The sequence below is a fragment of the Deinococcus apachensis DSM 19763 genome (assembly GCF_000381345.1).
Lineage (GTDB): Bacteria > Deinococcota > Deinococci > Deinococcales > Deinococcaceae > Deinococcus > Deinococcus apachensis.
This window is the reverse complement of record NZ_KB906399.1, coordinates 235001-290346: the sequence shown is the minus strand read 5'-3', so window position 1 is coordinate 290346 and position 55346 is coordinate 235001. Positions and strand designations below refer to the sequence as shown.

Genomic DNA, 55346 nt, shown 5'->3' with positions numbered 1-55346 from the left:
CTCCCGCCCTGCGGAACAAGGGCCGGTATGTCCTGGCGGCGCTCGCCCTCGTCGGGGGGCTGTGGGCGTGGCGCCGTCCCGAGAGCAGTCTGCCCCCGGCCCAGGCGGTGTCCCCCGCCACGCCCGACCCCAACGCCCCCGGCTGCCTGGGAGACGCGCCCGCCGTAGCGAAAGCCCCGCCCCCACTCCTGCCCCTGAGCGGTCGCCTGGGCCTGTGGGTGGCGGAGGTGGACCCGGCCACCCTGGAGCCCGTCCGCGCGGTGGCCGAGAACCCCGACGGTGTGTTTCCCCTCGCCAGCACGTACAAGCAGGCGGTGCTGTGGGCGGTGCTGCGGGAGATTGACGCCGGGAGGCTCCGGCCGAACGAGCGGTTCGACGTCTCCCACGAGAACCAGAGCCTGGGCGCCTACCCCTTCGACGGCACGGCCGTCCGGGACCTCACCGTCCGCATGATTCACAAGAGCGACAACACCGCCACCGATATCCTGCACCGCCGGGTGGGACTGGGCACGGTGCAGCGGCTCGCTGACGACCTGGGCCTGTGCCGCACCCGCCTGATCCTGACGACCAAGGACTGGTGGGCGGCGCAGGCGGGGCTGTCGGAAGCGTTTAACGACGCACCGGACTGGGGCGCGCGGGTCGGCCCCGAACGCGAGCGCCTGGCCGCCGCCATCGACGCCGACGCGCGGCAGTACCGGGCAGACTACCTCCAGCGCCAGCTCGACCGGTATTTTGATGGGGAGCCCAAACCCGAGGACGACCTGCGCGTTCACAACCTTAGCTCGCCCTACGAGTTCGCCACGTTCCTCGCCCACGAGTACCTGCGCCCCGGCCTGAGCCCCCGCGCGCTGGAATGGCAGCGGGAGGTGGCGGCGATGGGCTTCGGTCGCCCGGCGCTGAAGGAGGAGACGCGGCACAACGTCGCCCTGTTCGAGGGCAAGGGGGGCAACGGCTGGCGCATCCTGACGTACACGGGTTACGTCGAGACGAAGGACGGGCGCCACGTCGTCTACGCCTTCATGCAGCACGGTTCGGACGAGACGTACACCATGCCGAACACCCGCCGCGCCTTCGCCTGGATCAACGCCGGGATTGACGCGGTGCTGGACGGGGAGCGGGCCTCTCTCGCCGCAAAACCCGCCCCACGCTGACGGGGGCGGGTTGCGGAGCCGGGATCAGACCGTCGCCGCCTCCGCCCGCGCGAGTTCCGCCGCGACGGCCTCCTCCAGCCGGGCGCGCACCTCAGGGTAGGAGAGGCTCAGCGACGCGCCCGCCGCCGGGACGTGGCCGCCGCCCCCCAGCGCCACGGCGATGTTCTGGGCACTGACGTTGCCGCGCGAGCGCAGCGACAGCTTCACCCGGTCCCCGAAGTCCTTCACCATCACGGCGAGGACGGCCCCCTCGGCGCCGCGCAGCAGGCTCACGTAGGACTCTACGTCCTCCCAGGTGGCGCCCGACCGCTCCAGCATGGCGTCGTCCACGCGGGCCAGGACCACCCGGCCGCCGTACAGGAATTCCATCGTGCCCAGCACCTCGCGCAGCAGCAGGTAGTAGGCGCGCGGGTGCTGGCCGAGCTGGTCACTCAGCCAGCCCAGCCGCGCCCCGTGCGCCCGCAGCCGGGCGGCGACCTCGAAGGTCTCGGGCGTCACGCTGTCGAATTTGAACGATCCGGTGTCGGTCGTCAGGCCCAGCATCAGCGGAGTGGCGATGGCCTCCGACCAGGGGACGCCCAGCGCGTCCACCACGTCGGCGACCATCATCGCGGTGGCGGGGCGGCCGGGGTCCACGACGAACGCGGCGGCCCGCCGGGCATTCGTGCCGTGGTGGTCCACGTTCACGACCTCGCCGGTAAAGGTGTTCAGGTCGGCGCCCGCCACCCGGGCCGGATCGTTGTTGTCCACGTCCAACACGGCGGCCAGGGCACCCTGGGGCCACTCGGTGAGGGGCGTGCTGATCTCGCCCGGCAGGGACAGGAACCGCAGGTAGCGGGGCACATCCATCGGCGCGATGACCGTCTTGCCCAGCGCCCGCAACGCTCGGGTCAGGCCCAGCACGCTGCCCAGCGCGTCCCCATCCGGATTCTCGTGCGAGAGCACCACGATGGGGCCGGGGTGCGCCCTCAGTTTCTCCGTGACCGCCCTGACATCCTGCCTGTAGGTCGGGGCGGCCTCGTTCATGCTGATCATGGGGCCGAGTATAGAGGCGCCCCTTCTAAGTCAGTTCCCGCCCGGGTGAGGCGTGGTGGGGGAGTCCCTCGGTCTGAACAGCCGCCCCCGTCCACTCGCCCCGCTGCGGCAGAATGCGCCGCATGACCTCCCCGACCCTCCCAGCCGCCCGTCACGTCGCCTTCGACTGGGGGGGCGTCTTTACCGTCGGCACCTTCGACGGCCGCTCCACCCTGAATATGGCCCAGCAAAGCGGGGTGCCCGTGGAGCGCGTGCGCGAGAGCTACTTCCGCCACGTGCGGCAACTGGAGGTCGGCGAGTGGACTCTCCCGCAGTTCTGGACCGTGATGCAGGAGGAGACGGGTATCACCCTGCCCTACGCCGAGTTCGAGGCGCTGTACCTGGGCAGCGTCCACGACAACGAACCCATGTACGCCACCCTCGCCGCCCTGCCCGCCGGGGTGCGCGTCGGCCTGCTGAGCAACAACTACCCCGTCGTCAGCGACCACCTGCGCCGCGACCCGCGCTTCGCCCGCTTTGACGCCCTGGTCTTCAGCAACGAGATTCGGCAGAAGAAACCGCACCCCGCCGCCTTCACCGCGCTGGAGGAGGCGATGGGGGTGCCCGCCGCCGTAATCGCCTTCGTGGACGACGTGCAGGAGAACATCGACGCTGCCCGCCAGGCAGGCTTCCACGGCCTGCTCTACCACCACGACCGCCACGCCGAGTTCGAGCGCGAGTTGGAGGCGTGGCTGGCCGTGCCGGTCGGCATCCGGGGCTGAGGCTCCTGGTCTGCGCCTTCTTCCGCCTGGCAGGGAGCGTACTCTTTGTACTCTTCCCGGCCGCTCTGCGGTGTGGCGAGCCTGAGGACGGCTCCAGCGGCGAGCGGAGGGGGAGGTTCGCTGTCTTGTCCTGCCGGGGTGGCTCGAATGGGCTTCCCACTGGCCCCGGACGCCCGGCCCGTTCATCCCCACCCGGCCTCCCCACTCAAAGGGAATAAGCTTTTTTGTCGATCCACATGGCTTTTTCCTTCAATCAAGGACTTCCCTGCGTCACCCAGCCTGCGAGGAGAGAGGGAGAAAATGCCCTGCCCGTGGCGTTTTCCCAGTGGTGAGGCTTGGAGCGCAGCCCCTGCCTTCACCCTCAAATGGTGTACCTGCCGAAGTGGTGTACCCCGCCGTCCATGAGGTACACCAGTCCGTGAGCCAATAGGGTCACGCACAATGACCCCATCCAACCCAGAGGCCCGTGCCTCGCCCCAGCAAGCCGCCATCCGTCTCTTCGCCCTGACCGGGCGAGGCCACCTTCTCACACCCAGGAGGCCCGCATGACGCCCACCCCCCGCACACACGCCGAGATTCTAGATAGGGTTTCGCCCGTTGCCTGTCAACCGCACAGGATGGCGGGTTGAGCGGGCCCATCAGCGCGGGCGTTACACGGACCAAAGTCGTCTTGATAGGGCGTCCCGGACTTGACCACGGCCAACCCTATGCAGAGTAATTTGCGTCCCAGCGCGGTCAGTGCCACTTTCGGTGGCTTCCCGCGTGCCTTGAGTTGCTCGTAAAAGATCTTCAACCGGCTGTTGGATTTGGCGGCGCCCAGCGCACAGAGATAGGCGATCCGCCGGAGACGGGCATTGCCCGTCTTCGAGATGCTGCCTCGTCCCGTTTTCGACCCCGATTGCTGTGGCGATGGGGCCATTCCGGCCGCTGCTGAGATCTCGGCCCCAGTGGATAGACGACTGAAGCCAGCGGTCTCTGCCAGGATCGTGACGGCGGAGATGAAGGCAAAGCCCGGCACCGTCAGCAGCAGCTTCAGCTGCTGCTGGAGTTCCTGGTCGGTGTTCACCAGGGTGTGCAGCGCTTCGTCCAACGCCACCAACTGACGATCCAGCAGTTCGAGCCGCTGGGCCGCGAGCGTGACGACGACGGCTGAAGCATGGTGGGCATCCCGAAGGGCGATGAGATGGTTGTTCTCCCGGGTGCGTCTCCCGAGCACCGACTCCCGTTCACGGGTCAGGTGCTTAAGATCGTTCAAGGTCGTGCTGGGCGGTGCCCAGCACCCGGGCTGCATGACCAGCCCGTACCGCGCGATGATTTCCGCATCCATGGCATCGGTTTTTCCCCGGCGCAATACGGAACGGGCGAAATACTTGATCTGGTCGGGGTTGACCACGCTCACCGCGACGCCCTGGGCATGGAAATGGTGGGCGCAGCGTTCCCAATACACGGTGGGCGCTTCCATCACCACCTGAACGTCTCCAGACGTCCGCTTCTGCAGCCAGGTGGTGAGGTCGTGCAGCCCAGCAGCGGTGTTGGCGATGGGGCCGCGCTTGGCGATCACCCAAACATCCATGCCGCTCTGGGTCTCCTGCAGGCTCACGAACAGCTCCCGCTTGCCGACGTCAATGCCGAGGACAACCATCAAACACCTCCTGAAAAGGGGGAAGGCTGTCAGGCACGCGCTTTCTCGGGACTCTTCTTGTGGTGCAGGCTCAGGGCCTCGGATAGGGTGCAGTGTCGAGAGAAAGGCCCCAGGTCGGCCAGATCTAGGATGCGGCCTGGGATGGCCCGAAAAAAGCGCTGGCTCGGTGACCTGGGCTGGGCCTGACCGTCCGCAGTCTGACGGACTTGACCCAACACACAAAAAAATCTGGCGCACCGAGGAACGCTGGCAGGGTATTCAGCGCAACTACTCCGCTGACGACGTGGTGCGGCTGCGCGGCAGCCTGCCTATCGAACACACCCTCGCCCGGCACGGGGCGCAGAAGCTGTGGCGGCTGATGAGGGAGGAGCCCTTCGTGAACGCGCTGGGCGCCCTGACCGGCAACCAGGCGATGCAGCAGGTCAAGGCGGGCCTGAGGGCGATCTACCTCAGCGGCTGGCAGGTCGCCGCCGACGCGAACAATGCCGGGCAGATGTACCCCGACCAGAGCCTCTACCCCGCCTCCTCGGTGCCGGACGTGGTGCGGCGCATCAACAACACCCTGCGCCGCGCCGACCAGATTCAGCACGCCGAGGGCAAAGGCGACGTGGACTACTTCGTGCCCATCGTCGCCGACGCCGAGGCGGGGTTCGGCGGCCCCCTGAACGCCTTCGAGCTGATGAAGGCGATGATCGAGGCGGGCACTTGGGCGGCAAGGTCCTGGTGCCCACCTCCCAGTTCATCCGCACGCTGAACGCGGCCCGCCTCGCCGCCGACGTGTGCGGCGTCCCCACCATCCTGATCGCCCGCACCGACGCGGACGCCGCCAACCTGCTCACGAGCGACATCGACGACAATGACAAGCCCTTCACGACCGGCGAGCGCACCCCCGAGGGCTTCTACTATGTCCGCTCCGGCATCGAGCAGGCGATCAGCCGCGCGCTGGCCTACGCCCCCTACGCCGACGTGCTCTGGTGCGAGACGAGCGTTCCCAACCTCGAAGACGCCCGCAAGTTTGCCGAAGCCGTCCATGCGAAGTTCCCCGGCAAGCTCCTCGCCTACAACTGCTCGCCCAGCTTCAACTGGAAGAAGAACCTTGACGACGAGACCATCGCCCGCTTCCAGCAGGAACTCGGAAGGGCGGGTACAAGTTCCAGTTCATCACGCTGGCGGGCTTCCACTCGCTGAACCACTCCATGTTCGAGCTGGCCCACGGCTATGCCCGCCGCCAGATGAGCGCCTTCGTCGAACTTCAGGAGCGGGAATTCGCCGCGCAGGAGCGGGGCTTCACCGCCGTCAAGCACCACCGCGAGGTCGGCACCGGCTACTTTGACCTCGTGGCGACGGCGGCGGGGGGCGGGCAGAGCAGCACGACGGCGCTGGCGGGGAGTACCGAGGCGGAACAGTTCGGCAAGGACCGGGCGCTGGCGGGGGCGCCCGGCTGAGCAGACCAGTGGTATGACTGCCGGGGAGGGCCGAGAAGTTCTCCCCAAAGGTGGAAGACAGAACTTGCCCGGCCAGGGAAGATGCGGTCATGTTCACCCCGCTGCTGGCTTCTGCGCTGACCTGGGCCGTTACCTTCCCGGGCGGTCGGGTCGTGCAAGTGCCCCTTCCGGAACCCGCGCCACCCGATCTTTACACCCGGGCCGACCCTGTCACGCGTTTCAACCCCACGGGCACGGCGGCGGTGGTGCAAGCTTGCGCTTTTGGACCGGTAAACGCGGACTGGTGCGAACTGATTCGGGTGACTCCGCGACGGGGCTCACTGAATCTGGGCCGCCAGCCGGGTTTGCCCGGTTTGAGCTGGACACCTGGTGGGCAGTACCTGATTGCCTGGAATGATTCCGGGGTCCGCCTGTGGACTCTGAGGGGTGCAAAGCGGGACGTGACGCCGACCCTCCCAATTCAGACGGGTGAGCGCGTCTTTGGCCAGGTCATCACGAGGTTCTGGGTTCAGGGGCGGGCGATCTGCCTCCGGGTCGATTTCGCGGTCTGGGATGAGGATGCCCTTGCCCCCTCGCCCGACTGGGTCGTGCCCGGCAGTGCTCCAGCGCCACCCCTCAAGACCGTTCGGCGTCTCCTGGCCTACCGCTGGCCCAGGCTGTCGCCCACAGAAGAGGCGGCCTGTCGCCGCCCTTGAACGTCCGCCAATGGTGGCCTACTCCGTCCCCACCTTGTGCCCGTCATCCCTTTGCTCCAGCCGGAAGCCGTGCGGCAGGAAATCGCGCACCAGGCCGCTCACCACGTCGCCGTGCTGGTTCACGCACACCACACGGGCGTCCGGGCTGAACTCGAAGAGAATCTGGCGGCACGCACCACAGGGGCTGGCGGGCGGCGTGGCCTCGGAGTACACCACGAGGTCGGTGAACTCGCGCGCCCCGGCCGTCGCCATTGCCTGCACCGCACTCTGCTCGGCGCAGCGGCCCAGGCCGTAGCTGGCGTTCTCGACATTGGCGCCGAGGTAGACCCGGCCGTCGGGCGTTCTCAGGGCCGCGCCGACGCGGAATTTGCTGTAGGGAGCGTAGGCCTGTTTGAAAGCAACTTTTGCCCCCTCCAGCAGTTGGGGGTCGGGCGCGGGGACGGCGTCAGTCGTTTCCGTACCGCTCAGGTTAGGGTCAATCACGAACATGGTCCTCCACGGATTCCAGGGGGTCGGGGGTGGCGGCGCGCTCGACCCGGACGCGGGCCACGCGGCGCTGGTCGGCCTCCTCGACGACGAAGGCCCAGCCCTCATGCACGAAGCTCTGCCCCACCTCCGGGATGTCGCCGAAGTGGCTCGTCATGAAGCCCGAGAGGGTGTCGTACTCGCCCTCGCCGTCCTCCAGATTGGTGCCCAGCCGCTCCTCGACCTCGCCGACGGTGAGGCTCGCGTCCATCAGATACACGCCCTCGCCAATCACCTCGATCAGCGGCTGCTCGTCCTCGTCCGTCTCGTCGTAGATTTCGCCCACGATCTCCTCCAAGGCGTCCTCCAGCGTGACCAGGCCCGAGGTGCCGCCGAACTCGTCCACCACGATGCTCAGGTGCGACTTCTTCTCGCGCATCTTGGCGAGCAGGTCCTTGATCTTCATGCCCTCGGGCACAAAGAAGACCGGGCGCATCACGTCCGCGATGGTGGTCTCGTCGAGGTCGTCGAGGTGCCGGAGCATGTCGGAGGTGTGCGCGATCCCCACGATGTTGTCCGCGGTGTCCTGAAACACGGGGACCCGCGAGTAACCGTGCTCGCTGTTCAGCTCCAGCAGCCTTCGCAGCGGGCTCGCCCCGTCCACGACGACCATGTCCACCCGCGGGGTCATAATCTCGCGCACCGTCGTATCCGAGAGGTCGAACACGTTGTACACGAGTTCCTTCTCGTCGTCCTCCAACACGCCCTCCTGGCTCGACGCGCTGACGATCATGCGAATCTCCTCTTCGGAGTAGGCGGTGTGGTGCCCGGCCACAGCTTTGAGGCCCATCAGCCGCAGCACCAGGGCGCCCAGCCCGTTCAGACCCAGGATGATCGGCCGGAAGATAGTGGTGAACCAGACGAGCGGGCGCACGAGGGTGATCGCCAGTTGTTCGCTCTTTTGCAGCGCGGCCGACTTGGGCACGAGTTCGCCCAGGACGATGTGCAGCATGGTGGAAAGTGCAAACGCCACCAGGAACGAGGTGGGCCGCTGCCACCCCTCGGGCAACCCCGCCGACCGGAACACCGGCTCCATGAGGTGTTCGATGGCGGGCTCGGCGATAAAGCCGATGAGGAGGCTCATCATCGACACGCCGAGCTGCACGGCGGCGATGTAGAGGTCGAGGCGGCTCAGAACGCGCTGCACCGTTCTGGCAGCCCGGCTGCCCTCCTCCACGAGTTGATCAATGCGGGTCCGGCGCACGCTCACGAGCGCGTACTCGACCGCGACGAAATATCCGTTGGCGACCACCAGAAACAGCAGCGATGCCACGCCTAGCCAATCATTCATCTGTGTGCGCGCTCCAACGCGCCCCGGCGTCCCGCAAGGCACCTGCTGCCCACCACGTCCTCAGGGGCCGGGTGTCGGTCGCCGGTTTCTATTGTCTGCCACAGCAAAAACGCCGCCCGCAGGCGGTGTTCACCGGGCGTGTTTGCAGAGCCGGAACTGGGAGGCTCCATAACAACCGTCATCATACCATGCGTCGCTCCCCAAAGCGTGCCAAGAGAACAGGAAGAGCCGTAGGATGACGTGGTGGGTTGTTAATGAAATGGCCCACCGCCCCGCCATTCAGCCGAGCAGCCGCAGCAGCGGCGGCCCCAGCACCACCAGCCCAACGAGCAGCGCGCCCAGACTCGCCACCAGCACCGCGCCCGCCGCCGCGTCCTTCGCCAGTTTCGCCAGCGGGTGCCAGCCGGGGCTGGCGAGGTCCACGACCGCCTCCAGCGCCGTGTTCAGCAACTCCACGCTCAGGACCAGGGCGCAGGAGATCAGGATGGGCGAGAGCGGGGCGCGCAGGGCGAGGGCGAGCGTGACCGCGAGGACTGCCGCCCATATCTCAATGCGAAAGTTCGCCTGCACCCGGTAAGTGTGGATGATTCCGGCCCAGGCGAAGCCCGCCGAGCGGATCCAACGGCGCCACGAGAGGGCCGAGCCCTCTGACCTCACGCTTCCTGGGGCAGGGCGGAGCGGGCCGCGTCCCAGGCGTCGTGGAAGACCTGCCACTCCGGCCCCGTCGCCCCCTCCTCAAAGCCCAGGCCCTCCGCGTGCGGGTGGTCGTGGCCGACGAGGTGGGTCAGGCCGTGGCTGGCGAGGAGCGCGACCTCCAGCGTCAGAGAGTGGCCCCGCGCCTGGGCCTGCCGCCCCGCCGTATCCAGGCTGATGAAGATGTCCCCCAGGTGCGGCGGCATGAAGGGGTCGCCCGGCTCCCAGGTTGGAAAACTCAGCACATCGGTGGGCGCATCCTCGCCCCAGTGTTCGCGCTTCAGGCCTCGAATAGCCTGGTCCCCGACGAGCACGACCGTCACCTCGCGGTCCTCCACGCCGAAATGCCGCATCGCCGCCGCGAGGCTGGCGCGCAGGGCGGGACGGAGGCCGGGCGGCGGGGTTTTGCGGGCGATCAGGTCGATCACGGGAGACAGGATAGGGCAGGGAAGCCGGTGTGGCCCCTGCCCTCCGTCCCTGTGCCCCGCGGCCTACTTCGCGTCCGCGTCGTCCTCAGGGATATTGGCGAACTCGCCCCGGCGGGCGGCCCGCTTGTCCTGCTCAGCGTCCTCGGCGGCTTCGTACGCCTTGATGATCTTGCCGACCAGCGGGTGACGCACCACGTCCACGTCGGTGAACTCATGCCAGGCGATGCCCTCGATACGGCTCAGCACCCGCTTGGCGACGGCCAATCCGCTCGTCACGTGGCGTGGCAGGTCGATTTGGGTCACGTCACCCGTCACGACGACCTTGGAGGAAAAGCCCATACGGGTCAGGAACATCTTCATCTGCTCGCCGGTCGTGTTCTGTGCCTCGTCGAGGATGACGAAGGCGTCGTTGAGCGTGCGGCCCCGCATGAAGGCCAGCGGCGCGACCTCGATCACCCCGCTCGTCAGGTACGACTCGAACTTCTCCTGGTCGAGCATGTCGTACAGGGCGTCGTACAGGGGGCGCAGGTAGGGGTCGATCTTGGCCTGGAGGTCGCCGGGCAGGAAGCCCAGCCGCTCGCCCGCCTCGACCGCCGGACGGGTCAGGATGATGCGCTTGACCTTCTTGGCCTTGAGGGCCTGCACGGCCATCGCCACCGCGAGGTACGTCTTGCCCGTTCCGGCGGGCCCGACGCCGAAAGTGATATCAGAGGCCTCGATCTTTTCGAGGTAGACCTTTTGCCCCGGCGTCTTGGCCTTGAGGCCGCGCGGCAGGCTCAGGCCATTGACCTGCGTCTCCTGGGCCAGGCTGCGGCCCTCACCGCTCAGGCGGGCGGAGCGCAGCAGGCTCTCGGGCGTGAGTTCGCCGCCGGTCCGCACCACGTCGAGGGCGTCGCGGACCATGCGCTCGGCGGCCTGCACATCGGCCTGCTCGCCGGTAATGGTCACCGTCTCGCCCCGCGCGATGATCTTGGCGGGGGTCAGCTCCCGCATGCGCCGCAGGTTCGCGTCCCCCGTCCCCAGCAGGGCGAAGGCCTCGCGCTGGTTGGCGAGGTGCAGGGTCGCGGTTGTTCCCCCGTTCGTGGCCTCGGTGGCGGCGGGGGTGGGCTGGCCGGGATTACGTTCTGTCAACTTGGCTCCTGTCGGTGCGGTGTGTGGGCATCAAAGCGCACTCTCCCCCCAGCGTTCTGTCTGGCGGGAGTGGGAGGGGTGAGTTCATTCGGACGTTCTCATTCTCTGGCGTCCAGCCCGGCGAGGGCGTGGGGCGGTACACAATCTTTTCCCTCCCGCACTGACCCTCAGGAAAGGGTAAACGGAATGGTGCCGCACTCGTGGGGAAACGGGCCGCCCCGATTCCAAGCCGGACGGTACACTTGTGCCCGTGACCCACGGCGTGCCTCTCCCCAGCAGCACGGGCTCCGGCGTGCTGCGTGCCTTCCTGTACGCCGACCCCGCCGCGCATTCCCTCTCGCCCGCCATGCACGCCGCCGCCTTCGCCCACGCAGGCCTGACAGGTGAGTACACAGCAGTTCGGGTGCCCGCCGCCGAGCTGGGGGTGGCGCTGGGACGCCTGCGGGAGCCCGGTATCCTGGGCGCCAACCTCAGCCTGCCGCACAAGGAGGCCGCCCTCTCCCATCTGGATGACCTGACCCCGGCGGCAAGAGCCATAGGGGCGGTGAATACGGTGGTCAACCGGGACGGGCGGCTGGTGGGGGAGAACACGGACGCGCCGGGGCTGCTTCAAGCCTTGCTCGACCTGGGCGCGGGAAGTACGGGCGAACGGGAATTGGACGGCCCCGTCGTCATCCTGGGTGCGGGTGGGGCTGCCAGGGCTGCCGTCTACACGGCCCTGATCCTGATGAAGCGGGACGTGTACCTCTTCAACCGTACGCGGGCGCGGGCTGAGGAGCTGGCTGCCTTCTGGAACGCGCCAGAGGCGGAATTCCAGGTCAAGGCCGCCGATCTCCACGACATCCCCTGGCCCGAGGTCCGCCTCCTCGTCAACGCCTCCAGCGCGGGCCTCTCCAACCCGGACGAGACGCCGCTGCCCGGCTTCGACTTCACGAGCTTGCCGCCCGACGCCCTCGTCTACGACATGGTGTACAAGCCCCTTGAGACGCGGCTGATGCGGGGAGCCCGCGCGGCTGGAGTGCGCGCCGAGAACGGCCTGTCCATGCTCGCCCACCAGGCGCGGCTCGCCTTTCTCGCCTGGACGGGGGTGGACGTGCCCGCACGGGTGTTCCTGGGGGCGCTGGGGGCCACCCGCCCATGACCCGCCTGCCGCGCCGTCACCTCATCCCGCTGGCCGTGCTCGTGCTCGTGCTGGCGCTGAGTGTCGCCGCCGCCCTGCTGCTGGACGGCCTCGTGCGGGCGCAGCAAAGCGCGCGGTTTGACCGCGAGGTGAGCGCCTACACCTCCAGCCTGGAAGGCCGCCTGAGCGACTACGAGAACCTGCTGCGCGGGGCCCGCTCCTTCTGGCTGGTGCAGGCGGGGCCGGACCAGGCGACGTTCGCTGGCTACGTGGACGGGCTCGACCTGACCCGCCGTTTTCCCGGCGTGCTGGCCGTCGGCTTCATCCGCTGGGAGGAGGGGCCGGGGAATCGGGTGCGCGCCCCCATCACCCGCATCGCCCCTCTGGGGGACGTGAACCGGGCGGCGCTGGGCTTCGACATGATGACCGAGCCCAACCGCCGGGCGGCCATCCTGCTCGCCCGCGAACGCGAGGCCAGCCAGGTTAGCCGCCAGCTCAAGCTCGTGCAGCGCGGCCCGGACGGCGAGCGGCTGGACGGCCAACTCCTGTTTCTCCCGGTGCGCCAGGGCGGGGCGTTGCAGGGCCTGGTGTACCTTGCCCTGCGAACCGACGAGTTGCTGGCGGGCCTGGCGCCCCCGGACGCCATGCCGGGCGTGACCGTCCGCTCCCTGCTGGACGGCGTGCCCCTGACCAGGGCAGGCCCGGCCGGGCACGCCGCCTTTCAGGAGCGCACCCGCCTGGACGCGGCGGGGGCGACCTGGGGGCTGGAGTTCAGCGCCCCGGGGAGCTTCGGGCGGGACGTGGTGGCGGCGGTGCCCAGCGTGGTGCTGGTGGCCGGGCTGCTGGTGGCGGGGCTGGCCTTTTTGCTCACCCAGGCGCAGGTGCGCGCCCGCGAGCGCGCCGAGGAGGCCTCGCGGACCCTGCGCGAGTCGCGCGCCCGGCTGGAGCGGTCCCGGGCCGAGTTCGAGGCGATCTTCCAGGCGATCCAGGACTCGGCGGCCTTTACCGACGCCCAGGGCCGGGTGCGGCTGGTCAACCGGGCGCTCACCGAGCAGTTCGGCTACCCGGCGGGGGAACTCCTGGGCGAGCACCTGGCCCTGCTGCACCTCGACCGCCGGCTGGAGGGCCGCCCCGCCTTCCAAGCGATCACCACGCCCTACCGCCGGGCGGACGGCAGTGTGTTCTCCGGCGAGGCGCAGCGCAGCGAGGTGACCGGCCCCCACGGCGAGGTGCTGGGCGTGCTGGAAGTCGTGCGCGACGTGACGGAACGCATTCAGGCCGAGCGCGCCGTGCAGGCCGAGGAGCGGCGCTCGCGGGCGGTGCTGGACGCCATCCCGCACATCCTGTGGGTCAGCGACCCCGCCGGGAACATCACCTACCTGAACGCCCAGCACCGCGAGCGGCTGGGCCGCGACTACGTGCGCGAGCGCGTCCACCCGGAGGACCGCTCCACCTACGACCGGATGTGGGAGGAGGCCTACGCGGCGGGCACCCGCGCCCTGGGCGAGGTGCGCCTGCTCGTGGGCGAGGGCCGCGACCCCTACCGCTGGTTCGTGCTGCGGGTGGCCCCCATCCACGGGGAAAGCCGCCGGGAGGAGCCTGAACAGACCCGGGCGGAGGGCGGCGGCGTGACCGAGTGGGTCGCCTCCGCCACCGACATCCACGACCGCCTGATGGCTGAGCGGCTCGCCCAGCGCAACGAGGAACGCTCGCGCGGGGTGTTGGAGGGCATGCCCCAGATCGTGTGGCTCACCGACCCGGGCGGGCGGCCCACCTACTTCAACCGCCGCTGGTCGGAGTACGTGGGCCGGGACCGGGCGGGCTACGGCTTCCTCAGCCTGTTGCACCCGGAAGACCGCGCCGAGTACAGGGCGCGCTGGGCCGCCGCCGTGGGGAGCGGGCGCCCCTTTGAGGCCGAACACCGCCTGCTGGGCGAAGACGGCCGCTACCGCACCTTCGTGACGCGCGGCCTGCCCGTGCGGGACACGGCGGGACAGGTGCTGGAGTGGGTGGGCACGAGCACCGACGTGGACGACCAGGTCTACGCCGAGGCCGCCGCCCGATTGCTCGCCGACGTGTCCGAGCAGCTCTCCAGCCGCGCCGACGACCCGCTGGCATCCCGCGCCGAGCAGTACCGGGCGGCGCTCGACCTCGTGACCGGGCGCCTCGCCGACAGCGCCGGGCTGTGGGGCAGGCCCCCGGAGCTGCCGCTGCTCGTCACCTCCCGGGTCGACCCCAGGCGGCTCTCGCCCGCCGCCCGCGAGGCGACCCGCCGGGCCGTCGGGCAGGTCGTGGGGGGCGAGGACCCGCTCTTCGTGACCGTCTCCGCCTTCCCGCTGCTGGAGGAGGTGAGCGCCAGCGGGGCGGTGCTGTACCCCCTGCTGGGCCAGGACGGGGCCGTGCGCGGGGTGCTGGGCCTGACCTACCGCCAGACCCCGACCGACCGCGATCACGACCTCGCCCAGGAACTCGCCAAGCGGTTCGCCACCGCCCTCGACAACGACGCCCTGCGCTTCCAGGCTGCCGCAGCCCAGGCGGACCTCCAGCTTCTGAACCAGTCGCTGGAGGAACGTGTGCAGCAGCGCACCCTGGAACTCCAGGAGGCCAACCGCGAGCTGGAGGCCTTTTCCTACTCGGTGTCGCACGACCTGCGGACGCCGTTGCGCCACATCGTGGGCTTCGGCGACCTGCTCCGCAAGGAGGTGGGGAGCACCCTCAGCCCCAAGGGCGAGCGTTACCTGGGCGTGATCACCGACGCGGCCGCGCGCATGAGCCGCCTGATCGACGACCTGCTGGAGTTCTCGCGCATGGGCCGTCAGGAGCTGCGGCGCGGCCCGGTGAACCTGGGCGCGGTGGTGCAGGAGGCCTGGGCGGCGCTCGAACACGACCGTGCGGGCCGGGACGCCCGAATCGAGATCGGGCCGCTGCCTACCGTGGAGGGCGACCCGGCGCTGCTCACCCAGGTGTTCACCAACCTGCTCTCCAACGCCCTGAAATACACCCGCACTCGCGAGCAGGCCCGCGTCGACGTGATGGCGACCGAGGAGCCCGGGGAGGTCACCGTCACGGTCCGTGACAACGGCGTCGGTTTCGATCCCCGCTACACGGATAAACTGTTCGGTGTGTTTCAACGTCTGCACCGCGCCGAGGAGTTCGAGGGCACCGGCATTGGCCTGGCGAACGTCCGCCGCATCGTGACCCGCCACGGGGGCCGAGTCTGGGCCGAATCCGTCCCTGGGGAGGGTGCCGCCTTCCACGTGACCCTGCCGCTGGGGGGAACTCCGTGACCGGCGGCCACGCCCTTCCCGAACCCGGCCAGCCCCTGCGGGTCCTGCACCTGGAGGACAACGAACTCGACCACGAACTCGTCACCCTGCACCTCGACGGCGAGCTGCCCTGGCCGGTCGAGATCGAGCGGGTGGAGGACGAGGAGGGCTTCCTGGGCGCCCTGGAGACCCACTGCCCCCACCTGATCCTGAGCGACTACGCCCTGCCCGGCTACGACGGCCTGAGCGCCTTCCACGCCGCCCATGCCCGCGCGCCCCAGCTCCCCTTCATCATCGTGACGGGCGCGATGGGCGAGGAGGTGGCGGTCGACACCCTGAGGCAGGGCGTGACCGACTACATCCTCAAGCAGCGCCTGGAGCGCCTGGCGCCCAGCGTGAAACGCGCCATCTCCGAGGCCGACGCCCGCGACCGCCGCGAGCGCGCCGAGCAGGAGGTGCGCCAGCTCAACCTCTCCCTCCAGGCCCGGCTGGAGGAGGTCGAGCGGCTGCGCGGCATCGCGGAGGGGCAGCGTCAGCGCCTGGAAACGCAGGCCCGGCAGCTCGAGGAGGCCCTGAACCTCCAGAAGACCTTCCTGGCGGAGACCAGCCACGAACTCCGCACGCCGCTCACCGCCCTGCTGGGCTACCTGCGCCGCGCCGAGCGCGAGGTGGGGGGCAGTCAGACCCTCCAGGACGCGCAGCGCGTCGCCGAGAACATGACCCGGCTCGTCAACGACCTGCTGCAACTCTCGCGGGGCGAACTCGTGCAGGGGATCGAGACGCATTTCGTGAACCTGGGCAATATCGTCCGCCAGGTGGGGCGCGATTACGGGGTGCGGGCCGAGGCCCCCGACCTGGAGGTCGTCGGCGACCCCGGGCGGCTGACCCAGGTGTTCGTGAACCTTGTCAGCAACGCGATCCGCGTGTGCGGCACCTCCGCCCTGGTGAGGCTGGAGGCCCGCCAGGAGGACGGCCGGGTCTGCGCTGCCGTGATCGACCGCGGCCCCGGCATTCCCGACCACGTCAAGCCTCGCATCTTCGACAAGTTCTACCGGGGCAAGGAGGCGGGGTCCGCTGGGCTGGGCCTCACCATCGCCCAGCAGGTCGTCCACTCGCACGGCGGCACCATTGAGGTGCTGGACACGCCCGGTGGCGGCGCCACCTTCAAGGTGTGTCTCCCCACCCCCGACGAGGACGAGGACGACCTGGCACTGGAGACGGACTTCTACCCGGTCCCCACCGACAATCCGGCCTCCTGAGGCGCGGTAGGCTGGTCCCATGAAGAAGACCCTGAACGTCACTTGGCTGGGCGAGCAGCGCTATGTCGGCGTCAGCGAGAGCGGCCATCAGATCCTGATCGACAACAGCCCCGTCAAGATCGGGGTCTCCCCGATGGAGGCGCTCCTCGGCGCGCTGGCGACCTGCACCGCCTACGACGTGGTCGAGGTGATGAAGAAGAAGCGCATCGGGCTGACGAGCTACCGCATCGAGGTCGAGGGCGAGCGGGCTGAGACCCACCCGAAGCGCTACACGACCATCACCGTGCGCCACATCGCCAGCGGCGAGGGCCTGACCCCCGAGGCGCTGGACCGCGCCGCCCACCTCAGCCACGAGAAATACTGCTCGGTCGCCGCCAGCCTGAACAGCGAGATTCGGCTGGAGACGCGGGTGGAGCGGGTGGAGGAGGGCGTGGGCCAGTCCTGACGTAAGAGCAGATGGACGTCGTAGTTCTTCAGGAGGAGCGAGTCGTCCTGCGCTTCGAGCTGCTGGGTTACCAGTTCCCTAAGGTCGAAGATCAGGAGTGGGACTCGGACTGGCTGCTTGTCCGGCTCCATTTGCAATGCAATACGGGGACCCCGTCTGGGAATGGACCGATCCCGCCCTGACCACATTTGAAGTGCAGTGGTTGACCGAGTGGCTTGACGAGGTGGCGGATCATGCAGCCGTCTTTAGCTTGTGGCAGCGTAACCGCCTGACGACGCGAATCTTCTTCACGGAGCCGTGCCTGGGGTTCGAGATTCTGAACGGGCACTCCTCGGGGAGGCCAATGACCCTGCGCTGCTACCTGGCCGCAGAGTTCCTGCCGCCCTTCAAGGAGCTATGTCCTCACGCGGCCATAAGCGAGGAGCCGGACGAGGTCTGGTTGGACTTCGGTGTGGACGAGGCCCAGGTGCGAGCGATAGCCGGGCAATGGAGGGCGCAGTTGGACCACTACCCCGTGCGCGTGGGATTGTAGCCCATGTCTCCTCTCGAATAGCAGCCCTACTCCCCCCACACCGCCACGCCCGACCCCCGTAACAGCCGGATCACCAGCCCAAGGGGAAAGCCGACCACGTTGGAGTAGTCCCCGTCAATGCGCGTGACGAGCGCCATTCCCACACCCTGAATGCCGTAGCCGCCCGCCTTGTCCAGCCCTTCCCCGGTCTGGGCGTAGTGGGTGATTTCGGCGTCGGTAAGGTCGCGGAAGGTCACGTCGGTGCGCTCCACGCCACTCGACTCCCGCCCGCTGGAGACGATGGTGACGCCCGTATACACCTGATGGGTCCGCCCGGAGAGCTGCCGCACGAAGGCGCGATTCTCCGCCTCGTCCCCCGGTTTGCCCAGGAGGTGGCCGTCCGCCGCGACGACGGTGTCCGCCGCGAGGACGACCGCACCGCGATGCGCTCTCGCCACGGCCCGCGCCTTAAGCGCCGCGAGTTCGCCCGCCAGCCGCTCCGGGTCGCGCTCGGGGCTGTCCTCCGCCTCGCCGCTGACGACGACACGAAAGGGAACGCCCAGGTTCGCCAGCAATTCCCGCCGCCTTGGGCTGCCCGAGGCGAGGATGACTTCCCGCGGCTCAGTAGCCAGAACCACTCCCCTCGCCGCTCACCAGGGCCACGCCGCCCGAGGTGCCCAGCCGGGTCGCGCCCGCCTCGATCATCGCCCTCGCGTCAGCGGGGGTCCGCACGCCGCCCGCCGCCTTGATGTGCGCTCGGCCCGCGATCACCTCGGCCATCAGGCGCACGTCCTCGACGGTCGCGCCACCCGTGGCGAAGCCGGTGCTCGTCTTGACGAAATCTGCCCCACCTGTGATGGCGGCTTCGGTCACGGCGCGCTTCTGCTCGTCATTCAAGTAGCTGGTCTCGATGATGACCTTCAGCACGCTCTCGGGAATGGCCCGTCTTACCGTGCGTATATCGGCTTTTACTGCCTCCCAGTCACCCTCCAGCGCGGCGCCGATGTGGATGACCATGTCCACCTCGTCGGCGCCCGCCTCCACGCTCAGGCGGGCCTCGACGGCCTTCTGTTCGGGCAGGAGGGCGCCCAGAGGGAAGCCGCAGACGGTGGCGACCTTCACGCCCGAGCCTGCCAGTTCGGCCGCAGCGAGGGGCACGTAGACCGGATTCACGCACACCGCGTAAAACGAATGTTCCCGCGCCTCCGCGCAGAGCTGGCGGATGTCGGCGGCGGTGGCAGTGGCCTTGAGCAGGGTGTGGTCAATATACGAGGCGAGGTTCACGCCGCCCAGCATACCCGCGTCCCGCCCCATCCCCCTCCGCCGTCGGTTACCCTCTGCACATGATCGAGACTGCCCCCCACCCGGCTCCCGGTGAGCCCTTTCCCGACTTCGCCCTGCCCGACGCCGAGGGTCGCACTCACCGCCTCTCCGACTATGCGGGCCGTTACGTGGTGCTGTACGCCTATCCCAAGGACGACACGCCCGGCTGCACCAAGGAGGCCTGTGACTTCCGCGACAGCGCCCTGCTGAAAGCCCACGGTGCCGTCATCCTGGGCGTGAGCCAGGACGACGCGGACAGCCACCGCGCCTTTGCCGAGAAGTACAGCCTGCCCTTCCCCCTGCTGAGCGACGAGGGGGCGGAGTTCCTGAAGGGGATTGGCGCCTACGGCTCCAAGAACCTGTACGGCAAGGTGGTCGAGGGGGTGAAGCGGCAGACCTTCCTGATCGGCCCGGACGGCAGGCTCGTGAAAGCCTGGCTCGCCGTATCCGTGGACGGGCACGCCGACGCCGTGGCCGCGGCCATTGACGCGGACCGGAAGAAGCGGGCCGATGGCTGACCTGGAGCGGCTGAAGGAGGAGGCCGCCCGCCGCGCCGTCACCCTTGTCCAGAGCGGAATGCGGGTCGGTCTGGGCACCGGCAGCACGGCCAAGTACGCCATTCTCGCCATCGGGGAGCGGGTGGCGTCCGGCGACCTGCAAGGCGTGGTCGGCGTGGCGACGAGTGACGCCTCGGAAGCCCTGGCCCGGCAAGTCGGCATCCCAGTCGAGCCGCTCGATCCCCGCCCCCTCGACCTCGCCATCGACGGGGCGGACGAGATCGACCCGGAGCTGAACCTCATCAAGGGCCTGGGCGGCGCACTGCTGCGCGAGAAGTTGACCGAGGTGCAGGCCCGGCGGCTGATCATCATCGCCGACCACACCAAGATCGTGACCCGGCTGGGGGAAAAAGCGTCCCTACCCATCGAGATCGCCCGCTTCGGTTTTCTGTCCACCATCGAGCGGCTGCGGGGGCTCGTCCCCGGCGGGCGGCTCCGGCAGCTGGGCGCCCAGCCCTACGTCACCGACAACGGCAACTACATCTACGACGCGCAACTCCCGCAGAGCTTCGACCCGGCCACACTGGAGCGGCAGCTCAAGGGCACGCTCGGCGTGGTGGAGACGGGGTTCTTCCTGGGCATGGCGGGGTTGGCCTTCGTGGCGGCGCCGGAAGGGGTGCGGGAACTCAGGCGCTGAGGAGGTGAGTACGGCCGTACCGGGTCATGAGGAGCGAGGCTTGAACGCTGTTGCTTCTTCCCCCGTAGGCAGGAGGCTGGGTGGAAACGGTACTTGCTCCTCCCCTCGTCCCGGCTCTGCCAGTTACCCCTACAGCCTCCCCAGCTGCCCGGCCAATACCTCCGGGTCGCGGGTGGGGAGGTCGCAGGCGTGGCCCACGCAGACGTAGGCGGTGCCTCCCCCCGGTCTTCCCTCCAGCACAGGCAGCCCCTCGCCGCGCTCGGCGGGCGCGAGGGCTGCGAAAGGGAGGGGGAAGCGGGCGAGGACGCGCTCCAGCGGCGCACGTTCCTCAGGCATGCCGATCAGGGCGACCTCCACATGGGGCGATTCGAGGAAGGCGGCGGCCTGCCACAACCCCCCGAATCCCCCGGCTGCCGCTAGCATGTCGCTCTGATAGGTGCGGACGGTAGCGCGGGCCAGCCGCTCGGCCTCCTCGTCGCCGAAGTAGCGGCCCACCCACAGGCCGAGGAGCGCGGCGGCGGCGTTGTCGCTGAGAATGGCTGAGTCGAAGCCCTGCGCCTGGCGGGTGAGCAGCGTCTCGGCCCGGCCCCCCGTCGAGCGGAAGAGCCCGGCCTCCTCATCCCAGAAGTCGCGGTGCACGACCCCCCAGAGTTCACGCGCCCACTCCAGATGGGCGAGGTCCCCGCCCGCCTGGTACAGCGCGACCAGCCCCAGGCCGTACAGCGCGTGGTCCTCCAGCAGGCCTTCTACCCGCGCCTCACCGTTCTTGAAGGTGTGCCGCAGCGTCCCGTCGGGCAGGCGAAGGTGGTTTCGCACGAAGTCGGCGTTGCGCCGGGCGATCTCCAAGAAGTGCGTCTCCCCCAGAACCCGCCCCGCGTCCGCAAAGGCCTCGAGGGCCAGTCCATTCCAGGAGGTCAGCACCTTATCGTCCGTGCCGGGCTGGGGTCGCTGTTCCCGTACAGCCAGCAACCGGGCACGGGCCGCGTCCAGCCGAGCAGTGAGGGCCTCCACGCTCTCGCCCAGGTCGCGGGCGAGGTCGGCGACTGGAGTGGGCACATGTAGCACGTTGCGGCGCCCGTACTCGGGCCGGTGTGGGTCGAGGAAATTCCCCTCCTCGGTCACGCCGTATATCCGCAGCACGAGGTCGCTGTCCGGTCCTTCTCCCAGCACCTCCCGAATCTCTCCGGGCGTCCAGGTGAAGGTCAGGCCCTCCACCCCCTGTGTGTCGGCATCCTGGGCAGAGTAGAAGCCGCCCGTTTGGGAGAGCATCTCGCGCTCCAGGTACGTCAGCGTCTCGCGGGCCAGCCGGGCGAAGGCCTCGTCCCCCGTGTACTGGTAGGCCCGTAGCAGCGTCCGCGTGAGCTGCGCGTTGTCGTACAGCATCTTCTCGAAGTGCGGGACCAGCCAGCGCTCGTCCACCGAGTAGCGGTGAAAGCCGCCGCCCAGTTGGTCGTAGATGCCGCCCCGTCCCATCCTCCGCAGGGTGTGCAGCGCCATGTCGCGCCCCTCGGGCCGGGTGAGCAGGAAATCCAGCGTGGTGGGCGCCGGGAACTTGGGCGCTCGTCCGAAGCCGCCCAGGTCGGCGTCGTACACCCGGCGCAGGTTCTCGACGCCCCGGTTCAGGAAGTCGGGGGGGAGGTCGCCCACTGCGGCACGGGGACGGCTCGCCTCGCGCACGTGTTCGCTGAGGGCCTGCGCGTTCCCGGCCAGCTTGTCCCGGTCCTCCCGCCAGGCGTGCGCCACGCTCGCCAGCAGGCGGCGGAAGCCCGGCATCCCGTAGCGGTCCTCGGGGGGGAAGTAAGTGCCCGCGTAGAAGGGCTCGCCGTTCGGGGTCAGGAACACGGTCATCGGCCAGCCGCCCTGTCCAGTCATGAGCTGGGTGGCCGTCATGTAGATGCCGTCCACGTCGGGACGCTCCTCGCGGTCCACCTTGATGTTCACGAAGTGGGCGTTCATGAATTCGGCGGTCGCCTCGTCCTCGAAGCTCTCGTGGGCCATCACGTGGCACCAGTGGCAGGTCGAGTAGCCCACCGAGAGAAGCACGGGCACGTCCCTGTGCCGGGCCTCAGCGAAGGCCTCCTCACCCCAGGGCCACCAGTCCACCGGATTGTCCGCGTGCTGGAGGAGGTACGGGCTGGTCTCCTGGGCCAGACGATTCATGGGGGCAGGGTAGCGTCCGCCCCAGGCCCACAGGCGCCCGGCTCCATGAGGGCCGCCAGGAATAGACTTCACACCCACCCAACCTCTGCCGCGCGGCAAACTGAACGGTATGCCCCAGCCCGACGTCCAGACCGATCCCGGGGCCGCCCCGATCGACCAGCCCACTCGCGTCCGGGCGGGCTTTTCCCTCACCTTCGACGTGCCGTATCCAACCCCCATGCTGTTCGTCGTGCAGCCCCAGGACCGTCTGGGCGCCACGGGAACCCGCCAGCGCCTCCTCGACCAGCGGCCCCTGGGCGTGGCGGCAGGCATCCACACCTACACCGACACCCACGGCAACCTCGTCTGGCGCACGCTCGCCCAGCCCGGCGAGTTCACCATCGGCCACGACCTGATCGCCGAGGTGACCCGCAGGCCCGACCCCGTCCTGCCGAACCTCCGCAAGCATCTGGTCGAGGAGTTGCCCGACGAGGCGATCACCTACCTCCTGCCCAGCCGCTACGTAGATAGCGACCTCGTCAGCAACGAGGCGTGGACCCGCTTCGGCAATGTTCGGGGGGGCTGGGCGCAGGTGCAGGCGATCTGCGACTTCCTGCAAGACGAGTGCGTGTACGGCTCGGGCAGCAATTCGAGCACAACCGCCCGGCAGGCGCTGGACAGTAAGCGCGCGGTGTGCCGCGACTTCGCGCACATGGGCGTCGCCTTCTGCCGCGCGCTGAACATCCCCGCCCGCTACGTGTGCGGTTACCTTCCCGACATCGAGTTCGACTCGGGGAACGTGCCCATGGACTTCCATGCCTGGTTCGAGGCGTACCTGGACGGCGAGTGGCGCACCTTCGACGCCCGACACAACGTCCCCCGCATCGGCCGGGTGCTGATCGCCCAGGGGCGGGACGCCAGTGACGTGGCCTTCGCAACCACCTTCGGCTCCGCCCGCCTGACGAACATGATCGTCTGGGCCGACGAGACGGACGAGGCGATGACGCTGGACGATCCACCGAAGCCTAGGTTTTAGGCGGACGACGCACGGCATCTGGGGGGGCACCCGAGTGCCCCTTTTAACGCCCGGAGTTCGTGCTCGGGATAAGGTGTGGCCCCGGGTAGAGATGGTTCGCGCGGCGCGAGGCCCGGGCTTTAAGCCTCCGCCAGCCCCTCCTCCAGCAGGCCGTTCCCTACCGCGAACTGGTAATCCTCCTCCGACAGCTCCTCCTCGCGGCCCTCGTTGATCATCTGCTGGACGCGGGTCTTCCTCACTTCGAGGCTTTCACTGCTGTCGCCCCTCGGCTCGCCCTGCGTCGTCATGGGAGCATTGCAACAAGGTGAGGTGAGGGGGCTTGGCACATCAGGTCAACAGGTCTTCAGGCTGGCCCCACGTCCCGGTGATACCCACCCTCAAACTTCGGCCAGCAGCCTCTCCACATCTTCCAGACTTGTGTAGTGCCCGATGCTGGCGCGCACCACCCCCTGCGGGTATAGCCCCAAGTCCTTCAGGGGCTGCACCGCGTAGAAGTGCCCGGCAGCCACATCCACCCCATCGGCCGAGAGCCGCGCGGCGGTGAGCTCGGGCGCTTCCCCCTCCACGCGAAAGGCGACGGTGCCAATGCGGCCCTCCATCGTTGGGGGACCGTAGACCGTCACACCCGGGGCATTCAGCAGGCCGGTGAGGAGGCGCTCTGAAACCGGTTCCTCCAACTCCTGGATACAGGCCGACGCCGCCTCCAGCGCAGCGCGGCTCAGCGCCCCGTGCCCGCCGAGTTCGCGCAGGTAGTCCAGCGTGCCCAGCCACCCGGCGAGCAGCTCGAACTGTGGCGTGCCGTACTCCAGCCCGGTGATATCCCCCTCCGGAACGAAGCTCAGCCGGGGCCAGGGGAGGTGGGGGCGGTGTTCGGGCGAGACCCACAGCGCCCCCAGGTGCGGCCCCCAGACCTTGTAGGGGCTGAACATCACGAAGTCCGCGCCCCAGGCCCCCACGTCGGGAAAGGCGTGTGGGGCGGCGTGAACGGCGTCCACGACGGTCCAGGCCCCCGCCGCCCGCACCTGCGCCGCGACGGCCGGAATATCTACGCTCACCCCCAGGACGTTGCTCGCCGCCGTCACCGACACCAGCCGGGTGCGGGGCGAGAGCAGCGCCGCGAGGTCGCTTTGGTGAAGCTGCATGTCGGGCTGCCGGGCGTGCCAGACGTGGATTTTCACGCCTGCGCGCTCCAGCTCGCGCCAGGGGCTCGCGTTCGCCTCGTGTTCCAGACCGCTCAGGATTACCTCGTCACCGGGACCCCACATCCGGGCGAAGGCCGCCGCTAGCCGGAACGCGAGGGCGGTGGCGCTCGGCCCCAGGGCCACGTCCTCCGGATTCGCGTTCAGGAAGACGGCGGTGGCCTCCCGTGCGCGGTGCTTCAGGGCCAGGATCTCCTGCCCGGGCCGGTGCCCCGGCATGGCGTTCGTGGCCCCGTAGCGGGTGAGGTGGTCAGTGACCGCGGCGATGGCGCGCGAGGGCAGCAGTCCGCCCGCCGCGTTGTCGAGGTACGCGCGGCCCGAGGCGAGGGGCGGGAACTGCGCGCGGATGGCGTCTAGGTTCATGTGGGGCAGTTTAGAGCGGGGTTGAGGGCGGAGGGGTCTCAGCCCAACTTGCTTCTCCTCTGGCCGCCGTGTTCTCAAGGCCCACGTGTAAAAATTATAAGAGATTGGTGTGCTATTTTAAGATTAGGGCGTGCCGCACCACTCGCACTTTCTATAAGAGGAGAGGCGGGCACCGTTCTCGTCGCAGCCCAGTCCTACCTGTGACCCCATGAAAATACTTGCCTGGCCCAAAAGCGAAAACAAGTCGACCAATCCCTATAACTACCTGTTCTACTCCGAGTTGGAGAAGAGAGGGGTGGAGGTCGACGAGTTCCGGTACAAGCAACTTCTGCGGAAGAAATACGACTACCTGCATGTCCACTGGCCGGAGAACGTGGTCAACGAAACGAGCGGTGGCTGGGGACCGGGAAACCTGGCCAAGTTCCTGCTCATGCTCCTGACGACGAGGCTGCGGGGCACCCGGATCGTCTGGACCGCCCACAATCTCAGGGCCCACGAGGAGAACTCGGCCCTGAGACAGGTGTACAACGCGCTCTTTCCCCGGTTCGTCGACTACGTTCATTGCCTGAGCGAGCACTCCAAGAGGGCGGTCCAGGAGGACCGCCGGTACGCCTCGGCCCGGGTCTTCGTGCTGCCCCACGGGCATTACCGCCCGCTGTACCCCCGGCCCCTCCCGGCCCAGGAGGCCCGCAGGCGGCTGGGCGTGCCGGAGGGCGCGCGAGTCCTGCTGTTCTTCGGGCAGATTCGCCCTTACAAGAATCTGGAGGCCCTGATCCGGGTCTTCCGCGAGCTGGCCGAAACCGACCCGGACCTGTACCTGCTCGTGGCCGGGCAGCCGCGGTACGACCTCGACCGGGAGATGCTGGAGCATCCGAGAATCCATACCCACCTAGAGCTGATTGACGACGCTGAGGTGCCGCTCTATTTCAGCGCCGCAACGTGGGTAGTCTGTCCGTACCGGGTGGTCACGAACTCCGGGACCGCCCTGCTGGCCTTGTCCTTTTCCCGCCCCTTCATTGGGCCGGACCTCGCCGCGATTCGGGATCTCCGGGAGACGGTCGGTGAGGACTGGGTCAGGACCTACGCCGGGGACCTGACGGCGCCGAAGTTGCGTGTCCTGACCCGCGACCCCGGGTCGCAGGAGAGCCTTGACCTGCCCGACTTCGAGTGGTCCCGGATCGCCCAGCAGTTCATCGGCATCCTGGAACAACCTCGAACAGCAGCGCCCCAGACGAGTCTCCGGCAACCCCGGTGAAAGGGTTGGGGTCAGTGCTCGCGGGACCTGACCCAGAGCAGCCCTCCTCCCAGCAGCAGGCCCCACACCGCGCTCCCCACCCCCAGGAACGTCACGCCGCTTGCCGTCACCGCCAGGGTGAGGAAGGTGGCCTCGCGCCCCCGCTCCCCGTTTAGCGCCGCCGTGACGCTCGACAGGGTGGTGGACACGAGGGCCAGCCCGGCCAGCGCCGCGACCACCGGGGCGGGGACGGCCCCCACCGCGCCCACCACCCAGCCCGCAAAGATGCCCAGCATCAGGTAGAAAAAGGCCGCGCTCAGGCCCGCGACCCAGCGCCGCCCGGGGTCAGGGTGCGCCTCCTCGCCCGCGGCGATGGCCGCCGTGATCGCGGCGAGGTTGGTCGTGTGCGCGCCGAAGGGGGCCGAGAGCAGACTCGCCACCCCCGACCACGTGATCAGCGGTGAGGTGGGCACCCGGGCAAAGCCGCAGCTCCGCAGCACCGCCACGCCGGGAAGCTGCTGGGAGGCCAGGGTCAGCACCGTCATGGGGAGCGCGAGGGTCAGCACGCCGCGCAGGCTGAACTGTGGTGTGGTCCAGACGAGGGTTCCCAGACCCGCCCCCGTCACCGGCCCCACCACGTGGACTGCCAGTGACAGCCCCGCCCCCGCGAGCAGCGCCGCCGGAACCGCCCAGCGGGTGAACCACACCCGCCCGGCCAGAAAGACCAGCAGCATTCCACCCACCGGAACCGGGGCCTGGGGCAGGGCCCGGAAGGCGCCCAGGACGAAGGGCAGCAGCACCCCGGCGAGCAGCGCGTTCGCCAGCGCGGGCGGAATGCGCGAGGTGGCCCGCTCGAAGGCGCCCGAGAGGCCCAGCCCGGTCATGATGAGGGCGCTGAGGACGTAGGCGCCCAGAACTTCCGGGTAGCTCAGGCCCCGCGCGGCAGCTAGGGAGGCGACAAGGGCGAGCCCGGGCGTCGTCCAGGCCATCTTGACCGGGGCGCGGTGGCGCCAGGTCAACACGGCGCCCGACACGCTGATCGCCAGGTAGCACGCCAGCACCCAGCTCACCGTCTGCCCGTGCGTCAACCCGAAGTCGCGCGCCGCGCCCACCAGCAGGCCGATGCTGCTCGCCGCGCCCACCACGACCGCCACGAAGCCCGCCGTCACCGCCGAGCCGGAGGCGTCCCGGCGCAGGTCGGTCAGGGCCGTCATGGCTCCAGCCGCTCCGCCCGGCCGCCCACCCACACGTCCGACACGCTGTCGGGGCCAAGCGTGAACTGCGCCGTCAGTCTTGAAGGCGCCCCCGGCATCCGCTGCGCCCCCCGAATCATGTTCGTGGTCGTGGGCAGGCGGCCTAGCGTTCCCAGCACCCCGACCAGGCAAGCGAACATGTTGCTGCTCGCCCCGTCCTCCAGAAAGCCTTTCAACGGCCCAAAGGCCCGGAAGCTCACGTCCGCCCGGTTCGGGCCGCCCGGCGTGAAGAGGATCAGTCCGGTCGTGCCGGTCGCCCGATTCAGAGCTGAGATGGACTCTGCATCCGGCGTGAAGCGTTCCAGCATCGCTGCATCTGCAACCTCCACAACCAGATTCGGACGCCCTGCCGACGCGAGCCACGCCGTTCCCACCGTGGGGCCGATGGGGGAGAGGTCGGCCTCCACCTCCCGCACGTCCACATCCCCCTGGCGCAGCAGCCACTCCCCGCCGCACAGCTGCCCGGCCACGACCTCCCCATCCATCCTCACGTCCACCACGTCGAGGAGCGCCCCCTGGGCTTGCAGGAAGGCGAGGGCCGCGAGCGCCCCGGAGTCGGAACTGCCCTTCTCCCCCGTCGGGGTAAAGACCCGCAGGGACACGCCCGTCACGTCCGCCGACTCGATGAAGACGCCGAGGGGGGCGCCGGACCCGGTGGCCTGGGCCTGAAGGTCGCCCAAGGCACTGGGGAAAACGGCGACGGTTTTTCCACCCTCCGGGCCGGGCGGGGAAAGGACGCGGTAGTGGGCAGGGGCAGGCGTGACCTTCATGCTCAATTATTTGAGCATCCCGGAGAGCAGTAGGCTTGCCCCTTGCCTGTCCCGGTCTCTGCCCCTACGCGCTCACCCACTCCCGCAGCACCTGCTCCAGATGCGCGTCGTCCAGCTCGTCCTGTTCGGCCAGCGCCTTGATGTGGTCGGTGACGCGGCGCAGGGCATCCTCGCCGTAGTGCAGGCCCAGCTCGCGCGCCTTGTAGGCGATGGCGTGCTTGCCTGTGACCTTGCTCGCGGCCTGGATGCGGCGGCCCACCCCAAAGACGCCGGGGGGAATCGCCTCATACGCGCCGGGGTTGAGGTAGATCGCCTTGAGGTGCATCCCCGCCTTGTGGTTGTAGGCGAACTCGCCCGTCAGGTAGTTGTTCCAGGGAATCGGCAGGTCCACCATCCGGGCGATCATGCGGTCGAGTTCGGGCAGGAGGTCGAGGTTGTACTTGTCGATCAGCCCCTGCGGGTCGAAGGTGAACATTCGCGCCAGGAAGCCCCCGAGCGGCGTGATCCCGTTGCGCTCGCCGATCCCCAGGATGGTCGTGTCGATGTGCGTGGCCCCCGCCTCGATGGCCTCATAGGCGTTCGACACCGCGCAGCCCGTGTCGTTGTGCCCGTGAAACTCGATGCCGCACCCTTCATGGATGACCTTTCGCACCTCGCGCACAAGGGTATACACCTGACGGGGCGTGGCGACCCCCACCGTGTCCGCCAGCCCGACCCGGTGGACGCCCAGGTCGGAGACGGCACGGTACACGGCCATCAGGTCGGCCTCCTCCGAGCGGAAGGTGTCCTCGGCGCTGAAGCGAATCTGTAGGTCCGGGCGGTTCTCCCTGATCCACCCGATGACTTCCGAAGCCGTGTCGATGATCTGCCCAATGTTCTTGCCGTGTGAGAACTCACGCAGGAAGGAACTCGTGCCGAAGAGCAGGTCCAGCCCATCCACCCCGAGGTCCACCGCCCGCCGCACGTCGTCCATGTGGCAGCGCACGTGGGTCAGGATGCGGGCCTTCAGACCGAGCCCGGTGAGCCGACGAATATCCTCCGCCGTCTGCGCGCTCACCATGGGAGTGGTGACCTCGATGAATTCAGCACCAAAGGCATCCAGTGCCCGCGCGATCTCGATCTTGTCCCCCTGTTTGAAGTTCCCGCGCGCGAACTGCTCGCCCTCCCGCAGCGTCGAGTCGATGATGGCCCAGGAACGGGCGGGGATCAGGGGAGCCGGGGGGTCTGTCGTCATGGAAGCCTCGTGTGGGGCATTCTGTTCGTGTTCCTGCTGAATGTCAAGAAAAGGCACTAGATGGCTTTTCAATCAGAAGGAAGAGCGGGCGTGTTTCTGCTGCCTCCATGAAGCCCCCGCTCATGCCCTTCTCCGGGGGCCGGGCGTAGCGTGGCGAACATGGCAATGCACGAGAGGGCGCTGGGCCGCACGGGCCTGCAGGTCACCGAGATCGGCTACGGGGCATGGGGCATCGGGGCCGACATGTGGAAGGGCGCGCAGGACGACGAGAGCCTGAACGCCCTGCGCCGCTACATCGAACTGGGCGGAAATTTTATCGATACCGCGATGGGATATGGCAGCGGCCACAGCGAGCGACTGGTGGGCCAAGTGGTCCGCGACCATCCGGGCGTGTACGTTGCCACCAAGATCAGCCCCAAAAATGGGCAGTGGCCCGCCGCGCCGGAAACGACCGCTGACCAGGCCTTTCCCGGCGAGTACATGATTCGCATGACGGAGGCCAGCCTGGAACGGCTGGGCCTGCCCGCCATTGACGTGCAGCAGCTTCACGTCTGGAACGACTCCTGGCTGGGGCAGGGGGACTGGCAGGACGCCGCGGCCCAGCTCAAGCGCGACGGCAAGATCCGGCACTTCGGCATCTCCATCAACGACCACCAGCCGGACAACGCGGTGAAGGCTGTCGAGGCGGGCCTCGTGGAGACCGTGCAGGTTATCTACAATGTCTTCGACCAGTCGCCGCAGGATCGCCTGCTTGACGCCTGCCGAGTAAATGGGGTGGGCGTGATCGTCCGCGTCGCGCTCGACGAGGGCAGTCTGACCGGCCATATCACGCCGGAAACGACCTTTCCACAGGGTGACTGGCGCAATAACTATTTCGGCGGCGACCGCAAGGCCGAGTTGCAGGAACATCTGCGCGCCATCGAGTCCGATCTGGGGATCACGACCGAGCAGCTCCCGGAGACGGCCCTGCGCTTCGTCCTGAGTCATCCGGCGGTCAGCACGGTGATCGTGGGGATGCGGAGCATGCGGAACGTGGAGCGCAACGCCGCCCTGGCTGATGGGCGGGGGCTTCCCACCGAGCAGGTGCAGAGGCTGTACGGGCACCGCTGGGAGCGCAACTGGTACAACGCGGCGGATTGAGAGGGGGTGTTCTCTCCCAGTCGCTGACCTTGCCCCCAGCCCCCTACCCCCACTGGGGGCCACGTCTCCGCCGCGCGGGGCGCCCCGCGCGTTGACGCCAGGCTCGCTCACGTGTCTCTCCTCCGGGTGGAGGGGGAAGCTTTTCGCTGCGCTCGGCCAGGGGCTCGGCCCATCTCGTCCGTGATCGTCCCATCCCTCGCGCACTGTTTGATCTTGTTGTTTTCCCAGTCGCGAGCCCACCGTTTCGCTGCGCGAGCAAGGCGGGTTGAAGGCCGTGTGCGAGCGAGCCGAGGGGTGGGAAAGGGCCGTCCACAAGAGACGATTTTGAGAAGCAAAAGCTTTAGCGGTGTTCCTCCTCCCCCTCACGGGGGAGGCTGGGAGGGGGTGGCAAGCGTCAGCTTGCCCTCCTTAGCAGAGAGGAACACAACTCTTCAGCCGAGAGGGGATAGGTGCCAGTTCCCCTCACCGCTCCAGAGGCAACTCCACCGGCTGCCCGCCAAGCTGCGACGACCGCTGCAGGGCCAGCACGATCTCCTGATCCAGCCGCGCCTGCTCGGCCCCGTAGGTCGGCTGGCCCCCCGTCCGCACCGCGTCCACCAAGCTCATCAGGCAGCTCGCCACGCCGATCTCGTCGTCGTGCCACTGGGGGCCGTGGCCCTTGCGGGCGGGCTGAAAGGGATTTTCCCAGACGGCGGTGGGGTGAAGGGAATCTCCCGTATGCGCGACGATGGAGCGCAGTGCCCCGCCGTCGTTGCGTTCCAGGCGCCGCTCCAGCGTGATGAACTGCGGCGCCTCGCCATCCGGGGTGAGGAGGGTCAAGCGTTCGTCTTGGCTGTGGGCCCTGCCGACCGTTACGCCCATCCCCTTTTCCGCCAGGAAGCGGCTGCTTCTCCACCAGCGCAGGGCCGAGTCGTAGCCCACGCTCGTCCAGTGGAAGACGCCGATCTGTCCGCCCTCGAACTCGACCAGGCCGTGTTCCTGCGTCTCACTGCGCTCACCCCGAGTATTCGCCAGGAACGACCAGTGGGGCGCCAGGTGGTAGTCCCGCACCATCCCGACGACGCGCAGGGGTCGGACGTCGAAGCCGAGGTAGCTCCGCATCACGCTGACGCCGTGGTAGCCGTGCCCGGCAAAGTCGTTGAAGGAAGAGTAGACCCGGCCGAACACCCCCGACTGAATCAGCTTCAGCTTGATCTGCTCCAGCGGCCTGCGGTGGAACTGCTCGGCCACCTCGACCTTCAGCCCCCGGCTCTTTGCCGCCTGGATGATCGCATCCGCCTCTGCCAGGTCGTGCGCGATGGGTGTCTCTAGCAGCACGTGCAAGCCGTGTTCGACTGCCATCAGCCCAACCTGACCATTGGCCTCGTAGGCGACCGAGACGATGCCGATCTGCGCCCCCGTCTCCCGGATCAGCGCTGCCAGGTCGGTGAAGTGCGGCACGCCCAGGCTTTCCCCCAGCCGCCGCGCCGACCCCTCGCTGCGGCCCCACACGCCGACGAGTTCGACCTGGTCGGCCAGACCCCGCAGCAGTGGGCCGTAAAGGTAGTCGGAGCGGGCGGCGGTGCCCACGATGGCGACCCGGAGAGGTTCAGGCATACCCAGGAGATACACCCTCCGGGAATGTTCTTTTCCTCCCTGTCTTGCCTACGCGGACTGGGCCGTGAATCGTTGAGCTTTCGCTCAGACATCCGGGAAGTGCCGGGGAGGGTCCTCGCTTAAAGTGCCCCAGGAGGTTTTTCTGTGTTTGGCGCTCATCTACGCGACATCCTGCGGCTGGCCCTGCCCGCGAGTTTCGAGGCGGTCATCCAGCTCCTGTTCAATTTCCTGGCCCAGCTCATCGTGGCGACCCTGGGCGCGACGGCGGTGGCCGCGGTCGGCTTTTCCAACAACGTCACCATGATGGCGATCTTCACGCTGGGCACCCTGGGTTCGGGAGCAGGCATTCTCGTCGCGCGCGCGTACGGGGCCGGGGACCGGGAAGCGGTGGCGCGGACGGCGGGCACGGCGTTGCTGCTCTCCGCCGCCGTCACGCTCGTCCTGGTGGCCGTGCTGCACACGTTTGCCCGTCCGGTGCTGGGCGCCCTGGGTGCCCCAGCAGACCTGTCGGAGGCCGCTACGCCTTTCTTCCAGGTCGCGCTGCTCGGCGTGCCCCTGATCGTCCTCAGCGTCGTGGCGGGCAACGTCCTGCGCTCGCTGGAGCGGCCCCGCATTCCCATGGTCGCCACCTTCTTCGCGGCGGGCGTCAATGTAGCCGTGGGGTACGCGCTGGTGCGTGGTTTTGCCGGATTCCCCCGCCTGGGGCTGGTCGGCGCCGCCTGGGGCGCACTCGCCGGGCAGGCGCTGCGGGTGGTCTTGCTGAGCTGGTTCCTGTACGGGCCGCGCGGTATCGTCGCCCCGGCGTGGTCGGGGCTGGGGCGCGGCGGCCGGGTCCTGACGGGCGAACTGCTGAACCTGTCGCTGCCCCTGGCCGCCACCCAGCTCGCCTGGAGCGGCGGCAACCTGCTGTATGCGCTCTTTCTCGCCCGGCTGGGCACCTCGGTCCTGGCAGGCGTGCAGATCGGGTACACCATCGAGGGCATCTTCATCGTGGCGTCCTCGGGCCTGGTGCCCGCCGCGACCGCACTTATCGGGCAGGCCGTCGGCCAGGGGGACGCCGGGCTGGCGCGCGAGCGGGCACGGGCGGTGGAACGTTTCGGCCTCGTCACGGGTGTGGCCTTTGGCGTGCTGTTCGCCCTCTCGGCCCTGGCGCTGCCCGCCCTGTACCCCAGCGTGGGCGCAGAGGTCCGCCAGATCGCCCTGACGACCATCCTGGTCAATGCCGCCGTGCAGGTCGTGAAGGTCGCCAACCTGGTGCGTGGCGGCGGGGTCCTGCCCTCGGGGAGCGACACCCGCGGCGTGCTGATGGGCGACGCGATCAGCGCCTTCGCGGTCGGCCTGCCGCTCGCGTGGCTCCTCGCCTTCGGGTTGGACCTCGGCGTGTGGGGTGTGCTCCTCGCCCGGGTGCTGGAGGAGGTCGTGAAGGTCGCCATCTTCACCTGGCGCAGGCGCAAGCTGTCGTGGCGTTCGGTGGTCGAGGAGCAGGCGAACCTTACCCCTGCGGCGGCGGACTGACCTCCGGCCCGCGCTGCATGAGCGCCGTCCGCTTGCACCGAGCCACGACCTCGCCCCGCTGGTTGATCGCCCGGTGCTCGACCGTCACGATTCCGGCGTCCGGGCGGCTGCGGCTCTCCCGGGCCTCCAGTACCTCCGACTCGGCGCGGATCGTGTCGCCGTGGAAGACGGGTTTGGGGAACACCACGTCCGTCAGCCCCAGGTTGGCGACCAGGGTGCCCAGCGTCAGCTCGTGGACGCTCAGGCCCACGAGCAGGCTCAGCGTGAGCAGGCTGTTCACGAGGGGCTGCCCGAACTCGGTCGCGGCGGCGTACTCGCGGTCGAGGTGCAGCGGCTGCGGGTTCATGGTCAGCGTGGTGAAGAAGACGTTGTCGGCCTCGGTCACCGTGCGGGTGATGCGGTGGCGGATGACGGTGCCGGGCACCAGCTCCTCGAAGTAGCGGCCCTGGGGGCGGGTCAGGTCGTCGTTCATAAACCCTCCGGAGTGCTCAAGCTAGAGGGCCTGAGCACTCCCGACCGAAGGGAGAAGGAGAGAAGGCGAGTTCCGCGGAGTGCAGGACTTTCCAGTGCTTTCCTGGAATGTCTGGAACGGAGCGGAATTCGCCTCATGCGTGTTCCCCCCTGGCGTGCAGGATGGCGCGGGCCTTGGCGAGCATGGGTTCGTCCACCATCTGGCCCTCGAAGGAGAAAGCACCCCGGCCCTCCCGAGCAGCGTCGTGGGCGGCGCTCAGCAGGCGGCGGGCGCGCTCGGCCTCCGCCTCGGTGGGGCCGAAGTAGTCGTGCGCGAGGGGCACCTGCGCCGGGTGAATGCAGAGCTTGCCGCCGTACCCCAGCGCCCGGCCCTGTGCGGCGTCGGCCTGGAAGGCGGCCTCGTCGCCCAGCCGCGTCACCACGATGTCGAGCGCGTGCACCCCGGTCAGCCGCGCGGCGAGCGCGACGTGCGAGCGGGCGTACAGCACCTCCAGGTTGCCCGGCGTGCGGGTGCCTCCCAGGTCGGTCGTGTAATCCTCCGCCCCAAAGTAGGCCCATGGCACGGCGTCCTCAGCCAGGATCTCCCGCGCGTTCCAGACCCCCGCCCCCGTCTCCAGGCCGGCCAGGAGGGGGAGGTCCAGGCCCCGCGCGGCCAGCGCCTCCGTCACCCGCCGCACGTCCGCCGCCGATTCCAGCTTGGGCACCACGACGCCCGCAAGCTCTGGTGTCAGCACCGCGAGGTCCTCCTCGAAGTAGGGCGAGTGGACCGCGTTTACCCGCACGAACACGGCGAGGTGCGGCGCGGCGGCGATCAGGTCACGGGCGGCGTCGCGGGCGACCGGGCGGGCAGCGGCCTTGGCCTCCCCGGTCCCCGGCACGGCGTCCTCTAGGTCGAGGACGGCGGCGTCGGGGGCGGAGCGGGGCAGCTTGGCGATCAGGTCCGCGCGGTTGCCCGGCGCGAACAGGACGCTGCGGGGGCGCAGGGGGGAGGTGGTCACCGGTCTCCCCTCCACAAACGGGCGTTCGTCAGCACGCCGCCCAGCATAAGGGACGGGTGGTCTAGACGCTCAAGCTGCCCGGGAGAAAGAGCGGGTGGGGGAGGTGGGCGGAGGGTTTGACCGCTTTCCTACCGGGCCCGGCTCGCGCGCCGCAGATCGGCCTGCGACTCACCCCAGCGGCAACTCGTAGCGGACGACGTGGAACCCCTTGACCTCCCGCTCGTCCACCGCCCGGAAGCCCGCCCGCTCGTACAGTGCCCGGAGCTTGGGACGGGAGGCGGCGGTATCCAAGCGCAGGAAGACGCACCCGGCCTCCCGCGTCTCCCGCGCCGCCTCCAGCAGCAGCACTTGCGCGAGACCCCGCCCCTGCGCGTGTGGATGAATCCCCAGCTTGTGCAGGTAGCGCACCTCGCCGGGTGGGTCCTCGGGCCAGAAGAGGGGGTCGCGGTCGAGCAGCGCGAAGGCCCCAACTGCCTGTTCCCCGCGCCACGCCACCCGCCAGCTCTCCGGGGGGTAGTGCCGCGTCAGCCGTTCAGGGGTCAGGCTGGGCACGGGCCACAGCGGCTCACCGCGTTCGGCCAGTCGGGCGGCCGTTGCCATCAGGATGCCCGCGGCGGCGGCGAGGTCGCCGTGCGTGAAGGTGAGGTCCTCCATCAGCCCCCCAGTTCCGGGGCGGGCTCGATCCCCGTCGCGTACAGGTCACCGCCGCGTGCCTCCAGCCGCACCCGGGGCAGCGGCCCGTTCGCCTTGCCGAACACCGCCTCGCCCGCCCCCAGGGGGTCGAACACGCTGAAGTGGCAGGGACAGCCGAGCTGAGGGTGGCGGTCCTCCTGCGGCGGGCGGTAGTTGTACGCGAAGGCGAGGATCTCCAGATCGCGCACGAGGTTAACTGAGCAGCCCAGGTGGGTGCAGACCCGGGAGTAGGCGGCGTAATGGGCGCCGTCCACGCTCAGGCCGCCGGGCACGGGCTCGGGAACCCGCAGCAGGACGCAAGGCCTTCCTGCGTAGGTGAACCCGACCTCCGCCCACTCCTCGGACAGGGCGGAACGGGACGCCACCCACTGCGCCTCTTCCGGCTGGAAGTTCGGCGCGCCTACCCGCTCCTTGCCGAAGGTCACGCGCGAGGCGTACCAGCCCATGAAACCGAAGGCGCCCAGCGTCCCCGCCACCGGCAGCACCCACCAGCGTTCCAGCAGGTCACGTCGGCTGAGCTTGCGGGGACTGGGCCTCAAGAGCCTTCCTTCTGCCAGCGTTCCAGCACGTCCAGCAGGGCGTTCAGGTCGGCGGGTTTCAGGTTGGGGTAGGCGGGCATCGCCCCCTTGCCGTTCACGATGACCGACCGCAGCGCCTCGCGGGTCAGGGTGGAGGCCCGCAGGCTGGGGCCGAAGGCGCCGCCGTTCCCGTTCGGCCCGTGGCAACTCGCGCAGTTCGTCGCGTACACCCGCAGGCCGGGGTCCTCGTCGTTCTGGCGGGCACGGATGGCGGTGATGAGGTCGTCGGCGTCCCGCCCCTTGGGATCCAGGGTCCGGTAGCGTTCCAGCGCCGTCAGCGCGTCCGCGTCCTGCCCGAAGCGGGCGAGCGCGAAGCCCAGCAGGAGCTGCGATTCCGGCTCCCTCGGTGCGAGCCCCGCCGCTGTGCGGATCAGGAGGAAGGCCTGCCGCGCGTCCTCGGGCTTGATCTGTTGCCCGGTCTGGTCGCCCCGCGTCAGCAGCAGGATGCCCAGCCGCCGCAGCGCCTCGGGTTGCCGGGGGTCAAGCCTCAGGGCGTTGCCGTAGGCAGGGAGTGCCTGGTCGTAGTGCCCGCTGTCGAAGGCCGCCTTGCCCCAGGCCATATACGCGGCCTTGTCGCCTCCCGCCTCGGCCCGGCGCCGCAGGTTGGGCAGGGCCAGTGTGGCCTGGACGTTCCGCGCCTCCTGCCCGTTCAGGGAGGCGAGCTGCCAGCGCGGCACGAAGGTCAGCGCCCCGGTGACCGTGAGCAGGGCGGCGGCCCCCACCCCGGTCAGGGCCAGCGTGCGGGTCCGTCCGGCACGGGTAGCGGGAGGAGGAGCGGGCGGCAGCGCGTCCAACGCCCGCAGGGTCAGGGCCGCGCGGCGTTCCAGGTCAGGGCGGCGGCTCTCGTCCTCCAGCGCCGCGAGTTCGGCATACAGGCGGTCACGTTCCTCCGTCAGCCGCTGGCGTTCCGCAGCGTCCGGATCGGTCGGTGCCCCCCGCCGCAGCGGTTCCAGCACCAGCCACAGCGACACGAGCAGGATCAGGGCGAGCAGCGTCAGGCTGAGGATCATACCTGCCCCCCTTCCCCGGAACCGGCCTGCCTCGTCCGCCGCTGCACCTCGGCAAGGTAGGGGTCGAAAGGCTCGTCAGCGGACAGCAGGGCCGTCGCCTCCGGGGCCGAGCGTTTGCGGTACAGGAAGCCCCACAGCACGGCGCCCCCCGCCGCCAGCGCCGCCAGCGGGGCGCCCCACAGCAGCAGGTTGCTCCCCTCCTTGGGCGGGTCCAGCAGCACGAAGTTCCCGTACCGCGCGGCGAAGTAGGCATAGACATCCCGGTCGCTGCGCCCCGCCGCCACCTGCTCGCGCACCTCGCGCAGCATCTCTCGGCTGATGTCGTTCGGGCTCTCGGTGATGGGCACGCCCGTGCAGATCGGGCAGCGCAGGTTGCTCCCGAGGTGCTGCGCACGCGCCTCCTGGGCCGGGGTCAGGGCGAGGGAGGCAGAGAGCAGGAGGCAGAGGGCAGAGGGCAGAAGGCGCCTCACAATCCCGTCACCCCGATCTTCGTCAGCCCCGCGTTCAACCGCTCGCGGGTCAGGCCGCCGCGGTCCACATGTTGAATCACACCGGACTGATCGATGAAAAAGGTCTCGGGCACGCCCGACACGCCGTAGTTGATCCCAGTCTGGATGCCGGGGTCCCGCAGCGAGGGGTAGGCGAGGGCGTACTCGCGGATGAAGTCGCGGGCATTCTGCTCCTTCGTTTCCTGAAAGAGGATGCCGACGACGGCGAGGCCCTGCCCCGCGCCCTGCCGGGTACTGAGTTCGCGGAAGAGGGGCGCCTCCTCCCGGCACGGCCCGCACCAGGAGGCCCAGAAGTTGAGGACAACGGGACGGCCCTTCAGGGAAGCGAGGCTGACCTTCGTCCCGTCCAGGCTGGTCAGCGTGAATTGGGGCGCGGGTTTGCCGACAAGGGGACCACCGTCCGTGGCATTGCGGGAAGGACTGAGCAGCGCCACGCCCAGCACGGCGACGAGCGCGGCGGCGAGGATGGGGGGGAGCAGGCGCCGCCACAGCGGGGCGGGCACCGAGGGTTTGGAAGGGGAGGGAATCTCAGTCATAGGAACTCTCGCTTAGTCGGTCGCCGGGGCCGAGCGCAGGGCGGGGGCGCGGACTGTCGCGCGCCGGGGCGTCACGAGCGTTAGGCCCGCGCCGAGCACCACGATCAGGGTGCCCCACCAGATCCACGACACCAGCGGGCTCTCGATCAGCCGCACGCTGGCCCACTGGCCCTGCGAGTCGAAGGCGGTTACGACCAGATAGGTGTCGCCCAGCAGCCCGTAGCGAACGGCAGGCGCGGGGAAGGCGGTCTCGCCGCCCTGCACGTAGGTATTCATCCGGGCCTCAAAGGGCCGTCCGTCGATCAGCACACGGGCCACAGCGGAACGGCCGTAGGGTTTGGTGTCCTGCCGCGTGCCTTGCAGCGCCAGCGTCTCGTTCAGCAACCGGACGGGTGCCGCTCCGACGTTGAGGGTGGTCTGCGCGTCCTGCCGGTAGGTGCCCGAGAAGGCGATGCCGAGGGCGACCACGATCAGCCCGATGTGGGCGAGATAGGCCCCGTAGCGGCGTGGCTGCTCGCGGACGAGAGCAGCAAACCCGCCACTACGTCCTCCCGCCGCACGTTCCCGCATCGCCCGCACCGTCAGCAGCCCCAGCCCGACGAGATTGTACGCACTCAGGGCCACCGTGCCCAGCACGCCTGGAATCCGCACGCCGAGTGCGAAGGCGATCAGCCCCGCCCCCAGCCCGGCCAGCAGCAGGGGTCGCAGCGCCCGCCAGAAGCTCTGCCCGTCCGCCCGCCGCCACGGGAGCAGCGGCCCCACGCCCATCAGCAGCAGCAATCCCAATCCCAGCGGAATGGCGAAGGCGTTGTAGAAGGCCGGACCCACGGAGGCGTCCCGCCGCCCCTGCACCGCCTCGACCAGGGTGGGGAACAGGGTGCCCACGAGCACCATCACCGCGAAGACGAGGAAGAGCCAGTTCCCCGCCAGGAAGGCGCCCTCACGGCTGACCGGGGCGGGCGGATCCGCCTCGTCGCGCAGGTGGGGGGCACGCCAGGCAGCCAGGCCGATCCCCGCGATGAGCAGGAAGGCCAGGAAGCCCAGGAACACCGGCCCTACCGGCCCCCCCGCGAAGGCGTGGACGCTCTGCACGATGCCCGAGCGGTTCAGGAAGGTGCCCAGCACCGTGCTCGCGTACGCGAGCACGATCAGCCACACGTTCCAGGCGCGCATCAGCCCGCGCCGCTCCTGAATCTGGATGGAGTGCAGAAAGGCCGTGGTCAGCAGCCAGGGGATGAACGACGCGTTCTCCACCGGATCCCAGGCCCAGTACCCGCCCCAGCCCAGCGTCTCGTAGCTCCACCAGCCGCCCGCGACGATGGCGGCGGTCAGAAAGGCCCAGGCGACCAGCGTCCAGCGCCGCGTCACCACGACCCAGTGGTCCGAGAGCCGCCCAGTCACGAGCGCGGCGACCGCGTAGGCAAAGGGCACGCTCAGCCCCACGAAGCCCAGGTACAGCAGGACCGGGTGGACGGCCATCATCCAGTGGTTTTGCAGGGCGGGGTTAGGTCCCAATCCGTCGGCGGGGATTTGACTCAGCGGCGTGAAGGGGCTGGCGATGCTCGCGCACACGCCCACGAAAAACAGCAGGCTGACGAACATTGCCCCCAGCGCCCAGGGCCGCAGCGCGTCGCGCCTCAGGGTGAGGCTCAGCACGAGCGCGAAGCCCGCCAGCAGCCAGGCCCACAGCAGGATCGAGCCCTCCAGCGCCCCCCACAGGCTCGTCACCTTGACCCAGGTGGGGGAGGCCCGCATGGAGTGTTCGGCCACGTAGCGCACGGTGAAGTCGTCGCGCAGCAGCGCCACCATCAGGGCCAGCGTGCCCAGGCTCACGAGGGCGAAGACGGCCCAGACTGTGCGCCGCGCCGCCTCGGTCGCCCGCGTATCGGCCTTCAGGCCACCGACGACGGAGAGCCAAGTCCCGCCGAGGGTGAAGGCCAGCGCGGCGAGCAGGCTGAGTTGCCCCAGCGCGCCGAGCGCACTCGCTTGGAAGGAAATCAGATTCAGCATCCGCCCCTCATTGCTGGCTCTGGTCTTCCTGAAGGAGCTTCTTGAGTTCGGCCTGCGTCTTCGGCACGTGGTACTCCTCGGAGTGCTTCACCACGAGGTCGGTGGCGTGGAAGGTGTTGCCCTGGAACGTCCCACGCACGACCACGCCCTGGTTCTCCTTGAACAGGTCGCTGACCGCGCCGCGGTACTGCACCGGGAAGGTGGCGCCGCCGTCCGTCACGTTGAATTTCAGGTCGAGGGTCTGCGGGTTGTACTGCACGGCCTTCACCAGCCCGCCGATCCGCAGCGGGCGGCCCTCGTACTGTGCCTGTTGCTGCATGTACTCGGTCGGCGTTACGAAGTATTCCAGGCTCTTGCCCAGATTCCCGAAGGCGATGGTGGCTGTCAGACCTACGAGGGCCAGCACGCCCAGCACGGTCGGCCAGGGATTCCGCTGGCGCCGCCTGGCCCGGGGCAGGGGAGTGGCGGGCGTCATTTGCGCTCCTCCTCCCGCACCGCGCGCAGCTTCCACCACATCCAGACCAGGTAGGCGGCGAGGAGCACGAAGGTCACCACATAGACCACGATCACGTAAGCGGCGTACTTATCCACGCGCCACCTCCAGCGGCGAGAGGTCTTGCATCAGCTCGCGTTCCTCGCGCGCTTCCTCGCGGGCGGCGAGGATGGCGCGCACACGCAGCAGGTAGAAGTACAGCAGGGTAAAGGCCACCGTGGCGGCGAGCAGCACCCAGCCGTAGATGGGCGCCGCGTCGAAGCGGACCTTGCCCAGCAGCTTCAGCGTCTGCGTCTGGTGAACGCCGCGCCACCACTCGACCGCCATGTAGTTGACCGGCACGTACAGCGTCCCAACCAGCCCCACAACCGCCGCCACACGCGCCCGCCGTTCAGGGTCGTCGATCAGCGTGCGGATCAGCAGGTAGCCCCCATACACGACGAGGCTCAACGCGGTCGTCGTCAGCCGCGCATCCCAGACCCAGTACGTGCCCCAGGTCGGCTTGGCCCACAGCATCCCGCCCACGATGGTCGTCACGGTGAACAGCACGCCGATCTCCGCGCTGCTCAGCGCGAGGCGGTCCCAGCGGCGCTGACGGGTGATGAGGTACAGCAGCCCAAACAGGCCAGTGCCGCCATACGCCAGGTAACTCAGCCACGCGCTCGGCACATGCACAAACATCAGCCGCACCAGTGAGCCTTGGTTGATGTCCAGCGGCGCCCGCAGGCCCAGTACCACCGCTGCCGCGAGGGCCAGCAGCGTGGCGCCCCCCAGCAGCGTCGTCACGCGGTCTTGTCTCATGTCGAACCCCATTCTGACCCGCGCCCAGCCCCATCACCGTGATAGAACCACGCGCAGGAATCTTTTCGCACAAACAGCATCTCGTCTGGAAGGGCGCGCAGGCAAGTGCGAGTGTCCCCGCCGGGGGGGGCGGTACTGTAGGAACGTCCCACCCCGGAGGTATTCCGTGAACCGTGCCCGCGCCCTGCTCCTGCTGGTCCTCGCCGCCCTGTTCGCCGTGCTCCTCGGCGCGTGTGCTCCCTCGGCCACCCCGGGGCCAGCCGCCCCGGCCCCCGACCCGGCCACTTACCGTCCCCCCGAACCGCCCGCCACGGTGCCGGGCATCGGTGAGGTGGGCCGCTGGATGATCACGAAGGACCTCGTGCCCGCGACCTGGCTCGGCGAGCGGCTGGGTGGGCGCACCCTGCGTGAGCCGATCAACGTGCTCTTCATAGACCGCCTCGCCCGCACGCCGGAGGAGGCCACCGCCCGTCTCCTCACCGCGATGACGGGGGCGGGCTACCCCGCGCGGAGTGGCCATTCCAGCGGGTACTTCGGGGAGGTCGGGGGGCGCCTCTCTCCCATGCTCCCCAAGGGTGACGGGCAGGCGTTCAGCGACGCCCCCTTCGTCGTGCCCAATAACCACGGGCGCATCTTCGGGCCGGTGGCCGTGGACGGCGGCTTCGCCTTTACCGGTGCCTTTAGCCTGGAAGGCGTTCGCCTGTTCCCGCAGCCCGGGCACCCCTACCGTTCCTTCCAGGTCGCCCGGGAGGACCTGGCGGACAAGCTGAATAGCCGCACCGGGTTCAAACGGGCCGGATACGTGGACCTCGGCTCGCGGCTTGATACGCCCGCCGAGACGACTGGGGACCACGACGGGCGGGCCGTGCTGCTCGTGGCGGGAGGACCGTGAGGGGGAGGGTTCAGGTGTAGATCAAACACCCCCGCTCCTTCAACCGCTGGAACGCGGGGGGGAGCGAGGACAGTCGGTTCCAGCGCAGGTCGAGTTTTTCCAGCCTGGAGAGGAAGGCAAGCCCTTCGGGCACCGTGGTCAGCCTGTTGGCCCGCAGGTCGAGAACCCGCAGGCCCTCCAACTCCCCCACCTCGGCGGGCAACTCCGACAGGGCGTTGAACCGCAGGTCCAGCTCGGCCAGCATCCCCAACTGCCCGATCTCGCCGGGCAGGGTCGTGAGCGCGTTCCCCTGGAGCATCAGTCTGCTCAGGTGCCTGCACTGTCCCAGTTCGGGACGCACCCCGCCCAGGCGGTTGTTCATCGCGTGGAGTTCGCGTAGTTCCGTCAAATCCCCGAGGGAGGCGGGCAGGGACGAGAGGACATTGTTGTAGGCCCGCACTTCGACCAGACTCCCCAACTCGCCCAGCCACTCCGGCAACCCCGTGAGTGCATTGTCCGTCACGTTGAGGTAGGTCAGCGAGTCCAGGTGCCGTAGCGACGCGGGCAGCCCCGTCAGGCGGTTGTTGCTCAAATACAGGAACTTCAGGCCTCGCAGCTCGGAAAACACGTCGGGAAGCTCATTCAGCCCGTTATGGCCGAGGTCGAGCATTTCCAACGCCGTCAATCTTCCCAGTTCAGGCGAAAGCTCGGTCAGCCGATTCGCCGAAAGGTTGAGCGTGGTCAGCCGCGTCAAGCTCCACACCCAGTCCGGCACGGCCGTCAACTCGTTGTCGTACACACTCAGAACTCGGGCATCTGTACAGCGGCGCAGACTCTCCGGCAGGGCCGTGAGGTGGCAGCCGTCCAGGTTCAGTTGATCAATCGGGGCCGAAGGATCACGTCCGAGGGCAGTCAGCAATTCGTGTCCCCGCTGCCCGTCGGTGTGCTGGTGGTTCATGCGTGCCCGTCCGTGGCGGCCCTTCTCTTCCGCATACGCCACTGTACCGCCCGCTACCCCTCCACGGCGAAGGGAAACAGCAGCGTCGCCAGGATAATCGTCCCCACGTCGAAGGCGGCCAGGAACACCACCCAGGTCGTGACTTCCGGAGTCCAGCCACCGATCAACAACAGACTCGTGCCCTTGACGGAGGCGATGACCACTGGCACCAGGATGGGAAAGGCCAGCGCCGGGAGCAGCGCCTCCCGCGCCCGCAGGTTGACCGTGATCGAGCCGTAAAAGGTCGTGCCCGCCGCGAAGCCCACCACGCCGAGGACGGTGAGGAGGGCCAGTGGCAGCCAGGGCACCCCCCGTCCCGCACCTGCCGCCCCGAAGAGGATCAGCCCCGCCGGGAGGGTGAACGCCGCCACCAGAAGCAGCGGCCCCAGAACGCCCATCAGCTTGCCCGGGTACAGTGCCCCGTGCGGCCCCGGGTACAGGGTGAGCTGCTCCAGCGCCCCCGCCTCCTGCTCCTGCGCGAAGGCCCGCTGCGCCCCCACCGCCGCGGCAAGCGCGAGGGCCGTCCACACCGCGCCCGCCGCCACACCCGCCGTCTGCTCAGGCGTGCGCGCCGAAACGTCCCCCCCCAGCGCCAGCCCCAGGACGAGCAGCACCAGCCCCGCAAAGAAGGCCGTCGCCAGCAACGTGTCCCGCGTGCGTCCGGCCACCCGCAGGTCCTTGGCCGCCAGGGTGAGGACGGATCGGAGGGCAGACGGTGCCTCGTGGGCCGTAGGAGACGGGTCCACGTTCCACCCCTTACGTTCCACGGTCCTCCTCCAGCCGCCCGCCGACCAGCCGCAGCGCCCGGGGAGCGACTTGCCGGGCCAGGTGCGGTTCGTGCGCGGCGACCACCAGCGTCACCCCCCGCGCCAAGAGGTCCCCCAGCAGGTCGAGCGTCAGCTCCCGCCCCGCGTCGTCCAGGTTGGCGAAGGGCTCGTCCACCAGCGTGATGGGCCGGGCGAGCAGATGGGCCCGTGCCAGGGCCAGCCGCTTCCGCATGCCCGCCGACAGGAAGCGGACTCGTCGGTTCGCGGCCCGCTCCAGCCCCACCTGCCTGAGCGCCCCAGTCACGTCGCCGCGCTGCCCGTGCATCTTCAATGCAAAGTCCAGATTCTCCGCCCCCGTCAGGTCCGGGTACAGCCCCGCGTCCACCGGCATGAGGTGAACGCAGTCGCGCACTGCCCGCCCGTCCCGCAGGTCGAAGCCCAGCACCCGCCCCTCGCCCCGGGTGGGCCGCAGTCCCGACGCAAGTAGCCGCAGCAATGTGGTCTTGCCCGCCCCGTTCTCACCCAGCAGGGTCACGCCCTCCCCGGCAGGCACGTCCAGCGTCACCCCGCGCAGGATGACCTCGCGGCCCAATCTCAGCCAGATGTCGCGGAGCTGGAGGGCGTGAGGTCCAGGTTCCGTCACTTCAGTAGCCACACGGGCATGATCTCTGAGAAGAACGACGCCAGTCGGGTGAACTGCCCGGTGACCATCAGCAGGCCGACGAGGACGAGCACTGCACCTCCCACCTTCTCAAACACCCCCGCGTAGCGGTTCAGGCGCCGCAGGTTCAGGCGGTCCCACAACAGCGCCGCCAGCAGGAACGGGACGGCCAGGCCCAGCGTGTAGATGGCAAGGAGGCCCACCCCTGTGCTCAGGTTCGCGCTGCTGGCGGCCAGCCCCAGGATGCTCCCCAGGGTTGGCCCCAGGCAGGGGCTCCAGCCGAAGGCGAAGGCTGCCCCCAGGGCCACCGGTCCGTAGCCGCCCGCATTCGCCAGGGCCCGCGTGTCCCGCATCAGGAACGGCAGGCGAATCACGCCCAGCATCACCAGTCCGAACAAGACGATCAGCAGGCCCGCCACCTGCCCGAGCAGGATCTTATGTGGCGCCAGCACTGCCCCCAGGCTGCTTGCCGTCGCCCCCAGAGCGATAAAGACCAGCCCGAAGCCCAGGATGAAGCCCAGCGCCCGCGTGAGGGGTGCCCGCGCCCCGCCGATCACGCCCAGGTAACTGGGCACCAGCGGCAGCACGCACGGGCTGAGAAACGAGATCAGGCCCGCGAGAAACGCCACCGTGACGGACGGGGCACCAGGGGAGACGAACATGGGTGGAGTCTAGCCCAGGGGGGTGGGGGCGGGCGTCCCCGGCCCGTCAGAACTTTTGTGCCCCGCCTTTTGGGATACGGTGCCCTCATGCTGACCTTGCAGGGGAAATACCACGTCGAACAGAACAAACGGCTGACCATTTTCGCCGAGCCCCGGGCGCGGCAGAGCGCCGCCCTCGACTTGGACATTCAGGCCCTGCGAGCGGCCTGCGGCACGAGCGGGGGCTGCTGCGCCGTTCACGTGCTGACCCAGCACGGCCCGATGCAGGGCACCCTGACCGAGAAGAAGCCCAGGAAGTTCAGCGAGTGGCAGTTCGAGGGCCATCTTTCCTTCCCGCCCCGCGAGTAGAGGCGGATCGGCAGGCCGGGCTACGGCTGCTCCACCGGCTCTCCGGGTGGATCGTCCTGCGGCTCGTCCGCCGCCAGGCCACCCTCGTTCACCCAGGCGTCCTGAGCCGTGCCCTCGGCCCTGGGCGTCACGTGCTGCCGGAGGGAACCCATCAGGTCCGACAGGTGCACCCGGGTGACCCTGATAGTCACGCTGCCGCTGAGGTACAGCGAATTGAGGCTATGGGCGTCAGGGCGCTGAACATCCCGCAGCAGCACCGTGAACGTGCGGCCGCCCTTCTCGAAACGGACCCGGTCATTCGTTCCGGGCATCCAGCGGAGCTTCAGTGTGGAAGACGGCAAATCGTGACCTCTCTTTCCGGTGTGGCAGCCCGGGCGGAAAGGGAGCCCCTCACCCTGGTGCTAATTTTGAAGCCGTCCCTGCATGACTCCGGCGATGGCTTTCCGCGCGCCCTCCAGATAGGGGGCCGCCGCCGCGTCCACCAGGCCCAGATCGCTCAGGTAGAGCTCCGCCTGCATCATGCCCACATTGAGCGCGTCCTCATGCGAGCGTTTCTGCGTCAGGGCGATGTAGTACCAGGTCGAACCCACCTGCCGCACCGAAGCGTAGATCATGCTGTCCATGGCTGGTTCCTTGCTGGCATGACCATCATCGGAGAGGGGAGGACAGGGCGCGAGCCCGGTTGCGGGTACGCCGGGAAGACGCGGATTCCTGCTGTGGAAAAGCCCCGTGCGCTGTCATCACGCCCAGAATGGCCTCGCTGATCGCCTTTCGGGGCATCTCGGAGCCGTCATGTGAGGTCAGCAGGACATCGTCCTTTTTCGCGTTGAAGAGGTAGGTACCCGGAGGGAGGCTGCCTCCATGCGTCCAGAAGAATTCCACGCCCTGGGCCTCCAGCCATTCCAGGGCATTTTGCAACCCAGGGGTGACCAGCTCGCGCCACTCACCGCGAACGGCGATGTCTTGTAAGTTCATCCCTCAAGGTACGTCTTCGCCAGGCCAGGCGCGGTCTGCCAATCGCCTATTGTTCGTCCGGTAATCAGGGAACTGCGCCATACCGGCACCTCTTTGCTGCTCCCTGCCCTCAGTCCGTCACCGCCCCCCGTGCCGCGCTGCTCACTACCCGCGCGTATTTCGCCAGCACGCCGCGCTTGTACCGGGGCTCCGGCGCGACCCAGGCGGCCCGGCGACGAGCCAGCTCGGTCTCGTCCACGTGCAGCGTCAACTCGCAGGTTTCGGCATTCAGCTCGATGGTGTCGCCCTCTTGCACGAGCGCGATGGGGCCACCCACATAAGCTTCGGGCGCGACATGGCCGACCACCAGCCCATACGTGCCGCCGCTGAAGCGCCCGTCGGTGATCAATCCCACGCTGTCCCCCAGCTCCTTGCCGATGATCGCGCTGGTGGGCGAGAGCATTTCCCGCATTCCTGGGCCGCCCCTGGGCCCCTCGTAACGGATCACGAGCACGTCCCCGGCGCGAATCTGGTCGCCCATGATCGCCGCCATGCACTCCTCCTCCGAGTCGAAGACGCGGGCGGGGCCGGTGATCTTGATGTGCCTCAGGCCGCTGATCTTGGCGACCGACCCTTCCGGCGCGAGATTCCCCCGCAGGATGGCGAGGTGTCCCTGCCCGTAGAGCGGCTGATCGTAGGGCAGGATCACGTCCTGGCCGGGGTCAGGCCCGTCGGGCACGTCTGCCAGATTCTCTGCCACCGTCTTGCCGGTCACTGTCAGGCAGTCGCCGTGCAGCAGGCCCACCTTCAGCAGCATCTTCATCACGCGCGGGATGCCGCCCACCTCGTGCAGGTCGGTCGCCACGTATTTCCCGCTGGGCTTGAGGTCGCAGAAGACCGGCGTGCGCTCGCGGATGCGCTCGAAGTCCTCCAGCGCCAGCGGCACGTCGCAGGCGTGGGCAATCGCCATCAGGTGCAGCACGGCGTTCGTGGAGCCGCCCACCGCCATCACGACCGTGATCGCGTTCTCGAAGGCCTCCTTGGTCAGGATGTCCAGCGGCCGGATATCGCGCTCGATCAGCCCGAGCAGTGCGCGGGCCGAGTCGGCGGCCGAGGTCGCCTTTTCCGCGTCCACCGCGCTCATGGTGGAGGAATAGGGGAGGCTCATCCCCATCGCCTCGAAGGCGCTGCTCATGGTGTTCGCCGTGTACATGCCGCCGCACGAGCCGTTGCCGGGGCAGGCACGTTTTTCGATCTGCTCGAAGGCCTCACGGCTCATCTTGCCCGCGCCGTAGGCCCCGACCGCTTCAAAGACGGAGACGATGGTGAGGTCCTTGCCGTCGTAATGGCCGGGCTTGATCGTGCCGCCGTACACGAAGACGGCGGGAATGTTCAGCCGCGCGATGCCGATCATCGCGCCCGGCATGTTCTTGTCGCAGCCGCCGACCACGATCACGCCGTCGTGGGACTGGCCCCGGCTGACGGTCTCGATGGAGTCGGCGATCACCTCGCGGCTCACCAAACTGCACTTCATCCCCTCGGTGCCCATGCTGATGCCGTCGGACACCGTGATCGTGCCATACACCTGCGGCATCGCCCCGCCCCCCTGGATCGCGTCGGTGATGTGCCCGGCAAGTTCGCCCAGCCCGTTGTTGCAGGGCGTGATGTTGCTCTGCGCGTGCGCCACCCCGATGATCGCCTTGTCGAAATCGCCGTCCTGAAAGCCGACCGCGCGCAGCATCGCCCGGTTGGGGGCGCGCTCGTCCCCCTGCGTGACGTGATGGCTGTTCCAGTTCAGCTTTTTCTTCGTCGCGGTGTCCGTCATGGGTTCAGGCTACGCTTCCGCGAGATGGGAGCGGGAGTGGCGGAACAGACAGGGGCCGGGGTCTTCACACTCGCCCCGGCCCCTGACCTCCTGCTTTACCCGATATTCAAACCCACGTCGAACGTGGCCTGGTAGCCCTGCTCGGGGCTGCCCGCCGGGCTCAACAGGAGCTGGTTTCCCCCGTTGCGGTAGATGCCGTCCTCGGCATTGAGCACGTTGCGCCTGCCCTTGCGGTTGTAGGGGGCGCGGGCGTGGACCCGGTCGGTGACTTCCTCGGGAAAGAACAGTTGCGAGGTAAACTCCCCGGTCGCCTGGCCCGCCGCGTTCAGGGGCCGCAGCTTGAAGTGGATGTGGACGGCCCGGCCCGGATACCAGCCGGGGTAGACGGTTGTGAAGGTCGCCCGGCCCCGCGCGTCCGTGACCTGCGCGCCCCGCAGGAAGTTCCCGTCGTTTCCCCCCACATCCGAGTACACGCCCAGTCCGTCGCACTGCCACACGTCGATCAGCACGTTCGCCCGTGGCTGGCAGGCGTTCACCGCCACGCGCGAGGTGACGAACGTCAGCGTCAGCGGCACGCCCGCGCTGGCCTGATTTGTTGTGGTATCCCGGCGGATGTCACTGCGGCGCAGCCGCTCGTCCACGAAGTACGGCCCCTCGGTCATGGCAGGGCGCACCACGCAGCCCGGCAGGCTAGCCGCGCCGCTCGTGCCCGCGCTCGTGCCGCTTGGCCCACCCCGCTGAGCCAGCACGCCCCCGCCCACGGCCAGCCCCGCCCCGCTCAGACCGAGCAGCCGCAGGGCCGAGCGTCGGCTCAGCAGGGTTCCGACCATCTCGTCGTCGTTGTCCTCGTCGTGGTGTTGGGGATGCGGGTTCATGTCTGGCCTCCTGGAGTGGGGTGAGAGCAGCGTATTCGGCCTGGGTTAAAGGGGGGTTGGAGCCCCCAGACCTGTTCGGGAGGGGTGGGGGCGCTCCCCGCGTTCTGCCTGCAGGCTCTCGCCCCTGCTCGCGCCTCCCCCGGTCGGTTCCACCCGGTACGGATTGTTTCCTCCTTCGTTCAGAAACTCCCGAACGGCCGGACCCCTGCTGTAGCCTTGACCATGCCCCCCACCCCCGGCCTCTTTCCCACCTTCTTCCTCTCGGGCTTCGAGTGCTCGACCTTTCACTGGAAGCGTCAGGGCCGCCGCAACCTCGTGGCCGAGACGCAACACGACCGCTCCTTCGAGGAGGACTACGGGATCATGCGCCGTCTGGGCATCGCCGTGGTCCGCGAGGGCATCCCCTGGCCCCTGGTGGAGAGAGACGGTGGGTTCGACTTCACCCAGCTTGATCCCATGATCGACGCGATGAACCGCTGCCAGCTCATGCCGATCTGGGACCTGTGCCACTACGGGTATCCGGACGACCTCGACCCTCTTTCGGGCGAGTTCACGGAGAGGTTCGCGCGGTACTGCCGGGCGGCGGCCGAGTACGTTAGGGGGCGGACCGCCGGACCGCTCTGCTTCACGCCGATCAACGAAATCACCTTCTTCTCGTTCTGCGGCGGGGAGTGGGGCTGGGTGGCGCCTTACCTGAAGGGCCGGGACCACCGGATGGCCCTGCGGGTGGCCCTGTGCCGCGCCGCCATCCCCGGGGTCCACGCCATCCGGGAGGTCGACCCCGGGGCCCGGATGGTGAACGTCGATCCTCTCGTCTACGTCGTCCCGCCCGAGGGTCGGCCCGACCTGGCCGACGAGGCGCGTCACGAGACCTTCGAGGACACGTTCGTCGCCTGGGACATCCTCGCGGGTCGCCAGCACCCGGAACTGGGGGGATCACCCGAGGTGCTCGACATCGTGGGGGTCAACTGCTACTCGTTCGGGCAGATGGAATACCGGGAGGAGGGCCCGCACCAGGCACTCGGGCCACGCGACGAGCGGATTCGGCCGCTGGCGGACCTGCTCGCCATAGCCTGGGAACGCTACGGCCGCCCCATCGTCATCGCCGAGACGAGTGGGCTGGGCGAGGGGCGCCCCGCCTGGCTCCGGGACGTGATGGAGGAGTCGATGGCGGCGATGGCGCGTGGGGTCGACGTCCACGGGATCTGCCTCTTTCCCGGCGTGGACATGCCCGACTGGCGCAAGGGGACCTGGCTGCACAATGGCATCTGCGACTTGGTCTCGGAGGGAGACTGCCTGCGGCGGGTGCCGTATGCCCCCTACGTGGACGAGTTGCGGCGTTGGCAGGAGCTGCTCAACCGTGTGACCGTCCTAGACGAGGACCCCTTCAACGACCCGGTCGATCTGGAGGAGGTCCGCGCCGCGGCGCGGCGATTGCAACCCCGGCCGGACCGAGACTGGTCCTGAGGCGGCCGGAACACAGCGGCCGGAGGGAGGCGTTTGGCCTCCCTCCGGCTTTTCAAAAGGTGCTTCCCGGTTACGCCTTCACGGCCCGGCTGCCCCCCTTGCGGCGGTCCTTCCACTCCTCCAGGTACACCACCATGGGCGCGACGATGTAGATGGATGAGTACGTGCCGACCAGAATGCCGATCAGCAGGATCAGGCTGAAGTCCCGCAGCACCGGGCCACCGAAGACCAGCAGGCTGACCAGCGGCAGCATCGTGCTCACCGAGGTCATGACCGTGCGCGAGAGCGTCTGGTTGATGGACGTGTTCACGATCTCGCGGTACGGCCGCCCGCGCATCTCCTTCAGGTTCTCGCGGATACGGTCGGAGACGATGATGGAGTCGTTCAGCGAATAGCCAATCAGGGTGAGCAGCGCGGCGACGGTCGCCACCGTGAACTCCAGCCCCAGCAGGCTGAACAGGCCCATCGCAATCGCCACGTCGTGAACGGCGGCGACGATGCTGCCCAGCCCCATGATGAAGTCGAAGCGGAAGCCGACGTAGATCAGGATCAGGGCCAGACCCAGCAGCACGGCGTAGAGGGTCTTCTGGGTGAGTTCCTGGCCGACCGCCGGGCCGACCGTCTCGCTGGCCTGCACCTGGCCCTGCGGGAGCTTGGCGACGGCGGCGGTGAGCTTTTGCACCTCGGGCGTCGTCAGCTCCGGCACCTTCACGGTGTACTGCGCGCCGTTCAGGCCGGGGGTCACGTCACGCTGGATGGTCGCGCTCTGCGGCGTGACCTTGGTGATGCCCGCGCCCGTCACGGCGGCGCGCATCTGCTCAGTGGTCGTCTGCCCGCTCGCCCGCACCGTCAGCGTGGTGCCGGAGGTGAAATCCACCCCGTAGTTCATCCCCTTCGTCGCCACGATCAATCCGCCCGCCAGCGCGAGCAGCACGCTCACCGTGGTCACGATGGGCGCCGCCTTGATGAAGTCGATGCGGGTGTGCTTGATCCACTGCGGCGCCGTCATGTTGGGTCTGCGCTGCGCCAGCCACTGCATGAACCACTTGGCGAACACCAGGTTCGAGAACGTCGAGGCGAGCACGCCGATGATGAGGGTGACGGCGAAGCCCTTCACCGGCCCGGTCGAGTAGTTGTACAGCGCCAGTGCCGAGAGCAGGTGCGAGGCGTTCACGTCCAGAATCGCGGCGGTCGAGTGCTGATACCCGGCGCCGATGGAGCCCCGGATGCCCTTGCCCCGCGCCAGCTCCTCCTTGATGCGTTCGAAGGAGATCACGTTGCCGTCCACCGCCGCGCCGATGGTGAGGACCAGACCCGCGATGCCCGGCAGCGTGAGGGTCGCCCCGAAGCCGCCCAGCAGGCCCAGGATGATCACGCTGGAGAACAGCAGGCCCAGCGCGCCCACCAGCCCGAACCACAGGCCGTAGTACAGGAACAGCATGGCGAAGACCAGGCCAATGCCGACCAGGGCGGCAATCGCGCCGCTGCGAATGGCGTCCGCACCCAGCGTCGGCCCGATGGCCCGCTCGGCCTCGGTCTTGATCTTGATGGGTAGCGCGCCCGACTTCAGCACCAGGGCGAGCTGGTTGGCCTCCTCAGGGCTGAAGCTGCCGCTGATCTGCACGTCGCGGAAGAGCCGCTGCTGGATGGTCGCCACCGACTGGATCTGGTCGTCGAGCACGACCGCCATCAACCGCCCGACGTTCTTGCCGGTGAAGTCCCCGAAGGTCTGTGCACCCTTGTCGGTGGTCTGGAAGGTGACCACCCAGCGCCCAGAGGTGGGATCGGTCGCCGCCTGCGCGTTGGCGATCACCTCGCCCGTCGCCTGCACCGGGCCGAGGTCGGGGAGCTTGTACCCGCCCGTCTCGGGCTTCTGCTGCCTCAGCGTGGGGTCGGGCTGCGCCCCCTGGTTCACGATGCGGAACTCCAGCCGCGCCGTGCGCCCGATGATCTCGCGGGCGCGGTTTTGCACGGCGGGCGTCGCGCCGGGAATCTCCACGACCACGCGCTTGCCGCCCGAGACCGTCACGGTAGGCTCGGCCACCCCGAGCGCGTTGATGCGGTTCTCGATCACGGTCTTCACCCGGTCGAGTTCGTCACGGGTGGCGGTGCCGCTCTCGGGCGCGAGTTCGATTCGCAGGCCGCCCTTGAGATCCAGGCCCAGCGTCATGAACTGGAACTTGTCGTTCCACAGCGAGAAGGGGGTCTGCGGGTGCTGCCAGGGCCGCCAGATGAACAGCAGGCTGGCGAGCAGCGTGAGCAGCAGCAGCAGCCCCGTCCAGAGGTTGGGCTTGCTGGAGTTGGGCGCCGCACGCCGGGGGGGCGGACGACGGTTGCGGTTTCGGTTGGGATTGTTGTACGTCACGAATAGACTCCAGGCTTCAGAACGGAGGGTGGAGAGCTATGGGCCGACCGCTCGGTCCTCAGCCCCCGTCCGTCTGCCGCCGCCCCAGCAGCGCGAGGGTGCGCGGGAGGCTGGGCGCAGTCCACGCCGGGACGGGTGCAGCAGCGCGGCTACGCTCGCCCGCCGCCCGGAACGGTTCCGGGGGTGGAGCGGCCGACAGCGCCGGGCCGGGCGTGGGCTGCGGCGCGGGCCGCACCTCGGGAAGGACGGGGGCGACGTTGCCCGCCGTGACGCGCGGCCCGCCGTCCGTCACTGGCGGCTGATGTCCCAGCAGCACCGCCAGCACCGACAGCAGCGTCAGCATCCCCGGCCAGGCCAGCGCCCGTGACCACCGCAGGGGTGTCGCGTTGGGGCGGGTGGGGGAGGGCTCGGACTGGGACATAGGGGGAAAAGGCGCCCCAGCATAGCAGCCCGCCCCCACCCGGAGGGCGACCAACCCGGCGTTTTAGCCCCCACTTAACGGGTCCCGGGCACCCTGCCTTTGCCGGTCAGCCTGACCGGACGTTCTCCAAGGAGTGTGATTTCGTGAACCGCAGCAGGAAAAACGCCCCCCTGATCGCGCTCGCCGCCGCCCTGCCCCTCACCGCGGGACTGGTGCTCGCCCAGCAGTCGACCGCCCCCCAGCGCGTGCAGCCCGCCCAGCCGGGGCAGACCATACCCGGCACCCGGAACCAGAGTGGTCAGACCACGCCGACCCGCCCCCAGACCAGTGACATGAACTACGCCGACGTATTCCTCCAGAAGCTCGCCGCCCAGCTCGGGATCACGGTGGAGCGCCTGAAGGCCGCCGCCGTCGCCGCCGGGAGCGCCACCATCGACCAGGGTGTGCAGGCCGGGGACATTCCCCAGGACCGCGCCGCCGACCTCAAGGCGCGGCTGCAAGATGCCCCGCTGAACTTTGGCTTTGGGGGCCGCGGGGGTCACGGTGGCCGCCTGGGCTTTGATGGGCCGAACGGCCAGGTGGGAGGGCGCGGCGCTTTTGGTCAAGCTGTGACCGCCGCTGTCGCCCGGACCCTCGGACTGACCGAGCAGGCTCTTGCCCAACAACTTCAGAGTGGCCAGACGGTCGCGCAGATCGCCCAGGCGAAGGGCGTCAGCACCGCTGCCGTGCGAAACGCTGCCCTCGCCGCCCTGAAGACCAGCCTCACCGCCGGGGTGCAGGCCGGGCAGCTCACCCAGGCCCAGGCCGACGCGCTCCTCGCTCGCGCCCAGGCGGACCAGAACTTTGGCCTGACCTTCGGGCGCGGGGGCCGCGGCGGCTTTGGCCGTGACGGTCAGGACGGCCCGCGCGGCTTCGGGCAGCCGGGGAACCAGACCAGCCCGACCACGGGCGGCGCGAACACCTGAGCGTTCCCGCAACAAGAAAGAGGGGCGGCCCCCATCCGGGAGAGCCGCCCCTCTTCTTTTGCTGACTGCTGAACGCTGAGAGCTGACCGCTCCTTACGCCTGCGTCACTTCCACCATCTCGCTCGCCTCGATGATGTCGCCTTCCATCACATCGTTCCAGTCGAGGTTGATGCCGCACTCGTACCCGGTTTGCACCTCGCGCACGTCGTCCTTGAAGCGCTTGAGGCCCACGATAGTGCCCTCGTACACGACCTGGCGACCACGGGTGACCTTGGCCCGCGCGTTGCGCCGCAGCAGCCCGTCGGTCACGTAGGACCCGGCAATGTTGCCGCTCTTGGGGTGGCGGATGACCATGCGGACCTCCGCGCGGCCCAGGTAGCGCTCCTCGAAGACGGGGTCGAGGTTGCCCTTGATCAGGCGGTCCACCTCGTCGATGAGTTCGTAGATGATGCGGAAGGACTTGATCTCAATGCCCTTGGTGTCGGCCACCTTCTTCACGCCGCCCGAGGCGGTCACGCTGAAGCACAGGATGGTCGCGTCGGCCGTCGAGGCGAGCAGCACGTCGCCCTCGGTGGGCGAGCCGATGCCCGAGAGCAGCACGTTGAGCTTGACGTCCTCGGTCTCCTTCTTGGCGAGGATGCCCTGGATCGCCTCCAGGCTGCCCTGGGTGTCGGC

At 68.9% G+C, this 55346-nt stretch carries 57 protein-coding genes and 1 pseudogene (2 of these 58 running past the window's edge); 19 read left to right on the top strand and 39 right to left on the bottom strand.

Annotation, left to right across the window (positions count from 1 at the left end; genetic code table 11):
- On the top strand, positions 1-1151 hold the 3' portion of the coding sequence (locus F784_RS0105955; protein ID WP_019585802.1) for a serine hydrolase. The gene continues 13 nt to the left of window position 1, outside the view; 1151 of the gene's 1164 nt are visible here — the last part of the coding sequence; its start codon lies off the left edge, out of view; it ends in the stop codon at positions 1149-1151.
- Between the two features lie 24 nt (positions 1152-1175).
- On the opposite strand, the gene F784_RS0105950 is transcribed toward F784_RS0105955, so the two are convergent.
- Positions 1176-2186, bottom strand: coding sequence for a DHH family phosphoesterase (locus F784_RS0105950; protein WP_019585801.1), 1011 nt, complete (start codon positions 2184-2186; stop codon positions 1176-1178).
- 122 nt (positions 2187-2308) lie between these two features.
- Here F784_RS0105950 and F784_RS0105945 point away from each other — a divergent pair, with 122 nt between their 5' ends.
- Positions 2309-2947 carry an HAD family hydrolase gene (locus F784_RS0105945; RefSeq protein WP_019585800.1) on the top strand — a complete coding sequence of 213 codons (639 nt, stop codon included), beginning with the start codon at positions 2309-2311 and terminating at the stop codon, positions 2945-2947.
- A 604-nt stretch (positions 2948-3551) separates the two neighbouring features.
- On the opposite strand, the gene F784_RS0105940 is transcribed toward F784_RS0105945, so the two are convergent.
- Positions 3552-4589 carry an IS110 family RNA-guided transposase gene (locus tag F784_RS0105940; RefSeq protein WP_019585799.1) on the bottom strand — a complete coding sequence of 346 codons (1038 nt, stop codon included), beginning with the start codon at positions 4587-4589 and terminating at the stop codon, positions 3552-3554.
- A gap of 226 nt (positions 4590-4815) precedes the next feature.
- On the opposite strand from F784_RS0105940, the pseudogene aceA reads away from it, so the two are divergent.
- A pseudogene (gene aceA, locus F784_RS22385) lies at positions 4816-6034 on the top strand (isocitrate lyase).
- A gap of 713 nt (positions 6035-6747) precedes the next feature.
- On the opposite strand, the gene cdd reads toward aceA, so the two are convergent.
- From cdd to F784_RS0105910, 5 genes are all read right to left on the bottom strand, one after another.
- Entirely contained in the window at positions 6748-7218 is a 471-nt protein-coding gene (gene cdd / locus F784_RS0105930; protein WP_019585798.1) for a cytidine deaminase, read from the bottom strand.
- A complete protein-coding gene (locus F784_RS0105925; RefSeq protein ID WP_026332304.1) occupies positions 7205-8545 on the bottom strand; it encodes a hemolysin family protein in 1341 nt (446 codons plus the stop codon). The genes cdd and F784_RS0105925 overlap by 14 nt, the downstream gene beginning before the upstream one ends.
- 279 nt (positions 8546-8824) lie before the next feature.
- On the bottom strand, positions 8825-9202 hold the full coding sequence (locus F784_RS0105920) for a diacylglycerol kinase (protein ID WP_019585796.1): 378 nt from the start codon (positions 9200-9202) through the stop codon (positions 8825-8827).
- Complete coding sequence (ybeY, locus tag F784_RS0105915; protein WP_019585795.1) at positions 9199-9666, bottom strand: rRNA maturation RNase YbeY; 468 nt, start codon at positions 9664-9666, stop codon at positions 9199-9201. The genes F784_RS0105920 and ybeY overlap by 4 nt, the downstream gene beginning before the upstream one ends.
- Positions 9667-9729: 63 nt before the next feature.
- Positions 9730-10797, bottom strand: coding sequence for a PhoH family protein (locus tag F784_RS0105910; protein WP_019585794.1), 1068 nt, complete (start codon positions 10795-10797; stop codon positions 9730-9732).
- Positions 10798-11047: 250 nt separating this feature from the next.
- On the opposite strand from F784_RS0105910, the gene aroE reads away from it, so the two are divergent.
- Genes aroE through F784_RS0105880 form a run of 6 tightly spaced genes read left to right on the top strand, consistent with a single transcriptional unit; the run spans position 11048 to position 17419 of the window.
- A complete protein-coding gene (aroE, locus tag F784_RS0105905) occupies positions 11048-11938 on the top strand; it encodes a shikimate dehydrogenase (RefSeq protein WP_245557764.1) in 891 nt (296 codons plus the stop codon).
- A complete protein-coding gene (locus F784_RS0105900; protein ID WP_051086932.1) occupies positions 11935-15204 on the top strand; it encodes a PAS domain S-box protein in 3270 nt (1089 codons plus the stop codon). Before aroE ends, F784_RS0105900 begins: the two co-directional genes overlap by 4 nt.
- Positions 15201-16442 carry a hybrid sensor histidine kinase/response regulator gene (locus F784_RS0105895; RefSeq protein ID WP_019585792.1) on the top strand — a complete coding sequence of 414 codons (1242 nt, stop codon included), beginning with the start codon at positions 15201-15203 and terminating at the stop codon, positions 16440-16442. The genes F784_RS0105900 and F784_RS0105895 overlap by 4 nt, the downstream gene beginning before the upstream one ends.
- Before the next feature lie 19 nt (positions 16443-16461).
- Positions 16462-16887, top strand: coding sequence for an OsmC family protein (locus F784_RS0105890; protein ID WP_019585791.1), 426 nt, complete (start codon positions 16462-16464; stop codon positions 16885-16887).
- A gap of 11 nt (positions 16888-16898) precedes the next feature.
- The gene (locus tag F784_RS27765; RefSeq protein ID WP_019585790.1) at positions 16899-17069 is read left to right on the top strand and encodes a WapI family immunity protein; all 171 of its coding nucleotides are present in this window, start codon (positions 16899-16901) and stop codon (positions 17067-17069) included.
- On the top strand, positions 17024-17419 hold the full coding sequence (locus F784_RS0105880; protein WP_245557763.1) for a WapI family immunity protein: 396 nt from the start codon (positions 17024-17026) through the stop codon (positions 17417-17419). Before F784_RS27765 ends, F784_RS0105880 begins: the two co-directional genes overlap by 46 nt.
- Before the next feature lie 26 nt (positions 17420-17445).
- Here F784_RS0105880 and F784_RS0105875 read toward each other — a convergent pair whose 3' ends face one another.
- Entirely contained in the window at positions 17446-18030 is a 585-nt protein-coding gene (locus F784_RS0105875; protein ID WP_051086939.1) for a Maf family nucleotide pyrophosphatase, read from the bottom strand.
- A complete protein-coding gene (gene deoC, locus F784_RS0105870; protein WP_026332301.1) occupies positions 18020-18682 on the bottom strand; it encodes a deoxyribose-phosphate aldolase in 663 nt (220 codons plus the stop codon). The genes F784_RS0105875 and deoC overlap by 11 nt, the downstream gene beginning before the upstream one ends.
- A 59-nt stretch (positions 18683-18741) precedes the next feature.
- Here deoC and prxQ point away from each other — a divergent pair, with 59 nt between their 5' ends.
- The gene (prxQ, locus tag F784_RS0105865) at positions 18742-19239 is read left to right on the top strand and encodes a thioredoxin-dependent peroxiredoxin PrxQ (RefSeq protein WP_019585786.1); all 498 of its coding nucleotides are present in this window, start codon (positions 18742-18744) and stop codon (positions 19237-19239) included.
- On the top strand, positions 19232-19915 hold the full coding sequence (rpiA, locus tag F784_RS0105860) for a ribose 5-phosphate isomerase A (protein ID WP_019585785.1): 684 nt from the start codon (positions 19232-19234) through the stop codon (positions 19913-19915). The genes prxQ and rpiA overlap by 8 nt, the downstream gene beginning before the upstream one ends.
- A 129-nt stretch (positions 19916-20044) precedes the next feature.
- Here the strand turns inward: rpiA and F784_RS0105855 are convergent, their stop codons facing one another.
- Positions 20045-22075, bottom strand: a complete 2031-nt coding sequence (locus F784_RS0105855) for a thioredoxin domain-containing protein (protein WP_019585784.1) — start codon at positions 22073-22075, stop codon at positions 20045-20047.
- 109 nt (positions 22076-22184) lie between these two features.
- Here F784_RS0105855 and F784_RS0105850 point away from each other — a divergent pair, with 109 nt between their 5' ends.
- A complete protein-coding gene (locus F784_RS0105850; RefSeq protein ID WP_019585783.1) occupies positions 22185-23090 on the top strand; it encodes a transglutaminase-like domain-containing protein in 906 nt (301 codons plus the stop codon).
- A 119-nt stretch (positions 23091-23209) separates the two neighbouring features.
- Here the strand turns inward: F784_RS0105850 and F784_RS25995 are convergent, their stop codons facing one another.
- Positions 23210-23377, bottom strand: a complete 168-nt coding sequence (locus F784_RS25995) for a hypothetical protein (RefSeq protein ID WP_019585782.1) — start codon at positions 23375-23377, stop codon at positions 23210-23212.
- Positions 23378-23467: 90 nt separating this feature from the next.
- Positions 23468-24652, bottom strand: coding sequence for a cysteine desulfurase-like protein (locus F784_RS0105840; protein ID WP_019585781.1), 1185 nt, complete (start codon positions 24650-24652; stop codon positions 23468-23470).
- 208 nt (positions 24653-24860) lie between these two features.
- Between F784_RS0105840 and F784_RS22380 the strand changes: the two genes are divergently transcribed.
- The gene (locus F784_RS22380) at positions 24861-25907 is read left to right on the top strand and encodes a glycosyltransferase (RefSeq protein WP_019585780.1); all 1047 of its coding nucleotides are present in this window, start codon (positions 24861-24863) and stop codon (positions 25905-25907) included.
- A gap of 11 nt (positions 25908-25918) precedes the next feature.
- Here F784_RS22380 and F784_RS0105830 read toward each other — a convergent pair whose 3' ends face one another.
- The 3 genes from F784_RS0105830 to lysS all read right to left on the bottom strand — a co-directional run bounded on the left by F784_RS0105830 (position 25919) and on the right by lysS (position 29143).
- On the bottom strand, positions 25919-27100 hold the full coding sequence (locus F784_RS0105830) for a benzoate/H(+) symporter BenE family transporter (RefSeq protein ID WP_019585779.1): 1182 nt from the start codon (positions 27098-27100) through the stop codon (positions 25919-25921).
- Positions 27097-27909, bottom strand: coding sequence for a PhzF family phenazine biosynthesis protein (locus F784_RS0105825; RefSeq protein ID WP_026332299.1), 813 nt, complete (start codon positions 27907-27909; stop codon positions 27097-27099). Before F784_RS0105825 ends, F784_RS0105830 begins: the two co-directional genes overlap by 4 nt.
- 64 nt (positions 27910-27973) lie before the next feature.
- Positions 27974-29143 (bottom strand): homocitrate synthase, encoded by a 1170-nt coding sequence (lysS, locus tag F784_RS0105820; RefSeq protein ID WP_051086938.1) that lies wholly within the window; start codon positions 29141-29143, stop codon positions 27974-27976.
- A gap of 165 nt (positions 29144-29308) precedes the next feature.
- On the opposite strand from lysS, the gene F784_RS0105815 reads away from it, so the two are divergent.
- Positions 29309-30283, top strand: coding sequence for an aldo/keto reductase (locus tag F784_RS0105815; protein ID WP_019585776.1), 975 nt, complete (start codon positions 29309-29311; stop codon positions 30281-30283).
- 462 nt (positions 30284-30745) lie between these two features.
- On the opposite strand, the gene F784_RS0105810 is transcribed toward F784_RS0105815, so the two are convergent.
- Entirely contained in the window at positions 30746-31879 is a 1134-nt protein-coding gene (locus F784_RS0105810) for a Gfo/Idh/MocA family protein (RefSeq protein ID WP_019585775.1), read from the bottom strand.
- Between the two features lie 144 nt (positions 31880-32023).
- Between F784_RS0105810 and F784_RS0105805 the strand changes: the two genes are divergently transcribed.
- Positions 32024-33394: an MATE family efflux transporter gene (locus tag F784_RS0105805; RefSeq protein WP_019585774.1), complete on the top strand. Its 1371-nt coding sequence runs from the start codon at positions 32024-32026 to the stop codon at positions 33392-33394.
- Here the strand turns inward: F784_RS0105805 and F784_RS0105800 are convergent.
- The 11 genes from F784_RS0105800 to ccsA all read right to left on the bottom strand — a co-directional run bounded on the left by F784_RS0105800 (position 33372) and on the right by ccsA (position 41493).
- Entirely contained in the window at positions 33372-33866 is a 495-nt protein-coding gene (locus F784_RS0105800; protein WP_019585773.1) for a MaoC family dehydratase, read from the bottom strand. The two genes, F784_RS0105805 and F784_RS0105800, sit on opposite strands and share 23 nt — an antisense overlap.
- A 133-nt stretch (positions 33867-33999) precedes the next feature.
- Positions 34000-34863 (bottom strand): HpcH/HpaI aldolase/citrate lyase family protein, encoded by an 864-nt coding sequence (locus F784_RS0105795; protein WP_019585772.1) that lies wholly within the window; start codon positions 34861-34863, stop codon positions 34000-34002.
- A gap of 168 nt (positions 34864-35031) precedes the next feature.
- On the bottom strand, positions 35032-35517 hold the full coding sequence (locus F784_RS0105790; protein WP_019585771.1) for a GNAT family N-acetyltransferase: 486 nt from the start codon (positions 35515-35517) through the stop codon (positions 35032-35034).
- The gene (locus F784_RS0105785) at positions 35517-36095 is read right to left on the bottom strand and encodes a Rieske 2Fe-2S domain-containing protein (RefSeq protein WP_019585770.1); all 579 of its coding nucleotides are present in this window, start codon (positions 36093-36095) and stop codon (positions 35517-35519) included. Before F784_RS0105785 ends, F784_RS0105790 begins: the two co-directional genes overlap by 1 nt.
- Positions 36092-37144 carry a c-type cytochrome gene (locus F784_RS0105780; RefSeq protein WP_019585769.1) on the bottom strand — a complete coding sequence of 351 codons (1053 nt, stop codon included), beginning with the start codon at positions 37142-37144 and terminating at the stop codon, positions 36092-36094. The genes F784_RS0105785 and F784_RS0105780 overlap by 4 nt, the downstream gene beginning before the upstream one ends.
- Entirely contained in the window at positions 37141-37614 is a 474-nt protein-coding gene (locus tag F784_RS0105775) for a cytochrome c-type biogenesis protein (protein WP_019585768.1), read from the bottom strand. Before F784_RS0105775 ends, F784_RS0105780 begins: the two co-directional genes overlap by 4 nt.
- Positions 37611-38189, bottom strand: a complete 579-nt coding sequence (locus F784_RS0105770) for a TlpA family protein disulfide reductase (RefSeq protein ID WP_019585767.1) — start codon at positions 38187-38189, stop codon at positions 37611-37613. Before F784_RS0105770 ends, F784_RS0105775 begins: the two co-directional genes overlap by 4 nt.
- A gap of 12 nt (positions 38190-38201) precedes the next feature.
- A complete protein-coding gene (locus F784_RS0105765; protein WP_019585766.1) occupies positions 38202-40199 on the bottom strand; it encodes a heme lyase CcmF/NrfE family subunit in 1998 nt (665 codons plus the stop codon).
- A gap of 7 nt (positions 40200-40206) precedes the next feature.
- Positions 40207-40674 (bottom strand): cytochrome c maturation protein CcmE, encoded by a 468-nt coding sequence (gene ccmE, locus F784_RS0105760; protein ID WP_019585765.1) that lies wholly within the window; start codon positions 40672-40674, stop codon positions 40207-40209.
- On the bottom strand, positions 40671-40790 hold the full coding sequence (gene ccmD, locus F784_RS25150) for a heme exporter protein CcmD (protein ID WP_019585764.1): 120 nt from the start codon (positions 40788-40790) through the stop codon (positions 40671-40673). Before ccmD ends, ccmE begins: the two co-directional genes overlap by 4 nt.
- Positions 40783-41493, bottom strand: a complete 711-nt coding sequence (ccsA, locus tag F784_RS0105750; RefSeq protein ID WP_026332296.1) for a cytochrome c biogenesis protein CcsA — start codon at positions 41491-41493, stop codon at positions 40783-40785. The genes ccmD and ccsA overlap by 8 nt, the downstream gene beginning before the upstream one ends.
- A gap of 166 nt (positions 41494-41659) precedes the next feature.
- Here ccsA and F784_RS0105745 point away from each other — a divergent pair, with 166 nt between their 5' ends.
- Positions 41660-42385: a hypothetical protein gene (locus F784_RS0105745; protein ID WP_019585762.1), complete on the top strand. Its 726-nt coding sequence runs from the start codon at positions 41660-41662 to the stop codon at positions 42383-42385.
- A 10-nt stretch (positions 42386-42395) separates the two neighbouring features.
- Here F784_RS0105745 and F784_RS0105740 read toward each other — a convergent pair whose 3' ends face one another.
- The 4 genes from F784_RS0105740 to F784_RS0105725 are packed head-to-tail and all read right to left on the bottom strand — an operon-like array spanning position 42396 to position 45451.
- Positions 42396-43322, bottom strand: a complete 927-nt coding sequence (locus F784_RS0105740) for a leucine-rich repeat domain-containing protein (RefSeq protein ID WP_019585761.1) — start codon at positions 43320-43322, stop codon at positions 42396-42398.
- Between the two features lie 53 nt (positions 43323-43375).
- Positions 43376-44128: a heme exporter protein CcmB gene (locus tag F784_RS0105735; RefSeq protein WP_019585760.1), complete on the bottom strand. Its 753-nt coding sequence runs from the start codon at positions 44126-44128 to the stop codon at positions 43376-43378.
- Positions 44118-44783 carry a heme ABC exporter ATP-binding protein CcmA gene (ccmA, locus tag F784_RS0105730; protein ID WP_157465044.1) on the bottom strand — a complete coding sequence of 222 codons (666 nt, stop codon included), beginning with the start codon at positions 44781-44783 and terminating at the stop codon, positions 44118-44120. Before ccmA ends, F784_RS0105735 begins: the two co-directional genes overlap by 11 nt.
- A complete protein-coding gene (locus tag F784_RS0105725) occupies positions 44768-45451 on the bottom strand; it encodes a cytochrome c biogenesis CcdA family protein (RefSeq protein WP_019585758.1) in 684 nt (227 codons plus the stop codon). The genes ccmA and F784_RS0105725 overlap by 16 nt, the downstream gene beginning before the upstream one ends.
- A gap of 87 nt (positions 45452-45538) precedes the next feature.
- Between F784_RS0105725 and F784_RS0105720 the strand changes: the two genes are divergently transcribed.
- On the top strand, positions 45539-45799 hold the full coding sequence (locus tag F784_RS0105720; protein ID WP_019585757.1) for a hypothetical protein: 261 nt from the start codon (positions 45539-45541) through the stop codon (positions 45797-45799).
- A 20-nt stretch (positions 45800-45819) separates the two neighbouring features.
- Here F784_RS0105720 and F784_RS0105715 read toward each other — a convergent pair whose 3' ends face one another.
- The 5 genes from F784_RS0105715 to F784_RS0105695 all read right to left on the bottom strand — a co-directional run bounded on the left by F784_RS0105715 (position 45820) and on the right by F784_RS0105695 (position 49453).
- Positions 45820-46110 carry a hypothetical protein gene (locus F784_RS0105715; RefSeq protein ID WP_019585756.1) on the bottom strand — a complete coding sequence of 97 codons (291 nt, stop codon included), beginning with the start codon at positions 46108-46110 and terminating at the stop codon, positions 45820-45822.
- A 90-nt stretch (positions 46111-46200) separates the two neighbouring features.
- Positions 46201-46422 (bottom strand): hypothetical protein, encoded by a 222-nt coding sequence (locus F784_RS0105710; protein WP_019585755.1) that lies wholly within the window; start codon positions 46420-46422, stop codon positions 46201-46203.
- A 25-nt stretch (positions 46423-46447) separates the two neighbouring features.
- Positions 46448-46774 carry a hypothetical protein gene (locus F784_RS0105705; RefSeq protein WP_019585754.1) on the bottom strand — a complete coding sequence of 109 codons (327 nt, stop codon included), beginning with the start codon at positions 46772-46774 and terminating at the stop codon, positions 46448-46450.
- Between the two features lie 109 nt (positions 46775-46883).
- Positions 46884-48578 (bottom strand): dihydroxy-acid dehydratase, encoded by a 1695-nt coding sequence (gene ilvD / locus F784_RS0105700; RefSeq protein WP_019585753.1) that lies wholly within the window; start codon positions 48576-48578, stop codon positions 46884-46886.
- A gap of 95 nt (positions 48579-48673) precedes the next feature.
- Positions 48674-49453: an intradiol ring-cleavage dioxygenase gene (locus tag F784_RS0105695; RefSeq protein WP_019585752.1), complete on the bottom strand. Its 780-nt coding sequence runs from the start codon at positions 49451-49453 to the stop codon at positions 48674-48676.
- A 222-nt stretch (positions 49454-49675) separates the two neighbouring features.
- Here F784_RS0105695 and F784_RS0105690 point away from each other — a divergent pair, with 222 nt between their 5' ends.
- Positions 49676-50920 carry a glycoside hydrolase family 1 protein gene (locus F784_RS0105690; protein WP_019585751.1) on the top strand — a complete coding sequence of 415 codons (1245 nt, stop codon included), beginning with the start codon at positions 49676-49678 and terminating at the stop codon, positions 50918-50920.
- A gap of 70 nt (positions 50921-50990) precedes the next feature.
- Here the strand turns inward: F784_RS0105690 and secD are convergent, their stop codons facing one another.
- Both secD and F784_RS0105680 read right to left on the bottom strand, forming a co-directional pair.
- Positions 50991-53285, bottom strand: a complete 2295-nt coding sequence (secD, locus tag F784_RS0105685; protein ID WP_019585750.1) for a protein translocase subunit SecD — start codon at positions 53283-53285, stop codon at positions 50991-50993.
- A 58-nt stretch (positions 53286-53343) separates the two neighbouring features.
- Entirely contained in the window at positions 53344-53706 is a 363-nt protein-coding gene (locus F784_RS0105680) for a hypothetical protein (RefSeq protein ID WP_026332294.1), read from the bottom strand.
- Positions 53707-53849: 143 nt separating this feature from the next.
- Here F784_RS0105680 and F784_RS0105675 point away from each other — a divergent pair, with 143 nt between their 5' ends.
- The gene (locus F784_RS0105675) at positions 53850-54671 is read left to right on the top strand and encodes a hypothetical protein (protein ID WP_019585747.1); all 822 of its coding nucleotides are present in this window, start codon (positions 53850-53852) and stop codon (positions 54669-54671) included.
- Positions 54672-54764: 93 nt separating this feature from the next.
- Here the strand turns inward: F784_RS0105675 and infB are convergent, their stop codons facing one another.
- Positions 54765-55346: the end of a translation initiation factor IF-2 gene (gene infB, locus F784_RS0105670; protein ID WP_019585746.1), read on the bottom strand. It continues 1260 nt past the right edge of the window; 582 of the gene's 1842 nt are visible here — the last part of the coding sequence; its start codon lies beyond the right edge, outside the window; it ends in the stop codon at positions 54765-54767.

Excerpts from the sequence above, each read along its gene's own strand:
- F784_RS27765 (WP_019585790.1), top strand. The coding sequence starts at position 16,899 with ATGGACGTCGTAGTTCTTCAGGAGGAGCGAGTCGTCCTGCGCTTCGAG.
- F784_RS0105690 (WP_019585751.1), top strand. The coding sequence starts at position 49,676 with ATGCCCCCCACCCCCGGCCTCTTTCCCACCTTCTTCCTCTCGGGCTTC.
- F784_RS0105810 (WP_019585775.1), bottom strand. The coding sequence starts at position 31,879 with ATGCCTGAACCTCTCCGGGTCGCCATCGTGGGCACCGCCGCCCGCTCC.
- F784_RS0105680 (WP_026332294.1), bottom strand. The coding sequence starts at position 53,706 with ATGTCCCAGTCCGAGCCCTCCCCCACCCGCCCCAACGCGACACCCCTG.
- F784_RS0105855 (WP_019585784.1), bottom strand. The coding sequence starts at position 22,075 with ATGAATCGTCTGGCCCAGGAGACCAGCCCGTACCTCCTCCAGCACGCG.
- F784_RS0105780 (WP_019585769.1), bottom strand. The coding sequence starts at position 37,144 with ATGATCCTCAGCCTGACGCTGCTCGCCCTGATCCTGCTCGTGTCGCTG.
- F784_RS0105850 (WP_019585783.1), top strand. The coding sequence starts at position 22,185 with ATGCCCCAGCCCGACGTCCAGACCGATCCCGGGGCCGCCCCGATCGAC.
- F784_RS0105705 (WP_019585754.1), bottom strand. The coding sequence starts at position 46,774 with ATGAACTTACAAGACATCGCCGTTCGCGGTGAGTGGCGCGAGCTGGTC.
- F784_RS22380 (WP_019585780.1), top strand. The coding sequence starts at position 24,861 with ATGAAAATACTTGCCTGGCCCAAAAGCGAAAACAAGTCGACCAATCCC.
- F784_RS0105710 (WP_019585755.1), bottom strand. The coding sequence starts at position 46,422 with ATGGACAGCATGATCTACGCTTCGGTGCGGCAGGTGGGTTCGACCTGG.
- ilvD (WP_019585753.1), bottom strand. The coding sequence starts at position 48,578 with ATGACGGACACCGCGACGAAGAAAAAGCTGAACTGGAACAGCCATCAC.
- F784_RS0105830 (WP_019585779.1), bottom strand. The coding sequence starts at position 27,100 with ATGACGGCCCTGACCGACCTGCGCCGGGACGCCTCCGGCTCGGCGGTG.
- F784_RS25995 (WP_019585782.1), bottom strand. The coding sequence starts at position 23,377 with ATGACGACGCAGGGCGAGCCGAGGGGCGACAGCAGTGAAAGCCTCGAA.
- F784_RS0105720 (WP_019585757.1), top strand. The coding sequence starts at position 45,539 with ATGCTGACCTTGCAGGGGAAATACCACGTCGAACAGAACAAACGGCTG.
- F784_RS0105945 (WP_019585800.1), top strand. The coding sequence starts at position 2,309 with ATGACCTCCCCGACCCTCCCAGCCGCCCGTCACGTCGCCTTCGACTGG.
- lysS (WP_051086938.1), bottom strand. The coding sequence starts at position 29,143 with ATGACGACAGACCCCCCGGCTCCCCTGATCCCCGCCCGTTCCTGGGCC.
- F784_RS0105770 (WP_019585767.1), bottom strand. The coding sequence starts at position 38,189 with ATGACTGAGATTCCCTCCCCTTCCAAACCCTCGGTGCCCGCCCCGCTG.
- F784_RS0105940 (WP_019585799.1), bottom strand. The coding sequence starts at position 4,589 with ATGGTTGTCCTCGGCATTGACGTCGGCAAGCGGGAGCTGTTCGTGAGC.
- F784_RS0105950 (WP_019585801.1), bottom strand. The coding sequence starts at position 2,186 with ATGATCAGCATGAACGAGGCCGCCCCGACCTACAGGCAGGATGTCAGG.
- F784_RS0105825 (WP_026332299.1), bottom strand. The coding sequence starts at position 27,909 with ATGAAGGTCACGCCTGCCCCTGCCCACTACCGCGTCCTTTCCCCGCCC.
- F784_RS0105900 (WP_051086932.1), top strand. The coding sequence starts at position 11,935 with ATGACCCGCCTGCCGCGCCGTCACCTCATCCCGCTGGCCGTGCTCGTG.
- F784_RS0105800 (WP_019585773.1), bottom strand. The coding sequence starts at position 33,866 with ATGAACGACGACCTGACCCGCCCCCAGGGCCGCTACTTCGAGGAGCTG.
- F784_RS0105890 (WP_019585791.1), top strand. The coding sequence starts at position 16,462 with ATGAAGAAGACCCTGAACGTCACTTGGCTGGGCGAGCAGCGCTATGTC.
- F784_RS0105725 (WP_019585758.1), bottom strand. The coding sequence starts at position 45,451 with ATGTTCGTCTCCCCTGGTGCCCCGTCCGTCACGGTGGCGTTTCTCGCG.
- F784_RS0105790 (WP_019585771.1), bottom strand. The coding sequence starts at position 35,517 with ATGGAGGACCTCACCTTCACGCACGGCGACCTCGCCGCCGCCGCGGGC.
- F784_RS0105740 (WP_019585761.1), bottom strand. The coding sequence starts at position 43,322 with ATGAACCACCAGCACACCGACGGGCAGCGGGGACACGAATTGCTGACT.
- ccmE (WP_019585765.1), bottom strand. The coding sequence starts at position 40,674 with ATGACGCCCGCCACTCCCCTGCCCCGGGCCAGGCGGCGCCAGCGGAAT.
- ccsA (WP_026332296.1), bottom strand. The coding sequence starts at position 41,493 with ATGAGACAAGACCGCGTGACGACGCTGCTGGGGGGCGCCACGCTGCTG.
- F784_RS0105695 (WP_019585752.1), bottom strand. The coding sequence starts at position 49,453 with ATGAACCCGCATCCCCAACACCACGACGAGGACAACGACGACGAGATG.
- prxQ (WP_019585786.1), top strand. The coding sequence starts at position 18,742 with ATGATCGAGACTGCCCCCCACCCGGCTCCCGGTGAGCCCTTTCCCGAC.
- F784_RS0105765 (WP_019585766.1), bottom strand. The coding sequence starts at position 40,199 with ATGCTGAATCTGATTTCCTTCCAAGCGAGTGCGCTCGGCGCGCTGGGG.
- cdd (WP_019585798.1), bottom strand. The coding sequence starts at position 7,218 with ATGTTCGTGATTGACCCTAACCTGAGCGGTACGGAAACGACTGACGCC.
- F784_RS0105840 (WP_019585781.1), bottom strand. The coding sequence starts at position 24,652 with ATGAACCTAGACGCCATCCGCGCGCAGTTCCCGCCCCTCGCCTCGGGC.
- F784_RS0105815 (WP_019585776.1), top strand. The coding sequence starts at position 29,309 with ATGCACGAGAGGGCGCTGGGCCGCACGGGCCTGCAGGTCACCGAGATC.
- rpiA (WP_019585785.1), top strand. The coding sequence starts at position 19,232 with ATGGCTGACCTGGAGCGGCTGAAGGAGGAGGCCGCCCGCCGCGCCGTC.
- F784_RS0105925 (WP_026332304.1), bottom strand. The coding sequence starts at position 8,545 with ATGAATGATTGGCTAGGCGTGGCATCGCTGCTGTTTCTGGTGGTCGCC.
- F784_RS0105715 (WP_019585756.1), bottom strand. The coding sequence starts at position 46,110 with ATGCCCGGAACGAATGACCGGGTCCGTTTCGAGAAGGGCGGCCGCACG.
- F784_RS0105880 (WP_245557763.1), top strand. The coding sequence starts at position 17,024 with ATGCAATACGGGGACCCCGTCTGGGAATGGACCGATCCCGCCCTGACC.